This is a genomic window from Streptomyces sp. Y1 (assembly GCF_041053115.1).
Classification (GTDB): domain Bacteria; phylum Actinomycetota; class Actinomycetes; order Streptomycetales; family Streptomycetaceae; genus Kitasatospora; species Kitasatospora rubellomurina.
In genome coordinates, this window is the sequence record NZ_CP163445.1 from 8,504,958 (window position 1) to 8,562,628 (window position 57,671).

The window sequence follows — 57,671 nt, forward strand, 5'->3', positions numbered from 1 at the left end:
GCGGCCCTCGCCGCGCAGTCCGGCGGGGCCCTGGGTATCTGCGGCGGAGACGGCAGCGTCAACCTGGCCGCAACCGTCGCCGTCCGGGAACACCTTCCACTGGCGGTCTTCCCCGGCGGCACGCTGAACCACTTCGCCGTCGACCTGGGCACCCACAGCCTGCGCTCCACCGCCGACGCCGTCAAGGCCGGTACCGCCCGCGCCGTCGACATCGCCTCGGCCACCGGCGACCACGGGCAGCGGCACGTGTTCCTCAACACCTTCAGCATCGGGATCTACCCCGAACTCGTCCGGGCCCGCGAACACCTGGAGGACCGCCTGGGCAAGTGGCCCGCCCTCGCCGTCGCCCTCGTCCGCGTCCTGGCCCGCGCCGAACCCGTACGACTGACCGTCTCCGGCGTCCCCCGGACCCTGTGGATGCTCTTCGCCGGCAACGGCACCTACGACCCGCCCGGCTTCGCCCCCACCCACCGCACCAGCCTGGACGGCGGCCGGCTCGACATCCGCGCCGTCGACGGCAGCCACCCCTTCGCCCGCACCCGCCTCCTGTTCGCCTTCCTCACCGGCACCCTCGCCACCTCCCGCGTCTACCGCGAGGCACGCCTGTCCGCCCTCGACCTCACCGACCTCCACGAGGTCCGCCACCTCGCCGTCGACGGCGAAGCCGTCCCCGCCCCCGACCGGCTGCGCCTGTCCAAGGCCACCGCCGCACTGACCGTCTACCGGCCCGAACACCCCGCCATCCCCTGAACACCCCGCCCCCCGGCGCGAGCGCCGGGGGGCTCGGGGGGCCACGGCGTCGTCGCCGGGGCGGACACCGGGCCCCCGGGCCCCCAGGTCCCCAGGCCCCCAGGTCCCCACGTCCTCAGGTCCGCGACGGCCGGTCGTCGCCGGACCCCGCACGACGGCGCGAGCGGCGCCGGCGCAGATACCGCACGAGGAACGCGACGGCCACCAGAACAACCACCGTCACCGCCGTGACCCGCCCGACGGTGCCCTCCACCCTGGTGTAGACGGCTCCGGCGAAGTAGCCCAGAAGGGTGAAGCCGACACCCCAGGCCGCACCGCCGAGGGCGTTGTAGAGCAGGAAACGCCGGTACGCCATGCGGGAGACACCCGCCAGGGACGGCACCAGGGGACGGAAGAAGGCGACGAACCGGCCGAAGAAGACGGCGGCCGGCCCGCGCCGGCGGATCAGCTCGCGGGCCTTGTCCACCCGCTCGCGGTGGCGCCGCAGCGGGCGGGTGCGCAGGAGCGCCGGGCCGAGGTGGCGGCCGATCTCGTAGCCGGCGGAGTCCCCGAGGACGGCCGCGCAGACCACCACCAGGACCATCCAGCCGACCGAGACCCTGCCCTGGTCGGCGAGGAAGCCGCCGAGGACGGCGGCCGTCTCGCCCGGGATGAAGAAGCTGAAGAACAGGGCGTCCTCGGCCAGGACCATGGCACCGACGACCGCGTACACGACCGGGCCGGACAGGCCGTCCAGCCAGTCGATGATCGAGTGCATCGGCCACACCTCGTCGGGGATCGGAGCCCCTTCCCGCCCAATGTAACGCCCGCCCCCGGCCCCCGGCCCCGCGTCCTCCCCGCCCCGGGCCCCGGCCCCGCGACGGTGGCCTTCCCCCAGCCCAGGGGACGGGCAGCCGGCCGCACGCCGCGCTACGGCCGGTGACGGGACAACGTGCGGCACCCGGTGCAGCGCCGCGCTGCTGGACCTCGTCCTTAGCGTCGACCGGGAGGAGTTCGTCCTGGTGGAGAGCGACCCCGCGAACGGACTCCCCATCGGCATCCAGTTCGCCGCGGGGTACGGGCGCGAGGACCTGCCCTTCCGGCTCGCCGGGCAACTGGAGCAGGCGGCCCCGGCACCGGGTGACGCCCTCGGGACGACGGAGCCTGACGCCTCGTCCGACGCCGCGCGTGACGCGTCGCCAGGCGGCGCGACTCCGTGCGCCGGCGGGCATCCGCCAGTGCGCGCAGCGGCAACCACCGTGACCACGAAGGACGAGACTCCTCACACGAATCACGCGAACGCCACGTACGGAACGCCGGACGTCGCAGGTAAACGGCAGGGAGATCGTTGTGTCTTTGGTTCGTCAGCGTATGGCCCGCGGCTGGCGCGCGATGCTGGCCGCGCTCGCCGGGGTGGTCCTGGTACTGGCCGGCACACCCGGTCCGGCGCAGGCCGCGGAGACGGAGTGGATCAGTCTCGACGGAAATCAGTCACGGGTGCTGTCGGCGGTGTACTCGGTGACGATCAACGGTGCCACGTACGACGTCGCCCGGGGCACGGACAGCAACATCTGGTTCCGCTACAACGGCGGGAGCTGGCACCCGCTCGGCGGAAACAACGCCTCCCGCACCACCTCGCCGCCGCGCATCGTCGAGTTCCCCCCGGGGCGCGCGATGGTCGTCATCCGAGGCACGGACGGGGAGATCTGGTACAGCCAGGCGAACAACGGGTCCCTGAACTTCTGGACGGACTGGGTGCGGCTCCCCGCCGGTGCCAACGCGATCGGCAGCCCGATCCTCACCATCAGCTCGGCCACCCGGGACCTCATGATCGAGGCACCGAACACCTACCGGCGCATCAACACCACGTTCCTGAGGAACTACAACGGAACACTGACCTCCAGCGGCTGGCGGGTGGACTCGCACGCGCTCCTCGGCACCAACGCCACGGACATCGAGGGCGACAGCCAGATCGCCGTCTACGGCACCGAGTACTACCGATCGGTGCTGCGCAGCTTCTTCACGGGAACCGACCACCACGTGTGGCGCGAGACGACGGATCCCACGACCGGCGCGGTCCTGGACCTGTCCGAGGTGAACGGCGGCGGCGAGTGCGCCAGCGGCGTGGGGGCGGCGCGGCTCGGGAACCAGTCCACCGTGGTCGGCCCCGGTCAGCCGGGCTACGCCGAGCAGCAGCGCGTCATGATCTCCTGCATCGGAAACGACGGATACGTGTGGGAGACCACGTCGAGCGACGGCGGCCGCACCTTCGACGGCTGGCGCCGCCCGGCCGGTTCCCCGGCCCCGTCCGCCTCGACACCGGCGGTGTTCCCGACACCCCTGGGGAACACCTCGTGGACGATCACGATCAGGTGGAACGGCGCCAGGAGCGGCCTGTTCCCCGACAACGCGGTGATCTCGAAGCGCATCTGGTAGACCCGCCGGCCGCAAGCGGAGGAGACCCGGCGCGCCCTGCCCCCAACGCACGCCGGAGGGCGTGAACCGCCGAGCCTGCTCAGGGCGGGCTGCCGACAGCCCGCCCTGCCGCCGCCCGTCCTCGGCCGTGCCGGGTGAACACCGCCGCCTCGACGCCGTCGAGCTATTCCAGGGCCCGCTGCGCCCGGTCGTCGCCGCCCAGGCTCTCCAGCAGGGCGCGGGCCCGTTCCTGCGGGTGCTGTTCCGCAGCGACGGCCCCGGCACCGACTCCTGTGTGTGGGCGGGTCAGCCCGCTGCCCCCACCGTCGGCCGGACGGCGACCGCATCGATCTCGAAGAGCATCCCCGGCAGGGCGAGCGAGGCGACCCCGCTGAGCGTCTGCGCGGGCAGCCGGTCGCCCCAGGCCCCTGCCAGGGCCTTGCCGAGGACGGCCAGCTTCTCCGGGTCGTGGTCGACGATGTACGAGCCGAGCCGGACCACGTGCTCGAAGCCGAGGCCGACCCCGGCGAGGGCGGTGCGCAGGTTGGTGAGGGCGAGCTCCACCTGGGCGGCGAAGTCGCCGGGCACGACGTGACCGCTGGCGTCGGAGGCGTACTGGCCGCCGATGAACACCGGTTCGCCGGGCGCGGAGGCGGCGTGGCTGTAGCCGAACGGCGTCGGGTCGTGCAGGCCGGGCGGGTTGGTGATGGTGCGGGTGTCGGTCATGGGGTTCCTTCCCTGGTGTCGGGCCGGGCTCGGTGCCGGGCGGTCTACGGCTCGGACCGGGCGGCTTTTGCCCGGGCGTCGCGCCAACTCGGCGACTCCAGGAAGTGGTTGTCGAAGAGGTCCTGCTTGGCGAGCAGTTCCTCGACCGTCGCCTCGCCCGCGCGGATCCGCTCCAGTAGGCGGAAGTAGTCGAAGCGCTCCACCCCGGGGGTGATCACGATCAGCAGGTCCGTCCCGGAGTCCGGCGCCGCCGCGAAGGCGTGCGGCAGATGGGGCGGCACCACCACGAGGTCGCCGCTCCGGGCGGTGACCACCTCGGTCCCGACCAGCACCTGGGCCGAGCCGTCGACGACGAAGAACAGCTCCGAGGACCCCCCGTGGTAGTGCGGAGTGGCGCCGTCCTTGCCGCGCCCCAGCGTGACGCGCAGGGTGCTCAGGGCGCCTCCCGTGGCGCTGGAGTCCGCCAACAGCCGCCCCTCGCCGCCGAGCATCCGGATGGTCTCGGCTTCGTCGCCCCGCACCACCACGGCTTCCGGTCCGATCAACGTCATTGCCCTCTCCCCGCAGCGAGCGATCCGATAGTTCCCTGCCTGATAGTACTGCGTCTAACTATCTCCCATCGAATAATATGCCCCCATGGATCACGTGGACGTCATGCTCGACCAGTGGAGGCGGGAGCGCCCGGACCTCGACCTGGCGGCGGTCGGCACCATCGGCCGCCTCGGCCGCTTCGCGCTGCTCGCGGGCCGGGTCATCGAAGAGGTGTTCAAACAACACGGCCTCCAGCGCGGCGAGTTCGACGTTCTCGCCACCCTGCGCCGCTCCGGCGCGCCGTACGAACTGATGCCCTCCGAACTCGCCGCGCTGCTGCTGATGTCGCGGGCCGGCATGACCAGCCGGATCGACCGGCTGGAGTCGGCGGGCCTGGTGGAACGCAGCACCGACCCGGCGGACCGGCGCAGCGTCCGCATCGCCCTCACCGCGGCCGGACGCGCCCTCGTGGACGCCGCCTTCACCGACCACGCGGCCAACGAGACCGCGCTGCTCTCCGGCCTCTCGGGGGAGGAACGGGCCACCCTGGACGGGCTCCTGCGCAAACTGCTCGCCGACGTCGAGGGCGCGGAGAACCCCGCGCCCTGACAGCCCGCCCGACGCCACGCCCGAGGTGCACGACGCCGGCGAGGCCGTGAAGGCGGAGGCGAGCTGTAGTTCGCGAACGGCGGCCCGCGGGCCGGTCGAGTCACGTTGAGTAGTGTGACGTGGCAGGCCAACTGTCGGCCAGCCCTTCGTTGCTCGGGCCCGTGCTGCACGGCCACGCCTCCCTTCCCGCCTGCTACCGCCCGGGCGCCGAGGCCTTCATCACGTGGGGCTACCCGGACGAGGAGACCCACCGGCCAATCATGACGTGCTTCGGCCAATTCCTGGTCGAGCGTCCGCCATCCGCGTAAACCGTGCGGCACATGCCCTCCATCGCTGCCAGAGTGCGGTTCTGATCGAACATCAGGGGTGATTCGGGGGAAACATGACGCACCACCAGGGGGCGGAAGGCAACAGGCTTCGGGACGGTCAGGACGGCGACTCGGTCAGGCGAACCCGCCTCAGCCGTCAGACAGGCCTGCGGATCACCGAGCTCGCCTGCCATGACGATCACCAGTCATTCAGGCAGGCGACGACCGGCACGCCCGATGACGCAGTTCTGATCGTCTCGCTCGTCCGCTCGGGGGGTTTCCTGCTGCGCACGGCCGGGAGTGAGGACTTCATCGACCCGACGATGGGCTTCATGGTGGCTCAGGGCGGCGAGATGTCCATCGCCCACCTGCCCGGCATCCGCGATCTCAGCACCGTCCTGGAGTACCGCCAGGACATCCACGGCGAGTGTCCGGCGGCGGGCGCCGCGGGTGTCCTTCGGATCACCGCCCGCGTCGATGTCGCCCATCGAAGCCTGGTGGCCGCCTGCAGGGCGGGAACGGACGCGTTCGAGGTGGCCGAGCGAGTTCACAGCCTGATGGCCCGACTCGCCGGGGCCCGCTCACCCGCCCACGGCGGCCGCAAGGCATCCACCGCGGCAGCGCACCGCAGACTCGTCAGTCGGGTCTGCGCCGCGCTGACGGACGGTCCGCCCACTCTGGGGCTGGAGGAGCTGAGTCGGGAGGCCGGATGCTCGCCCTTTCATCTGAGCCGGGTCTTCCGGTCGGTCACCGGCCATACCCTCACCGGCTACCGCAATCAGCTGCGGGTGCGCGCGGTGACGGAGGAACTCGCCGCAGGACAGCCGCTGCGGGAGCTGGCGGCGAAGTACGGCTTCGCCGACCAGGCGCACATGACCCGCGTGTTCCGGCGCAGTGTCGGCGAACTGCCGGGAGCCGTGCGGGCCCTGCTGCAGCGGCCGCATCCCGCGGGCAAGGAGTGAGCAGGACCGTTCGACGCCCGCGACCACCGCGCCCCGAGGCCGGCTGCGCATCGGTCGGCCATGACCAGGTGCCCGGGCCGCCCTCGGTGGACACGGCGGCGCGGCAGGCCCGCCCGACGAAGTGCCTGGGCGGGCCTGCCGCGCAGCTCGGATCCCGGGGTGCTGTTCAGTGCTGAGTGATCGATGCGCAGTCCGGGACGTTGTTCAGGTGCGCGTCACCGCGGAGGTAGATGTTCGAGATCCATCCGGAGTTCTCGCCGAGGATGACGTACGTCCACCAGTTGTTGCTGCCGTAGACCGGGTCGGTGACGGTCTCGCCCGTAGCCTGGCAGACCGAGTTGAGCGTCTGCGCCGGAAGGGTCATGGTGCTCCCGTCCCGCCAGGGGCAGTTGCGGATGTGCACGGTGGTCCAGACGGACACCTGCGAGGTGACGTCGCTCGGGGAGGACGGGAAGCAGAACGTTGTCCCCGCGAGCGCGGGCTGTGCGGCGGCGGGTGTCGCACCCAGCAGTGCTGCGGCGAGTGCTGTCCCGGCTCCGAGGATGGTGCGCAGACGACGCATGATCCCTCCAGGATCGTTGATGACGTGAGGGGAGTCGGCCTACCACCAGTCGGTGCAGGTCACGTTGCCGGGCCAGAAGGAGCCGCAGGCCCGGAACCGGTAGGCCAGCTCGCTGCTGACGGTCTGAGCCGGGGTCGTGACGGGTTCACCCACCCAGATCGTGGTGGGCGAGAACGGGCCGCACTGGGTCCAGCTCTTGCCGCCGTCCTTGGTCCAGTCCATCCACACCTGCATGCTCTGGTCCGTGGCACCGGACAGTCGGGCCCAGCCCATCACGGGTCCGTAGGGGTCGCCCTTCTCCAGGCTGATCTCGACGTAGCCGCGCGGGGACCACCAGCCGACGGAGCGGACCGTCTGCTCCCCGTAGACCCGCTGGTTCGGGACGTCCTTGAATCCGTTCGCCCCTCCGGTGCACTCGGCAGCGGTGGCGTGCGCCGGTGCGGCCGGGCCGACCACGGCCGTGCCGACGGTCATCGCGATCAGGGCCACCGCACTGGCAGCGGCCTTCTTCATGCGCTTCAAGTCGATTCCTTCCGGAGTGAGTTGTCGAAGCCTTGGAGCTCGGTCAGGTCAGAATCCGAGCTTGCCCAGGGTGTTGTTGAGCAGGCCGGCGTAAAGCAGCGCCCCGCCGCGGGTGGGGTGCAGTGACTGCTGGCCGGCCATGTTGCTGAGCAGCACCCAGTGCCCGGAGTCACCGGGGGTGAAGTCGGTGCGAATCCAGTTGATGTCCTCGGGGTCTCCGCACGCGCCCTTTCCGGCGAACGCGTCGATCGCGTCGACGAAGGTGACGTCGATCGGACCGGAGGTGTCGCTGCGCAGCTGCTGCGCAGTCGAGGCGAACCGATCACGCATCAACCAGGCCATGGAAGCCATCCAGGTCATGCTGTCCTTCCAGTACAGCAGCTTGCATTTGGTGACACCGACGTCATTCATGAGGACCGGGTACCCCATCAGGACGATCTTGGCGTTCGGGGCCAGCCGGTGGATCGTTCGGATCGTCTGGGTCACACCGGGCACCACCTGGTTCTCGATGACCTTCGGTTCGACGGTCATCAGCATGTCCGTGTCGGCAGGCTGACCGGTGTCCGGGTCGGCGGGCAACACGGCTGTACCGCACTTGGATTCGAAGGTGCATGCCCTGGCCACCCGGGTGAAGCGGGCGTCGTTGCCACCGAGCGAGAGCGTCACCAGCGTGGTGTTCTCGTCCAGGTAGCCCTGGTCCAGTTGCGGGAGTTCGCCGAACTGGCCCCCTCCGGCGGAGCCGGGGGCTGCGGCTGGCAGGACGGTGCCGGTGGTGGCGCCGCTGCAGGCCAGCATGTGGTAGTCGATGCCGGGGTCGAACGCGTCGGCCCTGGCCCCGATACTGGCATATACCCCTTTCCATTATTCCTCCACTCCCCTTCTACTTTTTCTCTTATTCCTCCATTCCCATCCCTTATAACCTAATTATACCTACACTCTTATACTTCTAAACTCTTTCTTCTAACTCTCTTTACTTCTATCCTCTTTCTTCCCTCTAAATTCAAACTTTTTTCTCTTCTTTTTACTTACCAACAAACACAAACAAACTCACACAAAAAAAAAAAAAAAAATCCCCCCCCCCCCCCCCCACTAACCCCTCAATACCCCCACCCCCCTCCCCCCTCACTATACCCTCCCTCACTCACCCTTCCTTTTCTTTTCATACCGCTACTAGATAGAACTTTATCAATCTTCCCTAATACCCCCCTCCTATATATTTAAACACACCAAAACAACACCAAACAAAAACCAAACAACAAACACCCCCCCCCCCATGTCCCATCCATCTCTCCTAATATAGAAGAGAGAGATCACCCTCACTCACACCTTACACTAGTTTAAATAACCTATACACCACTTAATATTTTCCTCCATAATACCCCCTATTCCCCTCACATAATTCTACCTCAACCTAATTACTCATCACCCTACCACAAAACTAAAACCCACCTAACCTCCCACCCAACACAAACCAACCCAAACAACACAATCCAAAACCACAAAACCACCCCCCCCACACCCCAAACAAATTCCCCCTCCTCCCCTCCCCCCCCCAGCATAGAGAGAGATAACTCCTCTCATATCCCTTCCTCTCCCCTTTTTATTTCCCCCATTCCTCTTTAATTCCCTCCACCCCCCCTCTCCACTCTACCCTCCCCTCCCCCCCTCTCACCCCAAACTCCATCCCAACATTCCTTCCCCTATCCCTAACCCATTCCATATTCCACCCCCTCCCCCCCCACTCATCCTTACTACCCTCATCACCCGCTCCGCTCTTAACGCTTCTCTCTCATCCATCTTTCATATTTCGCGCTTTTCTATTCTACTCCCATATATACTAAAAAAAAAAAAAAAAACCTCCCTTATCCCTCACCCTATAATAACTCCTACACAGCCTCATTGGGGTGCGTCCAGGTTCGCCCAGTGGCCGCGTGAGAACGCCTCGACGTACTTGTGGTTGATGAAGTCGTAGCGCAGCAGTGAGTACGCCGCCCAGCCGATCACCCGCTCGGGGTAGGACCAGTGGTTGGGAGTCTTGGCGTCGTCGCGGGTGGCTGAGAGGAAGACCTTGCGGTCGGCCGGGTAGTCGGGGTTGCCCGGGTTGTTGGTCCAGCCCAGGCCGTAGGCACCTGACGCGTCGGAGCCCTGTTCGTGGTAGCCGGTGTTGTAGGCCCACAGGGCGAACCACCAGTTCTCCAGGTACTTCGGGTCGCCGTCGTTCGCGACGAGCCCGCGAGCCCGGGTCTGGTTCCACTTGTCCTGCAGGATCTGCAGCCCGGCCGCGGCGTTGGCCGCGTAGTCGACCGCGATCGCCAACTGCTGCTGCTGCGTGTAGCTCCTGTCCGGGACCCGCATCCCGTCGGTGACCTGCATCATGCCGTAGCCGCAGTCGGCCTGCGAGAAGTCGACCACGGAGTTGTCCCCGTGGTTGCCGTAGAAGCCGCCCTGTTCGAAGTTGCCGCTCTCGCCGTCCACAGCGTGCTGGGAGGCCTGCCACATGTTGGATTCCTGCGCGGCGATTCCGAGCATGATCTGCGCCGGGACGCGGCCGCCGCCGGACAGGTCGTGGGAGGGGAAGAGCCCCTGCGGGGTGTAGGCAGCCAGTGGGGAGCCGTTCCAGCCGGCGGGGCGGGGGACGGTCAGTTGGCCCTGGACGGCCAGGTCGATCGCCCACTCCGCCATCTGCGGGCTTGGCTGCAGGCTCATGACCTTCGGATCGTTGCGGGGGACGGCACAGGCCCGGTCCACGTCGATGGTGGTGCCCGCCGGGTCGGGGCCGGCGGCCGGTGCAGCTCCCCGCACCTCGGCGGGCGCCGGGCGGGCGGGGCTCGCCGCCGCCCCGTCCCCTGGCCGCTGCGCGGCCGGCAGGACGACGAACGCCGGGTTCGCACCGGTGGCGGGGACGACGGCCGAGATCCTCACCGGCCTCGTACCGCCGCTGACTTCCCCGAGCGCCATCCGGCCGGCCGCCTCGTCCTTGTTACTCGCGCTGGTCACGACGAGGGCGTTGTCCGTCGACACCTCCGCCTCGGAGGGGGCGTCGACGGTGTGCCAGCCGGCGGGGCGGACCCCGGCGGGCAGCAGAGCGGATGCCTTCGGTCCGACCACGGTGATGCCGGGCCGGGATGCGCGGAGCCTGATCTCACCGGCACCGGCGGTGGCGAGCACCTGGTCCTGCCCCTGAGCGAGCCGATGGACCTCGGTCCTGCCCGACGCGGTCACTTCGAAGGCGAGCTCGCCCCCGGGCCCCGTGGCCAGCCGGGCGGGTGTGCCATGCGTATCCGTCAGCCGGGCCACGGAGCCGTCGTGATCCACCGAGACCACGCTGGTGCCCGATGCCGCCGCGATCCTCCCCTGCCGGGCCACCGCCGAGGTGACCTGGCCGGGAACGCCCACGCGTCGGACGACCGCACCGGTCGTGGTGTCGACCAGCATCAGCGTGGTCACCGCACGCCCCCGGTCGTCACCCAGCCGGGAGAGCACGGCTTGGTCGCCGTCACCACACCCCGGGTTGTGGTAGGCCATTGACACCGTGTCGGGCAGTTTGGTCACCGCACCGCTGCCGAGGTCCACCACCGCGGCCAGACCGCCCTGGTGGAACGACTGCTCATGGTTGGCCGCCTGGCGCGGACCATACACCACGACGGCCTTGGTTCCGGAGCTGTTCACGCAGTACTGGCCGATCCACTGATCGGTGTCCACACCTGGCTCCGACAGTGTGGCGGCGGTACGCCAGCTGTATCCGGACGCCGAATCGGCGACGAGTAGATGCAGACCGGTCGAGTCGCCGTCCGAGGCGAGCGCGCGGTCGGCCGCCGTTCTCCAGCCGTGCGGCAGGACACTGTCGCGCTGCCCGGGGGCGACAGTGGCGCCGTCCACCGATGGCCGGTCGGACCGAACCGCCGGTGGAGCATCCGGCACAATCGGGGCGGGCGGCGCTTGGGCACCAGCCCGGCCGAGCATCGACCCCACAGTGGTAAGGGTCACCAGTACGAGTGTGGCAACCCTTCGTCGTTTCGTTTGACGCATGTGGTACCCGTTCCTCCCGCTTGTGAAGAGTGTCGGGGTCGAGACGGACAGACGCTGCGCCCTGGTCGCGGTGCGCCGCCTCGCGCCGCACTGTCAGATCGACAGCCCTGCGCGAACCGCGTGGGACCAACGACGCGCACGCGCTGGAGCGCCCCTGCTTTCCGCCGCGGCCGCCGCACTCGACGCGCGGACGGCGCTCACCCGCCGGGCGCCCGTCGACGCTTCCCCGAGGTGGGCGACGTGACCGATCCGCTGCCAGCGCACCGGTTGGCGCCGCCGGCGGCCGCCCGGTCGGCCTGTCCCCATCCTCGGGCGGCGGACATCGCGCGCGTTGAACATTCTTGCTCGCTTCCGCAGCGATGCCCCGGGCTCATGCAGCAAGGCCCACATGGCGCTCCTGGCAGATCCGGGGATCAGGTCAGTGGGCGTCCCAGATCCGTGGGGGAGTGCAGATCTGGTAGCCGAGGCAGCCGGAGCAACCAAGCCGATCACTCACCGCAACCGACTGCAGAAGTCGGACCAGAACCCAGAAATGACGTCACCCGACTACGACCAGGCCAACGTCAAACGGAGCGGACCGCACCTGGTACTACACAGCAGCCCTCTACCTGAAGGATCCCGACAACCCCGCCATCCCGGTCGTCGACACCGACGAGATGCAGCCGCTGGCGGAGCGACCCGGCTGGCGGCACGTCACCGGCCTGGCCGCCGCCGGCGGCATCGGCGCGGTCGTCACGGTCACCCGGCCGATGATCGGGCCCACCGCGCGCGACCGGGTACGCGCGAGCGACGCGCTGGCCGAGCACGGCGTCGCCCCGGTCACCACCGGCAGCGCCGCCCGAACCGCTCACGGACGGGACGGCGCGCGGTGAGCGCCGGCTGGCCAGGGGAGCGGCCCGGCGCGGTCTACCGCCTGGTTGCCTGCGCGACCGATCCCGACCCCGCCGAGCGCACGGCCTGTATCCCGCCGGCGCGAAGGGCGATCCGGCTCGCCGCCGCGCGCTGGGGCGTGGGGGATGGCGTGCTGGACGACCTGGCTGCCGTCGCCGGCGAACTGCTCGCCAACGCCACCCAGCACGCGGGCCCCGCGCGGCGAAGTGTCGTCGACTTTCCGTTGAGATCCTGTTGATCTCCACGCGGAATGCTCTGTCCGTGAGCCCGGGACAGAAACGGGCCGACGATGAGAGAGGAGCACTCCGCCATGGCGCGCTACGGCATCCTCTAGGCACGGGATCCCTTGACGAGGGACAGGTTGCCAGGTGCCCCCGACCGGTCCGGTCGGGGGCACCTGGCGTTCCCGGGCCAGGCGGGTTCATTCGTCCTCGGCAGCCCGGGGCCTGCCGGCCCGGGCCGCTGCGGCGGGCGCGGCGGCACCGGCCAGGGCGAACACCCCGGCCAGGACGATCCAGCCCGCCCGGCCCGCGTCGACCGTGGCAAGGGTCACCACCGAGGGCCCGAGAGTCAGCGCGGCGGTGAGCGCGGTCTCGGACAGCCCCAGGTACTGGCCCCGCACCCGGGCGGGTGCCAGCGTCATAGTCAGCTCGTTCTCCGCCGGCATGACGCACAGTTCGGCCGCGACCCCGGCCACCACCCCCGCCGCGAGCAGCACCACGGCGCCGGCCACCGAGCGTCCCGAGGCCAGCATCACCAGCAGCAGGAACAGCCCGTTGAGAGCCCCGCCCACGGCCATCGCCCGCCCCGCCTTCCTCGGGGTGTCGATCAGCCGCCCCGCCCGGGTGAGCAGCAGGCCCACGGTGAGGACGTTCGTGATGCCGAAGGCGCCGATCAGCCAGGTGGGGGCCTGGGTGTGCTGGGAGATCCAGAGCGGGAGGGCGACGGTGGTGACGCATTCGGCCATGGCCATGGTCGCGTAGAGCCCGCAGATCGCCATGTACGGCAGGTCGGAGAAGACCAGCCAGCGTGAGGGAGCCGTTCCGGCCGCAGTGGCGGGCGAGGCGTCGCGGGCGGCCGGGCCGGGTACGGCCTCGGCGGGGACCGCGAGGATCAGCAGTCCCTGCCCGGCGGTGCACAGGCAGGCGGCGGCGATGGCGGCGCGGTAGACGGTCGGGGAGTCGTAGGCGATGACCAGGCTGCTGGCGCCCATCCCCGCGAGCATCGCGAGGTTGGCGCGGGCGGACACCTTGGCGCGGAACTCGGCGGCCCGCTCGCCGCCGATCCCAGCCACGGTGACCTGGCGCATCGTCCGGGCGAGCATCTGGAACCCGGCCGAGACGGTCAGGACCACGACCAACAGGGCGAAGGAGCGGACCACCGTCAGCAGGCTCTCCGCGGCCGCCAGGAGCAGGTAGCTGACGCCGGCGCCGATGCGCGCGGGGATCCGGGTGTCGGCGAGGCGCCCGATCGGCACGCCGAGGAGCGCCGCCGCCAGGCCCGCCAGAGTCAGCGTCAGGCCGATCCTGGTGGCGGACAGGTGCAGGAAGCCGCTGTAGTACAGGACGGTGATGGTGCTCAGCAGGCCGTATCCGGCGTTGCCTACCATCGAGGAGGCGAGGACACGCCGTTCGGCGGAGCGGTCACCGGCTGCCGAGGCGCGGGCAGGGGCCGGTCCCGGTCCTGCCAGGATGCGGGTTGTCGAGGGTTGCGGGGTCGGTGCGGTGAGGTCGGTCGAGGTCATGACGGCAGACTGCCTGGCCGGTGTTTATTCCTGATCAATGTCTGTTCAATACCATCACCGCCACGTGGGTGGGGGGTTAGTCCGCCGGCTTGCTCTGGGGGCGACTGCGCTACGTGCCCGGAATTTCCGCCCACGTACAATGCGACGACATTTTTGCCGTACGGGGGCCGGACTGTGCTGAGAATCCAACTGCTGGGTGACGTGCGCGCCTGGGCCGGCGAGCGGGAGCTGGTGCTCGGCGGGCCGCAGCCGCAGGCCGTGCTGGCCATGCTGGCCCTGCGTTCCCCGCAGTCCGTCCTGGTCGAGGAGCTCGCCGCGGGCGTCTGCGGGGAGGACGCCCCGGTACAGGCCGTTCGTATGATGCGCACCTACATCGGCCGGCTGCGCAAGGAACTCGACCCCTGCCGCGGCAGCCGAGCGGACTCCTCCGTACTGAGCAGCGTCACCGGCGGCTACCGGCTGGACCTCTCCTCCGCTGCTCTCGATGCGGCCGAGTTCGAGGAATTGGCGGGCTCCGCACGGAATCTCGCCCCGGAGGCGGCGCGCGAGACGCTCGGCCGTGCCCTCGCGCTCTGGCGCGGAGAGCCGCTCGCCGGACTTCCCGGCCCCTACGCGACAGCCCAGCGCCGGCGGCTCGAGGAGGCCCGCACCGACGCGGCCGAGCAGGCCGTTGCCTGCGACCTCGCACTCGGCGAACCCGCCCGGGCCGCCGCGAGCCTCACCGCCCTGGTCGCGGACCACCCCCTGCGCGAACGCCTCCACGAACTCCTGATGCTGGCCCTCTACCGGTGCGGCCGCCCCACCGACGCCCTCCACGCCTACACCGACCTCCGGCAGACCCTGATCGAGGAACTCGGCGTCGAACCCGGACCACGCCTCCAGCACCTCCACCAGCAGATCCTGCGCTCCGACCCCGACCTCCAGCCCGGCCCGCTCGAGCAGAGACCGGCACCGACCGCCGCTCCCGTCCCGGCGCAGCTTCCCGCCCCGGCCCAGCTTCCCGCCCCGCCCCCGGACTTCACCGGCCGCTCCCGCGAACGCGCCACCGTGATCGCCGCCCTCCGCAGCACCGGACGCGGCACCCCGGTCGTGGTGATCTCCGGTATGGGCGGTGCGGGCAAGACCGCCCTGGCCCTGGCCGCCGCGCACCACCTCGTCCCCGATCTCCCGGACGGGCACCTCTACGCCGACCTGCGCGGCGCCGGCGACACCCCCGCCGACCCCTCCGACGTCCTCGCCGCCTTCCTGCTCGCCCTGGGCCACCCGCCCGACACCATCCCCACCGCCCTGGACGAACGCGCCGCCGCCTACCGCTCCCTGCTCGCCGGCCGGCACCTGGTCATCCTGCTGGACAACGCGGCCGACAGCGCCCAGGTGCGCCCGCTGCTCCCGGGCAGCGGCCGCACTGCGGTCGTCGTCACCTCCCGGCGCCCGCTCGGCGGCCTGCCCGCCACCGAACGGGTCGAGGTCCAGCCGCTTCCGGCCGAGGACGCGGCGGCGTTCGTCGCCCGGGTGATCGGGCCCGACCGGGCCGAGCGGGAGAGCGCCGACGTGGCCGGGCTGGCCGCGGCCTGCGCCTACCACCCCCTCTCCCTACGGATCGCCGCCGCGCGCCTGGCCGCCCGCCCGCGCTGGCGGGTGGCGGACCTCGTCGGCCGGCTCACCGGCCCCGAGGGTCCGGTGATGGGCGAGCTCGTCGTGGACGACCTACGGATCACCACCTGCTTCGAGCTCGGCCGCACCCAGCTGACACCGGCTCAGGAGCGGGCCTTCCGGCTGCTCGCCGTGCTCGACGCCCCGCGCGTGAGCGTCCGCCTGGCCGCCGCGGCCCTCGACACCACCACCGCCCAAGCGGAGGACCTCTGCGAGCAGCTCGTCGATGCCGCCATGCTCGAAGCCCCGGCTCCTGGGGCGTACCGCTTCCACGACCTGGTCCGAGCCTACGCCCGGGCTCTTCCCTCCACCGGCCGGGCCGAGGAGGGGACGGCTGCCCTGCGCCGTGCCACGATCGAGTTGAGCCTGCTGTTCGCCGCCGCCCACCGAGCCGTGCTTCCGAACGACATCGTCGACCGGCTGGTCGACCCGGCGCAGGCGGGCGGCCCGGCGCACCTGCTGCGCGCCGAGTTCCCTGACCGGGCCGCAGCCGTGACCTGGACCTTGGCGGAGTTCGAGAACGCCGCCGCGATCACCGCCCAGAGTAGGACCGCCCTCGACCCGGCCGTCTTCCGCGCCGCCTGCATGACCCTCCTGATGCTCACCGACTTCACGGTCTACGGCATCAGCAACGACCGTATGCGCCACCTCGCAGACCGCCTGCTCACCAGCCCGGCCGCCCAGCGAGCCGACCACGACGAACTCGCCGTCCTCCATCTCACCGCCGGTATGGCGGCGGTGGACATGGTGGAACTCGACTTGGCGACGCCGTACCTCGACCGGGCGATCGCCCTGTCTGATGACAACTCCCCGATCGTCTCCCGTGCCCTGGAACGGCGTGCACAGACTCATCGCTACCGCCGCGAATTCACCGACGCCGAACACCTCGCCGACCGCAGCCTCGAGGTCGCCCGGCGCCTCGGCTGCGTCCAGGACACTGTCTGGGCCCTTGTCGGCCGGGGCCGGTCCCGAGCGGCCCTGGGCCGAACCGCAGAAGGCATCGCCGACCTCACCGAGGCCATCAGCATCTCCGAGACCATCCGGGATCTGCCGCTGGAGGGCACCGCCCGCCATGAGCTCGGCCGGGCCCTGCTGGATTCAGGTCGGCCCGAGGCCGCCATCCCTCACTTCGAACGCGGCATCAGGATCCTACGCTCGAGCGGCCTGGTCCAGAGCGAGATCATCTCCCTCAACCACTCCGCCCGCGCCCATCTGGCCACCGGGAACCCCACCCAGGCCATCGCCTGCGCCACCCAGGCGTTCGCCCTCGTCCAGTCGCTGAGCCCACAGTCCTTCGCCCACGCCCGCTACCACGACATCCTCGGCCGCGCCCTGCTCGCCCTTGGCGAACCCGAGCAGGCAACCCCCCATCTCCGGCACGCCATCGCGGTCTACCGCACCTCCGGTGTCCCCGACGCCGACATCCTTACCGACCTGCTCCCCCACCTCGGCAACGACCAATCGAAGGCACCCATCGCCGCGTTGGCATTCCATTGACCTCCCATCGACCGCCGCCGACGAGCGCGAGCGCCGCGCCGCCGGGAAGGGGCTGGACCAGCCAGGTCTCCCGGTCGAACAGGTCCGCATGGCCGCCCGGGCGGCCGCCTCGCCGGGCCGCGGCCTGGCCTGGGCACACATGACCGACAACCAGCTGGGTGAGTTCCTGCGGGCCCGCCGTGCGGCCGTGCAGCCGCACGAGGTCGGGACGCCGAGCCATGGCGCGCGCAGGGTCGCCGGCTGCGCCGCGAAGAGGTCGCCGTACCGGCGGAGGTGAACGCGGGCTACTGCACCCGGCTGGAACAGGGCCGCGAACGCCACCCGCCCGCGCAGGTCGTGGATGCGCTCGGCCGCGCTATCGCTGGACACCGACGCCGCCTCCAACTCATCTCGCAGCACTGCCGGTTCGTCCGGAGCCACACCTATGGCGAATGGCCGAACCGCCGACCTGCCCAGGCCCCGCGCAACACGTGACAAGGCACTCCTAGCCGTTGCGCGGGGCCTCCGGCAGGTGGAAGCCGACCTCGGCGCCGCCGGAGGGGGCTGCGGTGGCGAACACGGAGCCGTGGTCGGCGGCGACCAGGTCGTGGACGATGGCCAGGCCCAGCCCCGAGCCCGGGGTGGACTGGGTGCCGACCGCGCGGTAGAAGCGCTCGAAGACGGCCCGCCGGTCGGCGGGGGCGATGCCGGGCCCGTGGTCGCGCACGGCCAGCCGGGCGCCGGTGACGCGGATCTCCACCGGGGTGCCGTCCGGGCTGAACTTGACGGCGTTGCCGACCAGGTTGTCCACGCAGCGCTGCAGTGCGCGAGGGCGGGCCAGCACCGGCACCGGGCCTTCGGCGGTGACGGTGATCTCGCGGCCGGTGCGGCGGCGGAAGCGGCGGGCGCTGTCCCCGGCGACGGTCGGCAGGTCGACCGGCTCCGGATCCTCCGCGGTCCACTGGTCGGTGGCCAACTCGACCAGCTCGCCGACGAGTTCGTCCAGCGCGACGGTCTCGGTGACCAGGGTGGCGAGGATCTGCTCCTCGTCCTCGGGGGCGAGCCGGCCGCGGGCCCGCTGGAGGAGCTCGGCGCAGCCGCGCACTGAGGTGAGCGGGGTGCGCAGCTCGTGGCTGGCGTCCTGTACCAGGCGCTGCTGCTGTTCCCGGGAGCGGCGCAGCGCGCCGACCATCGACTCGAAGGCGCGGGTGAGGCGGCCGACTTCGTCCCGCCCTGCGGCGGGCAGCGGGGTGGCCAGGTCGCGGGTGGTGGTGATGTGCTCGGCGGTGTGGGCCAGCCGCCGAACCGGGCGCAGGATGCGGCCCAGCACGAGCCAGCTGAGCAGCGCGGAGCCGGCGGCCGCGGCGGCGCTGGTCCAGGTGATGCGGCGCAGGAAGGCGTCGTCGACGGCCTCCGCCCCGGCGTAGGTCTGGCCGACCATCACCGCGCCGCGCCCGTCGGGGCGGGCCCTGGTGAGCACGCCGTACGGGGTGCCGGCGAGCTCGGTGTCCTCCTGGTGGGCGCCCCGCCCGGCGCGGGCCACCTCCCGGGCCCGCTCGGAGACCGGCAGCGCCGCCGCGCCCGGGGTGAGCGGGCGGGCGGTGCCGTCGGGGTCCAGCAGCTGTTCGACGGTGTCGGGCCGGGCGGTGGGGGCGCGGCCGAGGTCCAGGGCGGTGAGCACGGTGTCGGCCCGGTCCGCCAGGCTCCGGTCGAGCTGCTCGGCGACCAGGGTGCTGACGCCACGGTAGGCGGCGACGACCGGCACGGCGATCGCCAGCAGGACGGAGGCGAGGACGACCAGGCCGATCCTGGCGCGCAGCATCAGGAAGTCCTCGCGGTGTAGCCGACGTTGCGCACGGTGTGGATCAACCGGGGTGCGCCGTGCTCCTCGGTCTTGCGGCGCAGGTAGCCGACGTAGACGTCGAGCGAGCGCGAGTCGGTGTCGAAGTCGTAGCCCCAGATCCGTTCGTAGATCTGGTGGCGGGTCAGCACGGTGCCCTGGTTGCGCAGCAGCAGTTCCAGCAGGTCGAACTCGGTCTTGGTGAGGTCGAGCGGGCGCCCGCCGCGGTGCGCCCGGCGGGCGGCCGGGTCGAGGGCGAGGTCGTCCAGGCCGAGGTCGGCGCTCTCGGTGCCGATCGGCTCGGTGCGGCGCAGCAGGGCTCGTATCCGGGCCAGGAGTTCCTCGGTGGCGAACGGCTTGGCGAGGTAGTCGTCGGCGCCCGCGTCCAGCCCGGCGACCCGGTCGCCGAGCTGGTGGCGGGCGGTGAGGACGAGGACGGGCAGCCGGTCGCCGCGCCGGCGCAGCATCCGGCAGAGCGCGAGGCCGTCGAGCCGGGGCATGACCACGTCCACCACCGCGAGGTCGGGGCGCCGGTGCTCCAGGAGTTCCAGGGCCTCCTGGCCGTCGGCTGTGGTGAGCACCCGGTAGCCCTCGAAGCGGAGCAGGTGTTCAAGGGTGCTGCGGACACCGGGGTCGTCCTCGACGACCAGGACGGTGCGCCGGGCGGCGGTGGGATCTGTCATGGTGTCATTTTCGCTGGTGGCGGGCGTGGTCATGCCGGGCGGGGGCGGCTCGTCAGTGGGGTCAGTGGGTTCAGCGCGGGACGGGGACAACACGGACCGGCGGGACCTGCACCAGGCAGGAGGTGTCGCCGACCTGGCCGGTGCGGATGAAGTGGCCGGAGATCGCCACGGCGCAGCCGGTGGACTCCATCTCCGGGAGGTGTCCGCTGTTGGGCACCGAGACGAACGAGCTGTGCCTGAACTGGGCCGCCGACTGGCGGGAGTTGGCCTCGGGGGTGTTGGTGTCGAGGTCCCCGGAGAGCACCAGGACGGGCACGTCGGGCAGGTGCCTCAGCTCGGTCGGCTGCGGGCGGGCGGTGCCCCGGCGCGGCCAGTCCAGGCAGTTGTCCCCGCCGTCGGTCTGGCCCTCGGCCCAGCCCTTGGCGCTGAAGGCCCCGAAGTCGGCCGGGTCGGTGGCCGCCAGGGCGGCGCGGTACTGGCGGCGGCGCTCGGCCGGCGGGGCGTCCGGGTCCCAGGCGCGGACGTAGTCGTTGCAGGTGACGGCCAGGAACGAGGCCTGGTCCTCGGTGCCGGTGCCCTCGACCTCGCCACGCACCAGCTCGGCCAGCGCTCGCTCGTCGCCCGCGGCGAGGGCGTGCAGGGCGGCGGGCAGGGCGCCGAGCAGCCCCGGCTCCCCGGGGTACAGGCCGATGCCGCGGGTGGCGGGCTCGTACATCAGGTTGGCGAGCTTGTCCTCGGTGAACAGCACGGTGCGCCGCTGGCCGCCGACCGTGGCGGTGACCTTCAGCGGTCGGGCGCGCAGCCGCTCGGTGACGGCGGCGAGGTCGTGCACGACGGTGTCCGGCGCGCAGGACCCGCTGCGCTCGCAGATCCGGCGCAGCGTCAGCGAGACCTGCTGGGCGCCGGGCCGGGCCAGGCTGTCGAAGGCGACGGGGTAGGCGCCGGACAGCACCATCTTCTCGACCCGCTCGGGGTGGCGGTCGGCGTAGACCGGCATCAGGTAGGTGCCGTACGACAGGCCGTAGAGGACCAGCTTGGGGGCGCCGAGGCGCTCGCGGGCGGCGTCGAGGTCGTCTGCGGTGGCGGCGCTGGTGTAGGCGCGGGCGCGCGGACCGAGCTCCTCGGCGCAGCCGGCGACGAGTTCGCGCTGCTCGGCCCGCGGGGCCCAGCGGTACTCGGCCTCGGTGACGTCGCAGGGCAGCCGGCCGGAGCGGCCGGTGCCGCGCGGGTCCAGAAGCAGCAGGTCGTAGTCGTCCAGCACCCCCTGGAGCGCTGTGGCCACCTGCCCGGCGCGGTCGATCAGGGTCTCGCCGGGGCCGCCGGGGTTGAGTGCGACGGTGCCCAGGGCCGGGCCGGGGCGGCTGTGGCGCACCACCGCGTGGCTGACGCCGATGGTGCCCAGGCCGGGCTGGTCGGCGACCAGCGGGCGGCGCATCGTGCTGCAGTCGACCTGGTGCCCGGGGACGGTCGGGCACCAGGCGGGCTTGCCCTCGGCGCCGGCGGGCGTGGCCTGGGCGGGGGCGAGGGCGGTGAGCGGGAGCACCGTGGCGAGGACGGCCAGCGCGGCGGCGGCCAGGGCGCCGCCGCGGGACCGGCTCGGTGCGGGGTCGGTGGTCGGGTCGGTGGTCGCGTCGGTGTGGGTGTTCGTGGCCATCGTTCGTGCCCTCCTGGCGTCCTGCGGTCGTTGTGGGGATGACCTTGCCGGGGGTCCGTCAGGCGTTCGGCAGAGCGATGACAAAGGCGTGTAAGAACATTCCCGGGCGGTGGCGCCCGCGTGTGGCAGCGGATGTCGGGGGTGATGTCGGGGGTGATGTCGGGGCGCTTGTCGCAGACGCGCGGTACGTTCCCGGCATGGCAGCCCGAATCCACCTGACCCTGGACTGCGCGGACGCGACGCTCCTGGCCGCCTCCTGGAGGACGGCCCTGGGGTACGTGGACGAGCCGCCGCCCGCCCCGTTCCGGACGCGCGAGGAGTGGCTCGCGCAGTTCGACCTGCCGGAGGACGACTCGGCGTACGGCGGCGCCTGGCTCTGCGACCCGGCGGGGGCCGGGCCCCGGCTGTCCATCCTCGAGGTCCCCGAGCCGAAGAGCGCGAAGAACCGGCTGCACATGGACATCCGGGTGCCAGGTCACGGCAGTCCGGCCGATCGCTGGGCGCGGATCACGGCGGAGGCCGCGCGGCTGGTGGCGGCGGGCGGGCGGGTGCTGGCGGAGTTCGACGGACACCACGCGGTGATGGCCGACCCGGAGGGCAACGAGTTCTGCGTGGCCGCCGGCCCGCCGACGGCCTGATCGGGGGACACCGCGGGCCGGGCTGATCATCGGCCCGGCCCGCGGGAGTCGGGGCAGCGGCTCAGGCCTTGATGGTGAGCCAGGCGCCGAGGCCGTTGCAGCCGCGGGCGTCGTAGCTGGTGCTGCGGTAGCCCGCCGGGATCGGCGAGTACGGGCAGGTCCAGATGCCGTTGCGGACCTGCTCGTGGAACCAGGCGCCGACGCCGCTGCAGCCCTGCGGGTTGTAGTTGGTCAGCACGTAGCCGGAGACGATCGGCGAGCCGGAGCAGGTCCACAGCCGGTTCTGGGCGGGCTGCTGGAACCACGCGCCGTGGTTGTTGCAGCCGCCCGCGTCGTACATGGTGATGACGTAGCCGCTCGGGACGGGCGCCCCGGAGCAGCTCCAGCCGCCGGTGGCGGAGGCGGTACCGGCCGCGGCGGTGCCGGTGAGGGCGGCCGCGACCACGGCGACCGTGGCGGCCGCCCGTCCCATGCGGGTGGCCAGTTGGCGGAGGATCCTGGTCATGGCGTCACCGGTCCGATCGGTCGTTCCCGCGCCGCTGTCGGGGCGGCACGGGAAGGGGGGAACTGCGGGGATGCGCCGCACCCTAGCGGCGGTGATCAGTTCCCTGATAGATCAGGATCTCAGAATCTTCACAACTGACCGAAAACGATCCATCAGGTCGCTGTGTGCACGGGCTGTGTGTGACTGCGATCGATAGTTTGCGAGCGACGGTCCGGGCGTCGGTCGAGTCCCTGTGACCCAGCGCGCCAACTGTCGGGTCAGCACCGGATCTGTCGTCCACCTACAGCCCCGCCGAAGCGCGACGTCTCCCTCGGCCTCTAGGCTTCCCAGGTGCGCTACCTAGTGCCGCATCAGGCAACGTTCGCCTTCTTCACGACCTCGCGTAGGCGCTCGTCCTGGGCGTGCTTGTTCCGCCAGATGATGTAGCGGCGGATCATGCTGCCCTGTTCCTTGTGGCTGGCGTGATCGGTGCCGTCAAGGGTGAAGTAGCGCAGGGCGGTGAACTGGGCCTCGATCCGGTTCAGCCAGGAGGAGTTCGTCGGGGTGTAGGCGATCTCAACATTGTTCGCCTCGGCCCAGGCCGCGACCCGGCGGCACCGCTTCGTGGTCAGGTGCGGAGAGTAGTTGTCACACACGATCGCGATGCGCTTCCCTATGGGGTGCAGGGAGCGCAGGTAGCGGCAGAACTCCAGGAACGTGGAGCGGTTCTTGGTCTTCTTGATGTGGCCGTAGAGCTGGTCCTTGCCCAGGTCGTAGGCGGCGAACAGATGCCGGACGCCGTGCGGGCGGGTGTAGGTGGCCCGGCGGCGTGGCCGTGGCTCCCGTTCGGGGGCCTTGCCCTTGCCGCCACGCTCGGCCCACTGGCGTCCGGGGTGGGGCTGGAGGTTGAGCGGGCCGAACTCATCCATGCAGAAGACGACTTCGGGCTCGCCCTGCTCGGGGATGACCTCGCCGTCTGCGATCGCGTAGAGATGCTCGACGCGGGCCTTCTTCGCCTCGTAGTCAGGGTCGTTCGAGGACTTCCAGGTCTTCACGCGTTGAAAAGAGACGCCCTCCTCGCGGAGCAGGACCCGAAGGCCCTCGTGGCTGATGTCGTCGACCACCCCCTCGGCGACCAGGAAGTCGGCCAGTTTGACCAGGCTCCAGGTCGAGAACGGCAGGCCGTGCTCGGCCGGCTTGGACTTGGCGATCTTCTTGATCTCGCGACGCTCGGGCAGTGTGAAGGTCCTGGGACGCCCGCCCTTGTACTTCGGGTAGAGCGAGTCGAAGCCGTCGGCGTTGAAGTTGTGCAGGACGTCGCGGACCCGGTCCGGGCTGGTGAACGTCACCGTCGCGATCTTGTCGACGGGCATGCCCTGCGCGGACAACAGCACCATCTGGGCGCGCCGCCAGGTCACCACCGACCCGGTGCCCCTGCGGATGATCCGCAGCAGCCGTCTGCCCTCGTCGTCATCGATCTCCCGGACCCGTACGCGTTCTGCCACCAGCACAGCTTGACGGAACCCGCGCCACTCAGGCGACAAACCGGACGTTGGGTCGCCAACTACCTGGTGCGGGAAGGGTTTCGTTGCGTCGGTCTAAGGCTGATCGAATGTCCAGGTGAGCACCACCTGTCCCGCTTCCGGGACGCCGCCGGCGCGGCGGTACGTTGCCAGTGCCGCCGCGTTGTCCTTGTCGGTGATCGTCCACACGCCGTAGCAGCCCCGTTCGCGCGACAGGTCCGCAAGCGCCGACACCAGAGCCCGGCCGACGCCACGCCCGCGGAACGACTCGTCCACGCCCAGCTCGTACAGGAACATCTCGGTTCCCTTGTCCGGATGTGTCATCTCGACACCAGTGACCATCCCCGCCGGGACGTCGTCCACGTAGGCGATCAGGAGGTGATGGCACTCGTCCGTCAGGAACCGTTCAGTCGCCTCCTGCCCTGGGACGGTGTCGAAGAGGTGCCCGGCTGCGTTGACGGCCTCGACCTGAGTGACGCGACGGATCTCCATTCGAGGATCCTGACATGTTCCGGCACCGAGGGTCGGTCGTTTCGCCACTGGAGCGATCCCGACGCAGAGCCCAGCTCCGCGCCCATTTCCACGGCCTTCGGAGCCCCACTGTCCCCGGCCTCTGTCGGCTGGTCAGCAGGGCGAACGTTGCCTGACACGGCACTAGTCGAGTCCTTCGCTGTCGGTGCCCTGACCCGCGGTCGATCGGTCGAACAGTTCCTCGGCCCCGCCGGTGATGCCCATGCTCCCGGCGTCCGCTGGGTCGAGGTTGTTCCGACCTGCTCCCAGTTCAAGGTCGTTCTCCACACGTCAGCGGACATCGGGAGCGAGAACTTCTACGACCTCGTCGAGTTCCCACCGCTGGACCCCGAGAGCGAGAACGACGAGTTCGGCCTGGAGATCGCCACGGCAACGGCAGCACACGATGCCCTCGCCCTTGCGGAGCACCGGACTCGAACCGCAACCGTCACCCCGCCTGACCTGCAACGATGCCGTGAGCTGCGAGAACCATCCCGAACCTTCCCGCTTCACCCCGCATTATGCCGCATCTTCCCGCCGATCTGTTCCCGTGGGAACACGCTCGGGAACACGGCGCGAGGAACGGAGACCCCTCTGCCGTCGACCTGCGCCGAAGCGGTGCGCCCCTCCACCCGGGCGCTCACCCCACCCAGAGACGCGACGGCTTCCGACCGGCCTGGCAGAACATGGCTGGGAACCGCCCATGCCGATTGGCAGCTGACGCCCGCTAGACAACCTCGGCTGCCGCTGACGGTTCGGGAGCGCCGAGGTCGACCAGCGGGGCGCCAGTGACCACCTGGACGACCTGGTGGCGAGCGTAGTCGGCGATCGCCAGGGCCAGCTTCGGCTCGGCATGCCCGGGCGCCATGCGGCTGGCCGCGGCGAAGTGGCGCAGGAGCATGGGGGTGACCCGTCCTCGCTCCTGGAGGAGGCGCAGGTTGTCCGAGCCGTACGCGTTCGCCAGTCGCGCGGCCGCCTCCGGGCCGGGTTTCTCGATCAGGGTGGACATCGTGCGGACCGCACCGGAACCGGAGCACACTACGACGCCATGACACCCGGCTCCCGCAACGTCGAACGGCGCCGTCAGCACCGCCGGGAGATCGGGATCGGTGACGGCCAGGAGATCGGCGAGCGCGGTGTGGGTGGGGTCGACGTTGTCCGCGAAGGCGAACGCCAGGTGCTCGACACGCAGGTGATCGGCGCCGTTGAGCACGGACGTGATGTCGGCGTACCGGCCGTGCTGGCCGATGAAGTCGACGTTGAGGCCGGCGGCTGGTCGTCGTCGCGCGGCTTGTCCGGCGGCCTGCTGGTAGTGGTGGTGGGCGTCGGGCGACAACGCGTGGCAGGGCCAGGCGTAGAACTTGGCGTAGTACGGGTGGTGGACGACGACGGCGCGCTTGGCGCCGCCGGTCGCCACCTCTTCGAGAACGTGGAGCAGGCCGGGCTGTCCCTCAACCGGGCGAAATTCCTTGGGCAGCATCTGCGACCATCCGGCCACGCGAGTGCCCAGGCCACCGGCGGCGATGACCACAGGGATGGCGGAGTTCTTCAACGGACCTTTCTCCTAACGGTGTTGGTGCGCGGTACGGTGCGCGGATGCATACACGTGTGACGGGCATTGCCGTGCAAGACGGGCAAATGCTGCTGCTGAACCAGGACACCGAGGGCGACCGGACCTGGTCCCTGCCCGGGGGGAAGGTCGAGGACGGCGAGACCCTGGCGGAGGCCCTACGCCGGGAGATGCGGGAGGAGACAGGGCTGGAGGTCGAGGTCGGCCCCTTGCTGTATGTCTGCGACGTGACGTCAGCCTCCGTCGTCCACATCACCTTCCAGCTCGACGTGGTCGGCGGCCGGATCGGCGAGGTCGCCGAGGGAGCAGACACTCAGCCGATCCGAGGCGTGGAGTGGGTGAAGCTCGACGATCTCCCCGGTCACGGCTTCTCCGAGACGTTCGTCGAGCTAGCCCGGGCCGGGTGGCCGGGCGCCGGCACGTACAAGGGGCCGAAGTCGAACATCGGGCTATGAGGTCGGCCGGGTGAGCGCGTCGACCAGCATGCGGTCGAGCTCACCCGGCGTCCGGCCAGGCTCCTCCAAGGCGCCGACCCAGCCCGTGATGCGCTGCGCGATCTCCCAGGCGCCGAGCTCGCCGCCGGCCTGGTCCTGCGGGTCGCGCACCAGGCGCACCCCGACACCGCGCGACGCCCCGAGCAGGAACCGGGCTCGGCGTTCGTTGACCGTCCGCGCGTCACCCGGGGTGTTCCAAGCCGCGCCCACCAGGTGCCGGAGCAGCGGCGTGTCGCTGGCGGTGGTGGGCCCGTCGCTGCACCAGATCTGGACGTTGCCCAACAGGTGGTGGATCTGCCCAGCGCCTCGGTCGGGCTCCGACACCGGCGTGGTGTCGCCGAAGGCGTAACCGCAGTTGTAGGCAGGCTGAGCGGACGCGAACGCGGCCAGGGCCTCGGCGCGGGTAGGGAGGCGCGCGCTGCTCCAGGCGGCAGCAGCGCTGGCGCCGAGCCAGGTGACCCAGTAGGCGGGGTGTCGCTCGAAGCCGGGACTGACCCTCCACTTGCGGCGCTGGTCCTGGTGGAGTCGGCCGCCTCGCTCGTGTGGCATCGGGTTGATCAGCAGGTGGGTGCCGTGCTGGGTGTTCTCCAGGCCGGCTTCCTGCAGCCTGTTCAGGAGGTCGGCCATCTCCTGGTTCGAGAGCAGCAGGTTCCGCCACGTCACCGGGCTGAGAGCGGTGGCCGGGCTGTAGCTGACGGCCGGCAGCCTGGGGGCCGCTGCCTGCTCTGGCCCTGCCGGGAGCGGCCGGCGTCCGCCCGGCTCCCTCACCTGGTAGTCGTCGTCCCCGTCCAGCCAGTGGGCGGCCGCCCTCACCGTGGCGGCGTCGAGGAAGGCCGTGGCGCGGGAGAGGGTTGTGGCGACCTGGTGGCGCACCAGCGCGGCGCTGCTGGCGGGCAGTTCCGCCACCAGTTCACTCTTGGAGCTGCTGGTGTCGAAGTCCCCGCTGCTCGTGGACTTCACCGTGCCCGCGCGATCGTCCAGGCGGACGCCAAGGAAGTCGACCAGGTGGGCGTGGACGTCCTCGGGGGCGGTCACGTGCCGCTCGTACGACAGGTGTGCGATGGGCCGGCCACATCCAGTGAGATCGGACCGCAGCGCCACGGCGAGCAGCAGGGCGTTGACGGCGATCATCCGCGCCAGTGCTACCGGCGGCTGCGGGCCGTCCAGGGGAAGCAACGGTGTCCAGTCCCGCCACTGCGCGGTCCGGGCGGTCCTGGCCAGGCTGAGGTAGCGGTCGGCGTAGTTCCATCGCTTCCACAGGCCGCCGCGCTCGAAGCTTGAGGCGATGCCGAGCGGCGCCCGGGTGAGGACCAGGATCGGCGAGTGCGGCAGCAGGCCGGTGACGGCCTTCGCGGCGAAGAACAGGTTCGTCTCCTTGACCGCGTGCCGGCTGGGCCCGTGGAGGTCGTGAAGCACGCAGGCCAGGTGGTGCCGGTTGAGGGCGGTCAGCTCGACATTCGGCCTCGGGTTGACCGCCGACAGCGGGTGGGCGGCGCCGAACTGCTGGCGGAACGGCTCGTTGTGCTGCTGCATCACGGGCCGCAGCACATCGGAGGCCCAGTTCGACCCGACGCGTTCGAAGGCGCCGAGAAGCAGCAGCGGCGGCATGCCGCCGCGCAGGGCCGACCGTGCGATGCGGTCCAGCGGCGAGTCCGTCGACGCTTCGTCGTCCGTACGCCGCTTCCCGGGCAGGGTCCTCAGCCCGTCTTCCATGTCGATCTCCTCGTGCTCTTGGGACAGAGCCGGCACCGCGCCGGCCGCAAGAGCAGCGGCTCCGGTGGGAGTTGCCGGCGCCGCTGCCGGTGCTGCGTCCTGCACGTCGAGATCTGGGCCAGCCGTCAGGCCGCGGTTGGCTGCCGATCTGCGAGGAGCAGGGCGAGCGGGCCGCCCTGGAGAAGGAAGCGGCCGTCGTGCACTGCGGTGATGGCGTCGTCCATGGGCCACCACATGAGCTTGAAGTTGTCTTCTCCCGGGGCGAGTTCCTGCGGCCCGAGGACCAGGTCCCGGGCCTCGAAGAGGTGGAGCCGCGCCGTGGAGCCCGGCACGATCGCGTAGGAGCCGAGCGGGCGCCAGGTGTCAGCGGTGATCCCGGCCTCTTCGCGCAGCTCGCGCCGCGCGCACTCTTCCGGGCTCTCGTCGCCTTCCTGGCGCCCTCCGGGAAGGAACAGGTAGTCGCCGCCGTGCAGTTCGAAGCGCGCGGTCAGCACCGCGACCAGGCCGCTGGAGTCGCGGGCCACGATCACGGCCGCGTCCCGGGTGGGCAGCTGCTGCGTGTTGGTCATGCACGGAGGTTAAGGCGGGGTCAGACCACCGTGCAGGCGAACGGCACGTTCGTCACCGTGGGGTGGATGATCCCGCGCCCGTGGTAGCCGTCCTCTCCGAAGGCGTCGCCGTGGTCGGCGCACATGATGACCAGCCACCTCCCGTCCCTGGTCAGGCCATCGACCAGGTGCCCCAGGTGCTCGTCGGCGTACGCCAGCGCGGCGGCCTGCGACTGCCAGGAGTCGGAGCTGTCGCCGAGGTAGTGCCCGTGGGGAACGTGCGTCGCCGAGACGTTGACGAACAGGAACAGCGGCCGGTCCGCCCGGGCGCCGGCGACGTCGAGAGCGTGCTCGACCTGGAAGCGGGTCGAGTCCGGCTCGGGCGAGCAGAACTCCGGCCGCCAGAAGTCCTCGTCGAACATATCCGGCAGGACGGAGCCGAGCGGCGTCTCCCGGGAGAAGTACGTCACCCCGCCGATGCACACCGTGCGGTAGCCGTACTGCCCGAGCCCGACGAGGAGGTTCGGGGCGTCGAAGACGAACGTGCGCGGGTCGACCACCTTGAACGCCGGAGGACGGCACTCCCACAGCCGAGGGGGCTGCTGCGGCTGCGGGAGCTTCGGCAGGAACCCGGAGAAGAACGCCATGTGCGCGGGCAGGGTGAACGTGCCGGGCGTACGGCGATCCTCCCACTGTCCGCCCGGCACGAGGCCGGCAAGGCGGGGCGTCTGTCCGGCGTGCATCGTCGCCCTGGCGACGTCGTAGCGCAGCGAGTCCAGGGTCACGAAGAGGATGTTCGTCCCGGACGTGATGAGGCTGGCGGCGTCGATCATGGTCATCCCTCCGCAGTGGCGTAGTGCTTGGCGAGGTCGGGCCGGTGGACGACCCGGCCTCGGGAGTGATCGTTGACGGGAATCGGCACCTTGTCCCGGGCGATGAGGTCGCAGATCCGCTCCAGGCCGGCGCCTTCGGTGATCGGCGCCCCGTCTGCGGCGAACAGGCGGATCGTCACCTCGTCGCCGGCGGTGCTGATCCGGACGCCGGGCACTTGGAGGGTGCGGATCGCGTAGGCCAGCAGTTCCTCGTCGCCTTCGCCGACGACGGACACCGTTGCGGCGAAGTGGCGGCAGTTGATCGCGCCGCGGTTGAACAGGCCGCAGTACTGCTTGGCCAGCTCGCTGCCGTCGTGGACCAGGGCGACGCCGTGCGCGCCGGTGGTGAGCACGAGGCATGACCCGACCCACCAGGCGACGGCCGGGTGGATGTCGGTCGGGTGCAGGCCCGCGATCCGGTCCTCGGTGAAGACCTTGGAGAGGTCAACGGGATTGAGCACGGCGGTCCTCCAGCAGGGTGTGGATCTCGTCGGCCAGTTCCTCGGGGGTGCGCCCGTCCGTGCCGATCGACACGCCCGTGACGTCGGTGGCCGCGAACAGCCGGTACAGCTCCTGGACGTGCGGCAGCAGGGCGGGTCGGCGGGCCAGGAACCTGTCCGTCGCGGCCCGGGTCGGCCGGGTCTCCATCCGGTGCCAGATCTCCTTCTCGGAGGTCTCCAGGTAGACCGTCAGGTCGGGACGCGGCAGGTACCCCAGGTACGGGCGGAACGTCCCGGCGGCAACATCCAGGTCGAGCTGGTTCACGGCCGCGTGGTTGACGATGACCGAGCCGATCCACCGGTCCGCGATGAGATTCCCGCTGACCAGCGCGCGACGGGCGGTGTCGGCCGCGTCGAGGGCGCCGGCCAGGTGGAAGGCGAACTGGGTGAGCGCGCCGCCGTGGTCGTTGACGTACCCGATGAGCGTGCTGAGGGGCCGCGGGATGACGTGCAGGGTCTCCGCGCCGAGCCGGTCGGCCAGGAGGCGGGTCAGGGTGGACTTGCCGGAGCCGCTGATCCCCTCCAGGACGAGGAACGTGCCGTTCTGGCCGGTGACCGGCGGCTGGTAGCAGGAGTGCAGTTCGAAGCTCACAGCGTTCCCTCCGTGAACGAGGCGACGTGGCCAGCGACCGCGGTAGCGATCGCGACCGGGGCGTCGGCGGCGGCCAGCATGGTGGTGAGGTCGAGGCGCAGGTTGTCGCGGAGCAGGCACGGCTGGAGGCCGCCAGCGTGGTCCAGGCGCAGCGCCCAGAACCCTTCGACGCACTGGGGTCGCAGCGGGCAGCTCCCGCACTGGCCGACGTGGTGGCGGCCGAGCTCTCGGTGGATGACCTCGACCTCCAGGCCGTCGACGGTGAAGACCCGCCGCCCCTGGCCGACGCCAGCGATCTCGACGCGCTCCTCGCGGGTGAGCGTTCGTAGGTGGGCCACCAGGCCGTCTGCGGAGACCGCCGCGCTCTGGCCGGAGGCGTTGAAGTCGGTGTCGACCAGCTCGATAAACTGGATCGGCAGCCGGCGCTCCAGCGCGTACTCGAGGATCGTGTGGATCTCGTGCTCGTTCTGCTTCTGAAGCAGGGTGTTCAGCTCAACCCGCTCGAACGCTTCCCGGGCCGCGTCGATCCCGCCGAGGACGGTCGAGACCGGCAGCCGGGTCTTGGCGATCTCCCGGAACGACTCGTCGCTGAAGTAGTGCAGCGACACCTTGATCTTGTTCAGGACGGTGTCCCGCAGCCACTGCGTGGACCGGGAGAGCAGGATGCCGTTGGTGATCAGCGAGAAGCTGACGTCCGGCGCGGCGAACTGCCGCATGCCCTCCAGGACGGGCCTGGCCAGCTTCGACGCCAGGGTCTCGCCCCCGGTGAAGTACACGCGGGTGAGGCCCTGGGCGATCAGCGCGCCGATGATCGTCACGTAGTGCTCGGCGCAGAGGGCCCGCTGGCGCGGCTGCCGGGTGCGGTCCTCGCGCGCGGCGCCGGGCGGAACGTCTCCCTCGTTGTGGCAGAACCAGCAGGCGACGTTGCACTCCGGGCCGAGGGAGACCCGGAGCTGGCCGCGCAGCGCGGCGAAGTTCCGCAGCGCCGTCAGGCTGACGGCCGGGGAGGGACAGGGCGAGAGGGTGATGAGGGTCACGACACACTCCTGTTCTGAGGACGGAGAGGTGCCTTGCTACGGGTTGGGCAGATCCGGGACGGTGGCCGCCGGCGCGTCCGGCATGGCGTCGACATGGCGCTGGACGGCGAGGCCCAGCAGGGCGAGCACGGGCAGGTGCAGGGAAGCCCAGGAGATGGCCAGAAAGGTGTGGAGCCGCTCTCGGTCCGGCGGAGCGGCGTGCCGCGCGGCGTCGCCGGATGACGGAGAGGTGCTGAACGTCGGCATGGCTGGAGCCTTCGCAGCTCGGGACGGGGTAGCTGTCCCAGTGAACTGCCGTCGCGCTGCCGAGATCCGTAGTCGGGCTACGGGCCGTAACCCGACTACGGGTCAGATGCCCTGTACGCCTGCGCGGATGGCGAACTCCCTCACACCGGGCAGCTGACGGTCGTAGCTCAGCAGGCCCACGGCGAGGTCCCGGACCGCACCCCGGCGAGTCTCCTGCGGGGCGGCTTCCTCGGCCGCCAGCAGCGCCCGGTAGCAGTTCTCGTGCTTGCCCCACTGGTCGAACGAGCGGGCCACGTCGGTCCAGAAACGGGCCTGACGCTCGGCGGTCGGCAGGGCGGACGGGTCGATCGTCCGGGCCAGCTCGATCGCCCGCCCCGCATCGCCGAGCTCGTAGTGCACGCTCAGCTCGTGCAGGGCAACGCCCTGGATACCGTCCACCAGGCCGGAGGCGCGGCCCGCCGCAGCAGCGCTGTCGGCGGCCTCCTTGATAAGGGCGTGCGCGTAGGACCGGTCGCCGCTCTTGGCCGCGGTGTACGCGGCCGTGGCGTACAAGTCCCCGCGCGTGGCCAGGCGGGCGGCCTCCGCCACCGTCTTGTCGGCGAGCAGGTCCTCGGCGGCGACGACCACGATGTCGGTCGCCCGGGCCAGGCTCCCCTGGCGGCGCCAGGAGCTGGAGACCATCCGCTGCGCCTCCGCGGTGACCAGCGGGTCACCACTCAGGCGCGCCGAGGTCAGCGCCCGGTCCGACGTGATCGACACAAGGTTGTTCGTGCCGATCTTGATGCACAGTCTGGCGGCGATGTTGTACAGCTGGGCGACGTGCCGGGCGCGCTCCTCCGCCTTACCGACCATGCCCGCCGCCGCGATACGGCCGGGCAGCGCCTCGGCCAGGACGTCGTACCGAGCCGCTTTGAACTCCTGGCGCGAGGACACCAGGCCCGTGGCAACCGACTTCGAGGTCGGCTCACTGCGAGGCGCCGGGATTCGGTCCGGCCCGTACAGCAGCAGATCCTCCAGCCCGCCGAGTGGGGTCACAGTCTCGGCCTGCGCGGCCTGCTGCCCAGCGGCCGGGACGGACAGGGCGGCAACCGCCAGGGCAAGGAACGGCCTGCGACGCACCGGATCGTCCTCCTCGGCACCGGAAGTGGGGCTCAGCGTAGCCGAGCTGACACGCCGTCGCGGTGATCTCGGCCGCTTCGAGGCGGGCTGCGACAACGCCAGTAGCTCGTCGATCGCGACTCCCAGCACCGTGGCCATCCGTCGTAAGAGCTGCAAGTCCTGGACCTGCTGAAGGTCCCGCTCGACCAGCGACACCCACACCTCGCTGCGGTCGAGCTCAGCCCCCAGCCTGCTCTGAGTCCACCCCCGTTCCGAGCGACGCAGGGAAACGTACCTGCCGAATGTGGTGCTGCTGCTAGTCACCGTTGCCCCCGGTGCACGTAGTCAACCCGCTACGGTCCGCTACCGTAGCGGCGGGTGGGGGCTCCGGGTAGGGCCCCTTCTGGCTTGCCTGCCGCCGTACGCCCCACCCCCAGCCCGGGGGTGGGATTCGCCAGGTCAGGGAGAGGCTGCGGGGCGAGCGCCCCGCCAGACCAGGACGCGCGCGAAGCCCTCCCTCGTGGCCGCATGGTGCTCCCACGCGGTACGGCTCTGGTAGCCGAGCGCGCTCAGGTCGTCCTGGAGCTGGCCGATTCCGCCGTGCCAGTGCAGTTGGGAGGCGGCTGACCGCGGTCCGCTGGCATCGCGCCTGTGCCCCTCGGCCAGGCACCAGAGCGCGCAGACACAGGCGTGCGCGCCGGGCGGCCACAGGACGCCGTCCTGGTCTCTTACCGACACGCTGCCGATGGCCGGCTGGCCTTCGACCTCTCGCTTCCTGGCGCGGACCCGTAGCGCGTCTGCGACCTCGCGGCAGGGGTCGGGTTCGTTCCACCGGGGCCAGCCGTCGACATGGTTCGGCCTGGTCGGGGGAACACCCGCCCAGGCGCCGGGCGGCGACCACTGTGCGGGGGTGTCGGGACCCGGCTGCCAGACCAGAAGCTCGGCAGAGGTATGCGTCTCGGCGGTCCGGGGCGGCCCGGTCACTGCCGCGCCGAGGCCGAGTTCCCGCAGCACGCCGAGCAGGGCCTTGGTGGACGCCTGCCAGTGCTCGGCGGCGCCGGACGGGACGTGGCCGGTCCGGCAGTCCCTCTGGTAGGCCGGGTCGGGGATCCAGCTGACACGCAGGCATCCGAGCGCGCCGGGCGGCCACGCCTCCGGCCGCACACCGGCCGGCTGAGACCAGCCGACCCCCTCGGTGACCTGCCGGTAGTGGAGCCCGTCGTCCGTGACGTCCCAGGAGCGAAACCCTGCGGCGGAGAGCGCCTTGCCCAGCCACCGGATGCCTTCGTACAGGGACAGCTCGGCGATCACGACGCGACCTCCGGAGCCAAGGCCGGCTCGACACCTCCGACGAGCGGGTGCACCTGGTGCCACGCCAGCATCAGCCTGCACACGGCGGCGAGCACGAGCACGTCCGCGAGGGTACCGATGCCGGGCCGGGCCAGCAGGTCGCCGGCTGCGCGCGACGCCCCGGCAACCACGGGCCGCAGGCGCGTCCCCGAGGACAACGACTTGTAGTCCTCCTCGACAGAGGCCAGGAGGACCAGGAGGTGACCGAGCAGTTCCTCGGAGAGCAGGCTGAGGGTCTGCTCGTCGGGCGGGCGGCACGCCTGGGCTTCGTCCGCGATCTCGTCGGCCCTCAGGACGGCGGCGCGGGCCTCGGCGACGTTGAGCGGCAGTTTCTCAGACACGGTCGCCGCCCCACTGGAGCCCGCGGGTTGCGACGTGCGCGACGTCGTCCGCCAGGCACAGCACCCCGGGGGATTCCATCGGCACGGACCAGTACGCCCCGGGGCTGTGGTCCCGCACGAGACCGGGCGCCGGAACCGCAACGACCGAGCCTCGACCGAGGAAAACAACGCCCGACACGGACCAGGTGCGGGCCGCGCTCGGCGGCACCAGCGCGACGTAGGCGCCGCCCTCGCGGGTGCAGATCACCGGGCCGTCGAGCGCCGACGAGAGGTAGCGGTCGATCGCCGCCCAGTCCGTCGACCCGGCGGCCTTGGCCGCGACGTCCGCCGGCAAGCGCACCGCCGAGAACAGCGTGCCGGTCGGCAGCACGGTGACGCCGCGGGTCTCCCAATCGGCGGCGGCGTCCGGCCGGTCGGCTCCGGGCAGGGACGTCAGGAGCCACTGGCGCACGCCGGCCTCGCGCTCGGCCCCGGTCACCAGGTGCCCTCGCATGCCACCACCCAGTCCGGCCGGCCCCCTGCAATCAGCAGCGGGACGCGAAGCAGCGTCAACGGGACCATTGCCAGACATGATGTCCTCCGGAGAGCTCAAGGGTGGTCGACGGCGGATACGGCCGGGAAGGCCGGATCCCCGGCCTGGCGCCGTCGACAGGCCGGGGAGGAGTCGCATCCACGAGCGGTCAGCTCGCGAAGCGTGGAAGGCGCCTACGTGACGGCCCGGGGCCTCCTGACCAGGCAGAGCCGGGACACCCGGCTGGCCGACGTGATGACGTCGGCGCGCCGGAGGGCACGCTCGGTGGCGTGCTCGTCGGCGTAGCTCGGCAGCGGGAGCGACACGGGAGCCTGGAGGATGAGCTCGGCCCATACCTTCTTGCCGCCCGAGGTCGCCACCACACCCCACCTCTCGGACAGTCCGGCGACCAGGAGCATGCCTCGGCCCGACTCTGCGAAGGCGTTGTCCTTAGCGTCGTCGGGCACGTAGGGCAGCGCCCTACTCAGGTCGTGCACCGTCACGACGAGGCGGTGCCCGTCCGGAGACAGGTGCAGGGAGACATGGTGCATGCCTGGCGGGCTGTGCCGCGCCGCGTTGGCCACCAGCTCGACCGCCACGTACAGCGCGTTGTCGAGGTCGTCGTCGACCACGCCCCAGCGCACCAGGGCGGTGCGCAGGATGCGCCGCACGACGGGAACGCTGCTCAGGCGCCTCTCCAGCTCGGGGGCGCTCGCGTCGATCGTCACCCGCTCGACGCGACCTCGGGCGGCGGCCTTCACCGCAGCACCATGGCCGTGCAGGACCGGCCGGCAGCGCTGGTCGGCTGCATGCGCCAGTCGATGAGGGCCGGGTGGCGGGCGGGGTCTTCGCTGGTGCACAGGTAGATGGCGGCGGGGGTGCGCATAGGAGTGCTCCTGTGGACGACACAGTTGGACACCGAGCTCGGCCTTCGGGGGGATCAGGGCGGGCGCGGCAGTTCGGCAGGGTCGATGCGCCGCTGTGAAGTCCGGGACCGCGGTGACGCTCAAGCGAGTCGCCGGGTAGCTGCCGGTCGGTCGCGTCGCAAGACGGGCACCGGCGGTCTGAGGCGCTGACTCTTCCGCAAGGGAGGTGGGCTCCCGGGTACCGTTGGAAGGGGTTGTACCCGGGAGCCCCTGTGCATTTGGCTCGGCTACTCGTCGCCGCTGCCGTTCTCCTCGTGGTTGCCGCCGCTGTCGTGGTTGTTGCCGTCGTCGCTGGCGTGGTTGTTGTTGCCGTCGCTCATGGACCTGTCCCTCCTGCGTGGCTGCCGGGGCCGGCAGCATCGGTGTGTGGTCGCGCCGCCGCGGAGACCGTCAGGCTCCGTGATGGGGCGCAGGCCCGCACCGCCGCGTCGTTGCAGAGGTGCGGAGCAGCAGACCGGTTCGCGGGAGAGCCGAACTCGATCCTGCCCACCGGGCGCTGACAATCAGTGAACCGGTGGTCACGCAAGCCGAGATAGGCCATTCTGGGGCGGCCGTCTTCACGGACCCCGGACATTTCTGAGGGGTTGACGGCCAGCGGGGGCGAGAGGGGTCGCCTCACCGGACCGAGGAGCGCCGATGGCAACCTTCCGACCGAACGACGTGCTCAGAGCGCTCATGAAGCAGGCGGAGCTGTCGGCGGAGGATCTAGCACGTGCGGTCAATGCCGCCGGGGAGAAGCGATTCGGGCGACTGGGCAACGCCACCGGCAGGCACGTCCGCCGATGGCTCTTCGGTGAGACTGCCCAACCCCAGACCCACTACCTCGTCGGCCTCATGGACGTTTTCAACCTGCAAGGCGGTCAGCTGGGCTTCACTCTTTCGGATAAAAGATCAGGCGAGCTTGCCGGGTTGCAGCCAGGCTCTACGCTGCTGGTAGAGACCACCGCTGGGGAGGACCACGTGCTCCGTCGCTCCTTCATGATCGCTGCCACCGGAAACCTGCTGTCCTTTGCCTTCGCCCCGCTCCCGACCTCCGGTCGCATCGGAGCAAGCGACGTCGACCGCATCCGGGAGAGCATCGACCGGCTGCACGCCGTAGACGACCTCTACGGCGGCGAGCAACTGGCCGACATCGCCGAGTCCTTCGTCGGACATATCGAAGACGCCATGGGCAAATGCCTGTACGGGCCCCGCGTCGAGAAAGCCCTGTACCAGGTCATCGGCCAACTCCACGCCTCGGCTGGGTGGTTCGCGTTCGACAGTGGCGACCAGGCCCGCGCTGGCAAGAACTTCGACAGCGGCCTGCGCGCCGCCCTCCTCGCCAACGACCGGCAGCTCCAGGCTCGCATCTGGGCGTACATGTCCCGGCAGTCCTGGGCGCTCGGGAGGGCGACCGAGACCATCACCATCGCGCGCTGCGCTCTCGACGCCACCCGCAACTCCCGCGACCACCGCCTGAGCGCCCTCCTGCACGGCCGCCTCGCGCTCGGCTACGCCGCCTCCGGACAGGGCGCCCAGTGCGGCACGGCCCTCGCCCGCGCCGAGACCGCCCTCGACAGGGTCGGCACCGCGCCGGCCGATGCCTGGCTCGCCTTCGTCGGGCCGGGCGAGGTGATGGCCGCCGCGGCGATGTCGTACATGGACCTGAACCAGCCCGACCGCGCGGCGCACCAGGAGGAGCTGGCGATGGAACTCCTCGACCCAGCGTTCCGGAGGAACAGGTTCGCGACGGCGGTCCACCTCTCGGAGTGCTACCTGGCTGACGGCCGGGTCGAGCAGGCCGTCAGCGTGGCCGGCGAGGCCCTGGACCTCTACCCGACTGTGAACTGCCCGCGCTGGGCCGTGCACCTCAACACGGTCCGGGAGAAGGTGGCCGGGTACAGCCTTCCCGAGGCCGCCGCCTTCGTGGAACGCTACGACACCATCACCTCCGCCTCGTAAGGAACTGGAGCAGCAACGTGGCCGCCCAGCCCAAGACCCTGACCGTCAGCTACCACAACGCGGAGAGCCTGCCCGCCGTCGAACCGCTGCTGCTCGACCTCTACGCCGAGATCTACGCCGCCGAGGCTGCCACCGATCCGTTCTTCTCCGTCGAACGGTTCACCGACCGCCTCCACCGCCACGCCGCCGCCCCGCGCTGGGGCTGCGCCCTCGGGGAAGTCGACGGACAGGCCATCGGCTACGCCTACGGCTTCGCCCGGACCGCCGACTACCGGTGGGCCGGACTCGTCAGCACGGTGCCCGGGGTCGACCTGGAGGAACACGACACCCGCACCTTCGCCCTGTGCGAGGTGATGGTCCGCGCGGACTTCCGCGGTACCGGCACCGCCCGCACGCTCCACGAGGAGCTGCTGTCCCACCGGATCGAGGAGCGGTCGAACCTCCTGGTCGACGAGGAGCACCCGCGGGTCCGGGCCCTCTACGAGCGGTGGGGCTACACCGAGATGGGGATCATGCAGCCCTACCCGGACTCCCCTCGCTACGTGTCCATGTGGCGTCCGATCATCCTCTGACCCGACCGGCAGCGCCCGGAGACTCAGGGACGGCCGCGCCGGGACTCGACTTCCCGCCCGCGGCAGCATCGATCTAGGCCCTCCGCAGTAACCCTGGCGCCACCCACGCCGCATCGGCTCCAGTCGTGCGTCGGCTCATCACCGGCCAACGCACTGTGGCCACCTCGCCGGAGGTCGATCCGACAAGGTGGCCATACTGAGCTGGTATCAGGTTTTCAGAGGATCACGGTCGGGTTCGTGGAGCGTGCTTTGCCTGAGCCCGGTTGGCGCTCGGCACCCACGATCGCGGTGGGTTCTGCTCTGCGCTCAGCTTCGTGCGGGGAGGACCCACTTCTGTGAGGGGCCGCCGTTGCAGTCCCAGAGTTCGAGGCGAGTGCCGTTGGTGGTGTTGCCGAAGGGGACGTCGACGCAGCGGCCGGAGTAGGGATTGAAGATGGTTCCGTCCGCCCTGGGGAGGAAGACCTGGTTGGGGCCGTTGTTGCAGGTCCACAGTTGCAGCAGGGTTCCGTTGACGGTGCCAGCCTGGGTGGCGTCGAGGCAGCCGCCGAGGATGCGCAGGGTGCCGTCCGGCTGGAAGGTCCACTGCTGGCCGATGCCTGTGTTGCAGTCCCAGAGCTGCACCGCCGTGCCGGGTGTGGAGCGGCCGAAGTTGTCGTCTATGCACTTGCTGGTCTGGGCGGCGTATGTAACGGGGCTGTTGGCGGCGTAGGTGCTGAGGATGCCGGTCGGGCCGGCGACCCAGGTGAAGTACGGCGCCGTGGTGGTGGAGTGCCCGGTCCAGATCTGGATGATGCCGTTGGGGGTCATGCCCCACAGGGTGGGTGATCCGGAGCCCGTCAGGTCGCCGTCCGAGCCGATGGCCGGCCAGCGGGCCGCGGTGACACCGGATCCGGAGAGCTGGGTGTCGGTGGCGATGCCGGTGAGGGTCGGGTAGTCGGTGCCGTCACCGAACGGGTCGCTGACGGTAATTTTGCCAATGGTGAAGGTGTAGCCGCGCAGTTCGCCGGTGCTCTGGTTGCGTGCCCACAGGCCGGGGTGGCCCTGGCCGGCCCAGTCTCCGGGGGAGATGAGGTCCCAGCCCTTCCAGCCGGTGGCGGCGAGCTTGGTCGGGGAACCGAAGGTGGCGTCGAGGGTGGTCGGGTAGAACCAGAGGGCGCCGGTGCCGTCCGGGCTAGTCTCGACGGTGAACAGGCCGGTGCGGTTCTGGAACTTCTTGCTCGGGTCGAGGTTGCTGGTCTTGGGGTCGCCGCTGGCGGCGATCTGCAGTGTGGTGGACCAGTCGGTGGCGTTGTAGCCGGTGCAGTCGGTCCGGGCCGGGTCGCAGGCAGGCTTGGCCAGCGCGGCCTTGGTGTCGAAGACGCCTGGGACGTTGGTGTTGCCCGGGTTCTTGTAGCGGTAGAGGGTCTTGTCGCTGTCCTTGTGGACGATGAGGTCGTCGATGTTCGTGCCACCGCTCAGGCTGCCGCGATGGGTGGTGCGGTAGTTCGCCCAGGAGTCGCCACCCGGTGACTTGGCTTTGGGCGCCGCCAGCGTGGCCTTGGGCGCGCCGGCGGGGAAGTCGTATACGCGCAGGTCGCCGTTGGGGTCGGCGGTGACGATGTCGGGCAGGGCGTCGCCGGTGACGTCGCCGAAAGTCGGGGCCGGGCTGTTCGGGTTCCACGGCACGTAGAAGGCGTACTGTGCGACCGGGGAGAGGTTGCCGGCGTTGTCCTCGGCCTGGACGTAGAGGACGTTGGTGCCCCATCGTCCGGGGGTCACCGGGATCTGGCCGGTGGGCATGGCGCTGCCGCACTTCCAGGCGGCATCGGCGAGTTGTGGGTCGAAGCTCCAGCGCAGGCAGGCCGTTCCGGAGGAGTAGCCGCCGCTGGGGGTCGGGTCGGTCGCGGTGAAGGGGACGCCGCCGCTCTGGCCGGCGTAGATCTGCGAGGTCTGGCCGTTGCCGGAGGGCGGGAACTGCTTGGTGGTGTCGGTGACGGTGGTGGGGAAGGTGATGGTCGGCGGGTAGAGGTCGACCTTGAAGTAGCAGGTCGGGGTGGAGGCGGACCAGGGGACGCCGTCGGTGGCCATGATGCTGTAGCCGTAGGCGTGGCCGTCCTTGATCACGCTGCCGGGGACCTGGAAGGTCGTGACACCGCCGCTGTTGACGTCGGCCGTGGTGCCGCTTGCGACGTCGGGCACGCCGGGGAGGTTGTAGTCCCAGAGGTGGTCCCAGGAGTGGAGCTGGCTCTGGACGGGGCTGGAGACGGTGGCGTTGAGGTAGACGGCGTTGTCCTGGTTGGAGCCGGCGCCGAGCCAGGCCCAGTTGTTGGCGTTGCCGTCACCGCAGGCCTGGTAGGTAGCCGCGGGGCTGACCGTCTTGGGCGCCGGCGACACCCCCGGGTTCGTGGGGACGTTGGGCACCCGGTCGTACATGACGGACAGCACGGGCTGGTAGGTGAAGCGTTTGAAGGCGTACTGGTTGCTCTCGTCGCCGTAGAGGCCGAAGGTCAGCTGGCCATTGTTGATGTACTGCTTCATCGCGCTGGTGATGTCGAAGGAGAACGGCACGTTGTCGTGGCACGGGTCCTTGCCCGAGCCGCCGACCCAGGCGGTGGCGCCGACCTGGCCGCCGATCTGGCCGGGCTGGTTGGACCAGGTCGTGCCGTTGCCGATCGCACCGGTGACGAACAGGTTGAGCGGGTAGGTGTTGGTGCAGGACCAGTCGGCGGAGACGTACTCCTGCATGGTCATGCTCGCGGAGCTGATGACCGTCCCGCTCAGCGAGCTGATGTCGAACTGGTAGAAGGCGCGCTCGATGTCGGCGGGTGAGCAGCTGCCGCCATTGGGGTAGTAGCCGCACTTGCCGACGCCGGGGAAGTCGCTGTCGCCACTGCCCTGGCGCAGCCAGTTGTTGGAGCCGTCGTGGGCCGACTGGACCCAGGTCCAGGCGTTGCCGGACAGGCTCCAGGGCAGGAAGGAGGGGTCGATGTAGTACGGGGCGGTGCCGTGGGTCAGGAGGTCCTGGTCAGGCGTCAGGTCGATGCCGGCGCTGCCCGCAGTGACCGGCATGGTGGAGACCTTGGAACCCGCCCCGGGGCCGGCGTCGGAACTGCTGGCGGCGGCCTTACCCGTGCCGTTCCCGGTGTCTGCCGGGGCGTCGGCGGAGGCTGCCGCGAGCGTCAGGGAGGCCTTCACCGCGGGCGCGGGGGTGCCCGTGGCGGGTGCGGCGGTGCTCGTGGCAGGTGTGGTGCTGTCCCACATCTGCGGGGTACGGGCGATCCAGCGGGGCTTGCCGTCCGCGCCAGCGGCGGTGATGTTGCCGTGCGCGTCACTCGTGACAGTGACACCGTCCGCGGTGGTGTCGAAGTGCAGGTTCTTCAGCACGGGATTGGCCGCGGCGGCCTGGGTCTTGACGACCAGGACGGTGGTCAGGCCGCCGCGCTTGGTGGCAGTCACCTTCAGGTCGATGTCAGGAGCGACGGACGGGTAGAGCACGCTGTCGCCACTGACAGTCGGCGCGGGCAGCGCGAATGGGGCCGACAGGGCCAGCTTCTTGCCGTCCACGCTGGTCATGGTCGCCAGCGGCCCCGCGCCGCCCTTGGACAGCACCAGCTGACCCGCGGCGGACTTCGGGGAGAACGTACCGTCCTGATTGGCCGCGAGGGACGCGTCCAGCCCCTGCCAGACCCCGTCACGGCGAACTCGCTGCTGATCGAGGTGGCTGGTGAGCGCGAAGTGCCCCTCGGGGGTGGCCACGGTCTCGCTGAACTCGGTCGTGAGCGAGTCGATCGGGACGTTCTTTTGCGTGGCCTTGGCCTCGACAATGGCCTTCTCCGCCGCGTTGGCCGGCGGCCGCACCTGCTGCTGTCTCGCGGTGGCGGCGTCGATCGCGGCCTGCGACGGCACCGTTGGCGCATCGTCGGCGTAGGAATTGAGCCCGGATAGACCGGTCGTGAGTGCCAGAACGGCCGTCACGGTCAATACGGCGAGTGGCGCACCGCTGTGGCGGCGTTTTCTGTTCAACGCGGGAATCTCCCCCCAAGAGCACGGGAAGGCCTGCATAGGTGCAGGCCATCGGCACCGTAGGGGGCCGAACATAGCGCCCGTCAATTCAAGCGTGTCGGGCACGTCCCGCATTGCCGTGATTTCGACCGATTCGTGGACCTCGTGACAATCCTCACCAGTGAGCGATCCTTGACGCTGCGTTATATGCGTCCGCTAGCATCTGCCGGTTCGGATACAGGACTCGGGCCTTCATACCCGGGGGGCTCAAAAATGATGCGGAGAATGAAGAGTGTCATTTATGCAACGAATAGGCTTCGAGAGAATAAAGGGCAGGAGGGGGAGACTGCGCGGGCGGCTCGCGGCCGTCACGACGGCCGTCGTCCTCGCCTCGATGCTGGCACCGCTGCCACTCGCCGCGGCCGCGGACGGCCCGGACTACTCGCGTAAGTGGTCACCGCCCAACACCGCCCTGCCGAAGACGGCTTCGGTCGCGGGCAAGAACGCAGACCCGGTGGCGGCCCCGAAGCCGGAACACCCGGTGCCGCCGACCTGGACCCCGCCCAAGAACCCGCAGCAGATCCCCGGCGGCCACGCTTCGGTGAAGCTCGGATCCGCCCCCGAGGCACACCCCCTGGGCGAGGGCGAGAAGCCGCAGGCCGGCGACGAGGCCAAGGCCCCGGGACTGCCCGTGTCGGTCGCGCCGCTGGCCGGCTCGTCGGCAGCGGGCCAGACAATCCAGGTCGAGGTGGCCGACGCCAAGACCTCGGCGAGCGCCGGAATCCCCGGCGTCGCGGTTACCCTCACCCGCCCCGGCTCCGGTGACGACGCCCCGGTGCGCGTTGGCGTCGACGCCTCCAGCCTGGACGCCTCGTTCGGCGCGAACTGGGCAGCCCGCGCCCACCTGGTCGCCCTGCCGGACTGCGCGACCACGACGCCGCAGTCCGCCGACTGCCGCAAGCAAACACCGCTCGAATCGCACTACGACCCGGCGACGAAGAAGCTCGTCGCCGACGTCCCGCTGAACGGGACGGGCACCGCCAAGGCCCCGGCCGCCCCGGTCACCAATACCGCCACCGACGCGGCCGCCCCCGGGGCGGGCCGAGCGGTGTACGCGGGCTCCACGACGACCTCCACGACGGTCGGCGTGGTGTCGGGCTCGTCGAGTGGGGCTGGAACCTACTCGGCGACCAGCCTGAACCCGTCGCAGGCGTGGACCGCCGGCGGATCGTCAGGCGCGTTCACCTACGGCTACCCGGTGCAGGTGCCCCCGGCGCTCGCCGGAGCGGCCCCGAAGGTGTCGCTCTCGTACGACTCGGCGTCGGTGGACGGCAAGACCTCGTCGACGAATTCCCAGGCCTCCTGGATCGGCGACGGCTGGGACTTCGGCAACGGCTTCGTCGAGCGTTCCTTCAAGCCGTGCTCCCAGGCCGGGATCACCGGATCCGGTGACCAGTGCTGGGGCGGCGCGAACCTGACCATGTCGTTCGGAGGCCACTCCGGACAGCTCGTGCCGGACGACAGCTCCTGCCAGTCCGGCGCACCCGCCGCGATGGAGCAGGCCGCCTGCACCTGGCGGCTCAAGGATGACGACGGCACGAAGGTGCAGTTCCTGACCGGTGCGACCAACGGCACCTGGAACGGCTCCTACATCAAGGTCACCGACACTGCTGGCACCGTCTCCTACTTCGGCCTGAACCACGTGCCGGACGCGAACGGCAACCCGACTACGCTCGGCGCGGACAGCGGCTCGGCCTGGACCGTCCCGGTCTACTCCCCCAACAGCGGGGACCCGTGCTACGACCCGGCCAAGGGCCAGGGCTCGTGGTGCCAGACCGCGTGGCGGTGGAACCTCGACTTCGTCGTGGACCCGCACGGCAACCTGACCACCTACACCTACACGCCCGAGACGAACTACTACTCCCGCGGCGGCGCGCAGAACAACGGCAACGGCACCCGCACCGCCTACACCCGCGCCGGCACTCCCGCCACCATCGGGTACGGGCAGCGCCTGGCGGACCAGTTGGGCAACAACGGCGCCTACAACCCCGCCGCGAAGATCGTCTTCAACACTGCCGAGCGGTGCGTCACCTCCACCACGGCCTGCGACCCGTCCCAGCGCACCGCGGCCAACGCAGCGAACTGGCCGGACGTCCCACTCGACCAGCAGTGCGACGCCACCAGCGCGTGCACGGTCTACGGGCCGACGTACTGGACCACCAGGTGGCTGGCGTCCATCGCCACCCAGGTCCGGGTCAACGGCGCCTACCAGACCGTGGACTCGTACGCGCTCAACCACACGTTCATCAACGTGCAGAACGCCACCGAGAACACCCAGGTCCCCTGGCTCACCTCCATCCAGCGCACCGGCCAGGACCCCCAGGCCACCGGCGGCCAGGTCACACTCCCCGCGGTGTCCTTCACCGCGCAGCTGCTGCCCAACCGCGTGGACGGCTCCAACCTGGTACCCGCGCCGCCGGCCTACAACCGGCCCCGCATCCAGCTGATCACCACCGAGACCGGCAGCACCATCGGCGTCAACTACGCCAACGCCGCCTGCTCACGCGTGAACAACGTCATGCCGGCCTCCGCGGACAGCGACACACTCTCCTGCTACAACGTCAAGTGGAACCCGCCCGGCTCCATCGCCGGTGCGACGCCCGTGGACGACTGGTTCCTCAAGTACCCGGTCACCAGCGTCACCACGAACCCGGCCACCCCAGGCTCGGTGCCGGTAGTGGCCAACTACAGCTACGGCAACGCCGCCTGGCACCGCGACGACTCGCCGACGACCCAGGACAAGAACCGCACCTGGGACCACTTCCGCGGCTACGCCTCCGTCACCGAGGTGTCCGGCAGCGGCAACGACGGGCCCAAGTCGAAGAAGTCCACCACCTTCTACCAGGGCATGGACGGCGACCTCCTGGCGAACGGCACCGCCCGCAGCGTCCAGGTCGCCGGCCCCATGGGCGGCCCAGCCACCGACTCCGACTGGTTCTCGGGCCAAACTCGGGAAAGCGACACCTACACCAGCGCCGACGCCACCGGAACCATCACCAGCTACACGGTGAAGTCCTTCAGCGGAGGCCCGGTCACCACCGCCACCCACAGCCAGGGCAACAACCTGCCCGCCCTCCTCGCCCAGTACGCGGCCACCACGACCGTGCACACGGCCAAGACACTTAAGACAGACGGGACCTGGCGGTCCAACACCACCACCACAACGACCGATCCGTCCTACGGCAACCGCGTCAAGACGTCCCTCGACAGCGCGGACGGCCTGCCGGACATCTGCACACGAACCGGCTACGCCACCGGGTCGGACCCGCAAGTCCTGGATGTGGCCTCCGAGTCGATTACAGTCTCCGGTGCGAACGCCTGCACCGCGACGGCCACGGCAGCCAACACCGTCTCGTGGACGCGGACACTGTACGACGGCCAGGCCTTCGGACAGACCGGCACAGCGCATGACCCGACCAGCAGCCTGACCCTCGACCACTTCGACTCCGCCGGAACCCCGCAGTTCAGCACGGCCAACGCGACGTACGACAGCTACGGCCGCATCACGAGCGCAACCGACCCCAACGCCACCGACAGCACGCACCCGGGCGGCGCCACGGTGACGACCGCCTATGCGGCGGCCAACGCCGGTGAACTGTCCAACCGCGTCACCGTCACCACGCCGGCGCCGGCCGGTGCGAGCGACGCTGCCACGGGCCGAGTCACCACCACCACCTACGACCCCGCGCGGGCACTGCCGCTGACGGTCACCGACCCCAACGGCCGCACGACCACCGAGACCTACGACGGGCTCGGCCGGGCGACCGGTGTGTGGCTGCCGGGCCAGGCCACCACGGCGAGCGCGAACAAGAAGTTCTCCTACACCCTTCCAGGTGTGGTTAACGGCAGTGCCGTACCACCGACCGTGACCACCTCAAGCCTGCTCGTCGACGGCTCCTACGCCGTCAAGATCGACATCATGGACGGCGAAGGACGCACCGTTCAGTCCCAGGCGACACCGGCGATCTCCGCCTACAAGGGCCGGCTGATCACCGACACCGTGTACGACTCCCAAGGACGCGTCACCCGGGCCAACAGCCCCTGGTACAACAACGACGCCGCGCCCAGCACCACGCCGTTCCAGACCACCACGCAGCAGGCCCCGGCCCAGACCTACAACGTCTACGACGGCCTCGGCCGCCCGGTGACCCAGCAGTTCATCGCCTACGGCGTGGTCCAGTCCACGACCACCACCGCCTACCCCGGCGCCGACCGGACAGACACCACGCCTCCCGCAGGTGCGACACCGACCTCGGCCGTCACCGACGCCCGCGGCCACAAGACCCAGCTCTGGCAGTACAAGACCGTCACCGCCACCGGCAACCAGGCCGACGCGGACGTGACCTCCTACACCTATACGGTAGACGGCCACCTGGCGACGCAGAAGGACGCCGCCGGCAACACCTGGACCCACGGCTACGACCAGCGCGGCCGCGAGACCACCACGTCCGACCCGGACACCGGCACCGCCACCAAGACCTATGACGCCGCGGGCAGGTTGGCCTCGACCACCGACGCGCGCAACCAGACCATCTCATACACCTACGACCTGCTCGGCCGCGTCACCGGCACCTACTCCGGCTCGGTCGCGCCGGCCAACCAGCTGACCGCCTCCACCTACGACACCGTCCTCAAGGGCCAGCCCGCGACCTCGACCCGCTACGTCAACGGGGCCTCCGGCATCGCCTACACCAGCTCCGTGCTGGCGTACGACACCGCCTACCACCCCACCAAGACCACCACCACCATCCCCGGCACCGAGATCGGCCAGGGCACCACTCCCTTCACCTACACCTACCAGGCGATCTACGACCCGATCACCGGCGCCCTGACCGACGACAAGCGCTCAGCCGTCGGCGACATCGCCGCCGAGACGGTCCACTATTCCTACGACATCTACGGCCCGCTGAGCACCTACGGCGGTGCCACCACCACCTACGACCTGTCCTCGGACTGGGACGCCTACGGACGCAACATCCGCTCCACCATGAACCCGTGGGGCACCCAGATCGTCGTCACCAACACCTACGACGAGTCCACCGGCCGCCAGCTGTCGCAGTTCGTCGACAAGCAGACCGCCTCCACCGGCGCCGTCCAACAACTCACCTACACCTACAACACCGCCGGGCAGCTCACCGCCGTCCGCAACATCCCCGACAACACCCCGGCCTCTACCGACCTGCAGTGCTTCGGCTACGACTACCTCGGCCGCCTCACCAACGCCTGGACGGACACCGGCACGCTCACCCAGGCCGCGCAACCCACGGTCGGCGGCATCGGCGCCTGCGCCAACTCCACACCCACCAGCGGTGCCCACGCCCCGCTGAAGACCACGGTCGGCGGCCCCGCCGCGTACTGGCAGAGCTACGGCTACGACCTCACCGGCAACCGCACCCAGCTCGTCCAGCACGACCCGAACGGTGACACCACCAAGGACACCACCACCAACCAGACCTTCCCGGCCGCCGGCACCGTCAACACCCCGACCACCGCACCCAACACCGGCGGCGGCACCGGCGGACCGCACGCCCTGACCAGCACCACCACCACAACACCGACCGGCACCACCGGCAGCAGCGCCCAGTACGACGCGGCAGGCAACACCACCGCCGTCACCGACACCTCCGGCACCGCAACCCTCACCTGGAACAGCGAGAACAAGCTCGCCTCCTACAGCAAGACGGGCAGCGCCGGACCGACCACCTACCTCTACGACGCAGCCGGCAACCAGCTCATCCGGCGCGACCCCGGCAGAACCACCATCACGCTCGGCGGCGACGAGCTGGTCTACGACGCGACCGCCAACAGCGTCACCGGCGTTCGCTACTACCAGATCCCCGGCGGCACCACCCTGGTCCGCCAGGGCGGCAAGTCGACCTACCAGATCGCCGACCACCACGGCACCGGCATCCTGGCCCTCGACGGCACGACGCTCACCGAGACCCGGCGGCCGTCCGACCCGTTCGGCAACCCCCGCGGCACCCAGCCCACCACCTGGGCCGGCGACCACGGCTTCGTCGGCGGCACCAAGGACGACGCCACCGGCCTCACCAACCTCGGCGCCCGCGAATACCAACCCACCACCGGCCGCTTCCTCAACTCCGACCCGGTCATCGACCTCGCGTCCCCACAGCAGTGGAACGCCTACGCCTACAGCAACAACAGCCCCGTCAACCTCTCCGACCCCTCCGGCCTGCACTTCGAAGAGTGCAGTAACGGAATGTATTCATGCAGCGGCGGAATCACGCCAATCGAGAAGGGTCGCGACTACGACAGAATCGTAGAGGAGAATAAAAAGGAGGAAAGCTTCGAGCTCTACTCCGCCAGCGTTTATTGGAAGACTGGCAAGACGGTTGCCCAGCAGTATTCAGTAAGGTGCAGCAAGGGTCGATGCAATCCGCATTCCACGGAAGGCCATGAGGGCAACAACGCAGATTTCCTATTCGGCCTTGGAACAATCGCGGTCGCCCCTCTTGACATCGCCCACTCAATCATCCATTTGGGCGATCACGAGAACAAAAACAAGCCGGGCCCGATGGACACCTACGTCGACTGGGCTCAGCGCCATGGCGCTGATACGGACAGTGCAGAGTTTGCTTCAGGAGCGTACGGCCTCGCTTCGGTAGGTGACGCCTACGTCGCGGAGTCCGGCGGTTTTCCGTGCTTCAGTTTCCCCGCAGAAACCAAGGTTCTTCTCGCAGATGGAACCGCGAAGCCAATCAACCAAATTGCCGTTGGCGACCAAGTCGCCGCAACCGACCCTCAGACCGGCAGCACCGCTGGGGAACCCGTCACACAGAGCATCATCACCCCTGACGACAAGGATTTCACCGACCTCCAGCTGGCCGTTTCGGTCACGGCGAATCCGCAGGCGACAGTCGACAGTGCCACCGCATCAACTGTCACCCTCACGTCAACCCAATACCACCCGTACTGGAACATCGCCACCAAACGATGGACTGATGCGGCCGAGCTCCATGCTGGTGACCAGCTTCTGACAGCGGCAGGCGGCAGCGCCACTGTTACATCGGTCCGCAACTACACCGTCGACCCAACCCCCGCCTACAACCTCACGGTCAACCAGCTCCACACCTACTATGTGTTCGCAGGGGCGACTCCGGTCCTGGTTCACAACTGCACCCCAGCCGCTCAAGCTGTCAGTGAGCTGCCGAAGGACTTCAAGCGAAGGACAGTAGGGGTCCTTGATATAGGGGTGGACCAAATCCCCTTCTCAAGCGGCCCAGGTGGCCAGTCGGAACTACTTGAGGATCTCCCCGGTCGAACTAAGCAGAATTACGACCACGTCGAAGCTCATGTGGCAGCGTTCATGAGAATGAACCCCGGGATCAGAAAGGGAGTACTCTACATGGACAATCAATATGGAATGTGCAAGGGGCCCGCAGGCTGTGCGCACAATATAGAAGACATGCTCCCCCACGGGGCGAAGCTGTGGGTGAGTTCGAACGGCCGGAACTATGGGCCCTTCACCGGCAATAAGGACATAGAGCCGTAATGGGAAGTGGCTCGGCCTGCCGTCGCGCGCAGGCCGAGCCACTTTTCCTATCAGCCGACGTTTCCGGGCAATACCTACCGCAGGAAGTCTGGCAGATCGTCCCAGCTGGACTCCACCGGCTCGGTCGGCACATAGTGCTTCCAAGCGATGTCAGCAATCTCGGAAAACCGGGCAAGCGCGCCCGAATATGGGGACGCAAGGGAGACGTCGTATCGGGGGGCTGCGATTTCCGAGCCGCCCGCAACAGAGTTAGATACTTGGGCGAGCAGGTCGGATCCAAAAAGAATCCTGACATCCTCAGAGGGCCAGCGCCAGCGAGGCAGCGGAAGCGGATGCAAGTCGCATATAATTTGCGACAGAGATTCTTCGGTAACGTTCGTGGCATACATCTGATAAGGCGCTCCGGCAATCGCCTCGAATACCGTTGCATGGAGGAGAAATTCTGAAAGTGACTCGCCGGTAGGAATCCAGACCTCAGGCTCCGGGCCCGATCGGCGATCAAATACCATTGGATCGCCACCGCTAATATCTGTAGACCACGTCCAGCACCCCTGGTTCTCTACCCAGAAGACCAGCTTTCCATCCTCGATCTCCAGCTCATTTGGGCCGAGAGGATGGTTGAACGTCACCGTAGGCGCAGACCATCGCGAGGTAGTTTCATGCCAAAGCCTGAGCGGGGGCGGCATGAGGGCCGATTCTTCGTTTGTGGAAATTGGCAGATCCGGGCTGCCATACCAGCGCGTCAGAAACCTGTTCAGACTCTCGCTGGTAATATTGCGAAGTTCCTCCATCCGTTCAGTATGCACCACGCAAGTGCAGCTTTCCACTGAGTTGCGCCAAGAACTGCCCGACCAGATTTGACTTTAGCTAGGATGCCGATCGCTACTGAACTTGACTGAGCGACGTTCCGGCCTCCTGTTCGGTGGGCCCGCCATTGATGGCCGGGATCACATCGTGGTGCCACCTCGGCAGCAGCCCGTGTGTACCTCGTGGAGCGCTCGAAGCGCCAGCGGCCGTAGCAGCGCGCCTTTCCCCGATGCGGAGCCGCCCGCCCCCTGGAGCCAGAGGGGCGGGCGGTTCATCATGGGGTCGGTGGGTTGGGCGCTGCCTGGCCTGGCTCATCGTCGCAGAGGTGGGCGAGCCGGTGGTTGGCCAGGTCGACGGCGTCCCTCAGCGAGCCACCGGGCGCGCCCGCACCGGATCTCCGGTACGGGCGCGCCCTGCTGCTGCGCCGGGGCTTGCCTGATGGCCTCGGCTACTTGACCCCGGCATCCGCGCACGCCTGCGCGTACTGCTGGGTGCAGATGTCGGACGCCTTGTAGAGCCCGCCGCCGACGACCGTGGCCTCCACCTTCGGCTTGGTCACCACGATCGGGGTGAGCAGCAGCGAGGGGATGTGCAGCCCGCCGCTGTCGGTGACCGAGGTCGCGGTGGCGCTGATGTCCAGGCCCTCGGCCAGCTGGACGGCGATGCTGCCGGCCGCGTCCGTCTCGGGCTTGTACGGCTTGTAGATGGTATACGCCTGCTCGCCCGTGAGCACCCGGCGGATCGCCTCGATGGAGGCGTCCTGGCCGCCCACCGGCACGTTCTTGATGCCCGCGGCCTTCAGGGCGTCGATGACCGCGGCGGCCATGCCGTCGTTCGCGGCGTAGACGGCCTGGATGCCGTCCTTCCCCAGGCTCTGGATGGCCTCGTTCATCTTCGCCGTGGCCACGTCCGGCTTCCACTCGCCGGACTGCTCGTAGGCGATCTTCTTGACCTTGCCGTCCAGCGCCTGGTGCGCACCCGCCTGGAACTGCGCCGCGTTGGGGTCGGACTCGGCGCCGTTGATCATCACGACGTTGGCCGAGGAGGCCTTTGGGCCGAGCGCGTCGAGCAGGGACTGGCCCTGGAGCCGACCGGTCTGCTGGTTGTCGAAGGAGACGTACGCGGCGACCTTGCCCTGGGCCAGCCGGTCGTAGGCGACGACCTTCACGCCCTTGGCGTTGGCGGCGTCGACCCACGGGGCGGTGAGCTTGGCGTCGACCGGGTCGAGCAGGATGACCTTCACGCCCTTGGCGACCATGTCGTCGAACTGCTTCTTCTGGGCGGTCGCGTCGCCGCCCGCGTTGGCGTAGCTGATCGTGCACTTCACGCAGAGGCCGGTCACCGTCTGCGTGATCAGCGGCTTGTCGAACGCGTCGTAGCGGGTCGAGGAGGCGCTCTCCGGAAGTAGCAGACCGATGCCCTCGCTGCCTCCGTCGGCCGCCGGCGTCTGGGGCGCCGCGGTCTGGCCGCAGGCGGTGAGGGTGAGTGCGAGCGACGCGGCGGCCGTGCCCGTGGCCGCGAGACGCAGGGGTCTGATCATGATCGGTGGTGCCTCCTGTGCTGCGCCGCGAACAGTGCGGCAGGGGAGGGATTCAAGCCCCACCGGGCGAATGCGTCAATAAGCGGAGGAGGCTTCGTTGTGCCCCTGCTCGATTCGTTACGGAATGAACAGGACTTTCACACTTTCGAAGATCGAATAGGTGGTCGGTATTGATAATTCAGAGGACTTATTAATCAGCGAACGGGGGCGCGGTGGACCGGGGGATCCGCCCCGGCCCACCGGACTCTCAGCGCCGGGGAACCCGCCTGCGGCCACTCGCACCACCGCGCCTGGCCCACCAGAACGCCCACGCGAACACCGTGCTCGCCGGCCTCCGACGCGGTCTCACCCTGACCCGCGCCGCGACGGAGGCCGGCTGCACACCGGCGCACGTGTGGCGGCTGCGCGTGGACGACCCGGCCTTCGACTTCGCCGCGATCCAGGCGGTGACGCAGGCCGCCGCCCCCGGGCTGTGGAGCAGCCCCCTGCTACCCGTACACCGCTTCTGCGTGGCACCCGAGTGCCCGGAGACCCGCCTCAAGGCCAAGGGCCTGTGCGTGCGGCACTACTATCAGCAGCACCGCACCGGACACATCGCCGGTCCGGACCGGCAGTACGGACGGACCACCTGCACGGAGCCCGGGTGCGGGCGCCCACACCGGGCCCGGGGATACTGCACCCGCTGCTACGAACGTCACATCCGTTCGCGCGCAGCTCGCGGAACCTGACCCCGAGTTCTGCGTATCCGAACTACCCGGTCGAATAGTTCGGTGCCCTCACGTGCCTCATGTGCCTATATGGAGATCATGGGAAACCCTCGCAATCCCAGATAGACCTCGGAGTTGGGCCCGCTGATGCCCGTTGGGCGGGGGGCGAGTGGGAGCTGCGTGCCGAGGCGGCGTCGGGGATCGCTGGGTGCCCGGACTGCGTCCAGGCCCGGGAGTGTGTGCGGCTATGTCTTCTCCGGTGTGTTGTCGGGGAGCCTGTGGCCTTGGGCGTGGAGCCAGCGCCGGATTGCCTCCGTGTGGCGGACGGCGGTTGCGTGCAGGGCTGGACCGGTCTTCGCGGCGGCGGTCTCGTGGCCGATTCGGGCGGCGTCCTGTTCGGCGGCCTCGACGACGGCGCTCGCGACCCAGTCGTCGAGGACTCCGTCGTTCTTCCACCGGGCGAGCCGGTCGCGCGCGGCCTGGTGGGCGGCCTGGGCTTCGGCTGCCTTCGTCTGTTGGGCGGCCCGCTCCCAGTACCGCGTGCGGTTGGTGAGGTATGCGTCGATGGCGCTGCGGGCCATGGCCTCGTTCCGTTCGGGATCGTGCTGAGGGCTCGTCATGCGGGAAGGATAAGAGAGCGTCGATGGGTCGGCTCGCTGCCTGCAGCGGGGGATTTGCCTCGTCGAGCCGGACCAGGACGCCGCCTCCGTGGGCATGCCGATTGGCGCGGGCACTGGGCCCGGGAGGTGAACCCGTGCTGCGCCCCTGCTGGACCTGCAAGGGCCTGCTGGGCGGCCCTGAGGGCCTCGAAGCGGGAATTGCGCAGCGCGGCCGCGCAGGAGGTCGCCGAGTGCCCGGAGTGTGCGGGTGACCGGGGGGTGGAGGGGCTGGGTCCGTTGGTGCTGCCCGTCCCGACCAAGCGCGAGCTGGTGGCCGCGCTGGTCTGCGTTCCGGCTGATCCGTGGTGGGAGGACCGCGTGCTGCACGCCAAGCTCTACCCGGCGAGGGGCCGCAGGGTGTGACCTGTTGGGGGGTGCGGGGCGTGTGAGGTTTGAGGGGGGTGTAGTTGGGATGTGGGGTGGTGTGTGGGCTGGGGTTTTGTGGGTGGGGTGAGAACGGGTGTGTGGGGGTTGGTGGGTTTAGGCGGGGGTTGTGAGCTGGGAGTATCGCGGGTTTTGTGAGTGTGGTGGCCGGTGTTGAGGGGTGTGGAGTGTCGTAAAGGCTGTTTCCACGTTTTGGCTGGTCAGGGCTGTTGTCGCTGGTCAGGTGGGGTGTCGTGGGGGCTGTCCGAGTGCCCGCTGGTGGGCTGTTCTCATTGATCTCGGAGTGTTCTCGGATCATCTCGGGTGCGGGTGCGGGTGCGGGTGCGGGTGCGGGTGCGATGGCGATGGCGCCGGGCCGGTGTTCTCGCTGTTTCTGAGGGTTTCTCAGCCGGTTTCGGTGGCTGGTGTCCCCGCCTTCATCGGGTCCGTCCGCGGAGGCGGGGTGTGGGGTGGGTTTCGGCGAGGTGGTCCAGGCGCACCGCCTCGAGGGTGGCTTTGGTGATGCGTTCGGTGCCGTCGAGGATCGCGGTCAGGGCGGCTTCGCGGATGAGGCGGGCGAGGCTGCCGATACGCCCGGCGGTGCGTTGGTGGAGGTAGGGGGCGTGGCGGGACAGGGTGCCGGGCCGGTGCCGCCGGAGGTCGAGGGCCGTTTCCATGTCGGTGACGAGGTCGGTGAAGGGGCGTCGGGTGCCGAGGCGGGCGGGTAGGGCGCCGGTTTCGACGAGGCTGGTGCGGGCGGCGAGTTGAGCGCCGCGGACCCCGCTGAACAGGGGTGTGTTGGTGACGTCGATGCCGGCGTAGACGAAGGTCGCGCCGATGCGTTCGGTGAGGTCTTTCAACAGGTCGGCGGCTTCGGCGCCGGTGGTGGTGCGGGGGTTGAGGCGGTGGATCTCGTCGATCAGTACCAGGCGCACGCCGGCGGTGTTGTAGGTGTGGGTGACGGCGTGCATGAGCTGGGCCTGGGTGGTGCGCGCGGTGACGGGGATGCCGAGGTAGCGGGCGAAGCCCGCGGTGAGGGTCTTGGCGCTGGCACCGGGCGGCACGAGGACGTAGGCGACGGGCACGGCCGGCTGCCCGTTCCCGGGTGGGGCGGGGTGTTGGCGCGTGTGGGCGAGGTGGCAGGGGCGGCCGACCTCGAGCAGGGCGGTGGTCTTACCCGTGGCGGCGGGCCCGGTGAGGATCAGGCCGGGGCGGGCGGTGGTGCGCTGGTGGCGTCCGAGCAGCATCAGGCGCCGCACGCTGAGGGCGAGGGTGTCGATGGCGGGGGTGCGGACGGTGACGAACGCGGAGTGGCAGGCCAGGCGCTCCTCGACACCGCGCTCCGGTTCCCCGGGCCCGGGTGGTGCGGGTGCGGGGGCGGTGGCGAAGGTCTGGAAGCCGTGCCAGGTGTCGACCGCGTACGGCGCCGGCTCCAACGTGCCGGCTGTGCCGGCCGCATTGGTGCTGTTCACCGCCGGTGCCCCGTTTCTGTGATGCCTGCCGTCGTGGGTACGTGCCGGTATCCGGTGTGCGGGCTCCGAGCGGGCGTGGCGCGCCCGGCGGCCGCCGGACGCGCACGGTGCCACCGCCGGTAGTGCTGCAGCATCTCGACCCGGCCGCGCATCGCTCCGGCCCGGCCGCGCTGTGCCCGGTGTCGGCGTGCCGTGGCCGCTGCCGGGCCGGGGATGGTGCGCAGACGTCGCCGGTTGCCGTCGGGTGCGGGTTCGGGGGTGTGGTGGTGGGTGTTCACCATCGTGCGGCTTCCTCGTGGGCGTTCCACAGGCCGAGGCCGGTGTAGGGCGGGGCGGGGGAGCGGCCGCTGGTCGGTTCGCTGTTCCATTCGTCGGTCCAGCCGTCGTCCTCGTCGTCGGGCCACTGGCCGGTGTCGGGTTCGGTGTCCAGGCCGTCCAGGCTCTCGGTGTCCTCCCAGCCGTCCGTGTCTGTGCCGTGCGTGTCCGGGCCACCCTCGAGGCCGGGGCCGGGCGGTGTCCGGCGGGCTGCGGTCCGTCGTCCTGGTGTGCCCGCGCTGTCTTCCCGTCCCGGCCGCGCTGGCGGCAGCGTTCTGCCGCCTGCGGGAGTGGGGTGGGGGATGCGGGCGGGTTGGGCGCGGGTGAGGAGGGCTTGTTCGGTGCGGGTGGCGTGTCCGGCGGCGGCGCGGCGGATCAGGTCGTCGAGGGCCTGGGCGAGGTCGGCTTCGTGCTGGTCGTGGTCGCCGCGGCGTTGGGCGGTGGTGCGGATGTGCTGCCAGGTGCGGTCGTCGAAGGGCTGGTGGACGTGGTCGCGGTGGATCCAGGGGATCTCGACCAGGTCGTCGCGGTCGGGCAGGCGGATCCAGATCTGACGCAGGTCGTGGGGGTTGTGGTGGACCTCCCACCGGCCGCCGCGGGCGGTGGTGGGGGAAGGTTGGCCGCGGTGGGGGCCGAGGAGGTCGTGGTCGTAGGTGCGCTGCTCGAGGCGGATGCCGTGGTCGCTGATGGTGAGCCAGCGCACGGGCAGCAGTTCCAGGTAGTCCCGCCCGGTCAGCGGGACCGGCACGTACCCGCACACGGCGGTCAGCGCGCCCCACATCTCCATGGGCGTCAGCCGGGTCTTGGGCAGCACGGGGTGGCGCAGCCCGTTGTGGGGGCGGTGGTGCCAGTGGACGAGCCATTCGTCGAGGAGGTCCTGCAACTGGTCGACGCTGTAGCAGGCGTGCTGTTCGACGTCGCGTCCGCGCTCCGTGACGTTGGAGCCGGTGTAGCCGGGCAGGTGCTGCCACAGCAGGGTGTTGAGGGAGCCGAAGGTGCGCTCGACGATGCCCTTGGCGGTGGGGGCGTGCGGTGGGGCGGGCTGCACGCTGATCCCCAGGCTCTGGCAGGCGGCGGTGAACGTCTCGGAGAGGTAGATCTTGCCGCGGTCGACGACGATCGTCTCCGGCACCGCCACCGGCCGTGCCGCAGCGCCCTGCAGGCGGTCGTCGACGGACAGCAGTTCCTCCCGGTGGGGGATGGAGGAGCGGGCGAAGCGCAGCGCGTGGGGCCAGGTGGGCCGGGCGGGGTGGGGGACGGCCATCTCCGCGAGCAGTAACGCGGCGTCGACGGCCTTGGTGCCGTGCGGGCGCAGCACGGCGGCCAGGATGGAGCGGGTGGCGACGTCGACGGCGATCGTCAGCTCGGGCCGGCCCAGGGTGCCGTCCTCGAACAGGGCGAGGACGTCCAGGCGCGTGGTGTCGACCTGGACCTGCTCGCCCGGGCGCAGCGCG

48 protein-coding genes and 1 pseudogene (2 of these 49 cut by a window edge) are annotated in these 57,671 nt (G+C 70.1%); 15 read left to right on the top strand and 34 right to left on the bottom strand.

What is annotated here, in order from left to right; translation table 11 throughout:
* Nucleotides 1-750: the 3' portion of a bifunctional phosphatase PAP2/diacylglycerol kinase family protein gene (locus AB2U05_RS37230; RefSeq protein ID WP_369185801.1), read on the top strand. 753 nt of this gene lie to the left of the window's left edge; only the last 750 of its 1,503 coding nucleotides appear in the window; its start codon lies beyond the left edge, outside the window; its stop codon occupies nt 748-750.
* Between the two features lie 115 nt (nt 751-865).
* Here AB2U05_RS37230 and AB2U05_RS37235 read toward each other — a convergent pair whose 3' ends face one another.
* Nucleotides 866-1,507, bottom strand: a complete 642-nt coding sequence (locus tag AB2U05_RS37235; protein ID WP_045700161.1) for a DedA family protein — start codon at nt 1,505-1,507, stop codon at nt 866-868.
* A gap of 578 nt (nt 1,508-2,085) precedes the next feature.
* Between AB2U05_RS37235 and AB2U05_RS37240 the strand changes: the two genes are divergently transcribed.
* Nucleotides 2,086-3,165 carry a hypothetical protein gene (locus tag AB2U05_RS37240; RefSeq protein ID WP_157882182.1) on the top strand — a complete coding sequence of 360 codons (1,080 nt, stop codon included), beginning with the start codon at nt 2,086-2,088 and terminating at the stop codon, nt 3,163-3,165.
* Between the two features lie 285 nt (nt 3,166-3,450).
* Here AB2U05_RS37240 and AB2U05_RS37245 read toward each other — a convergent pair whose 3' ends face one another.
* On the bottom strand, nt 3,451-3,870 hold the full coding sequence (locus tag AB2U05_RS37245) for a RidA family protein (protein ID WP_369185802.1): 420 nt from the start codon (nt 3,868-3,870) through the stop codon (nt 3,451-3,453).
* Nucleotides 3,871-3,914: 44 nt separating this feature from the next.
* Complete coding sequence (locus AB2U05_RS37250; protein ID WP_045700164.1) at nt 3,915-4,421, bottom strand: cupin domain-containing protein; 507 nt, start codon at nt 4,419-4,421, stop codon at nt 3,915-3,917.
* 85 nt (nt 4,422-4,506) lie between these two features.
* Here AB2U05_RS37250 and AB2U05_RS37255 point away from each other — a divergent pair, with 85 nt between their 5' ends.
* Together AB2U05_RS37255 and AB2U05_RS37260 are read left to right on the top strand one after the other, a co-directional pair.
* Nucleotides 4,507-5,010 carry a MarR family winged helix-turn-helix transcriptional regulator gene (locus AB2U05_RS37255; RefSeq protein WP_045700165.1) on the top strand — a complete coding sequence of 168 codons (504 nt, stop codon included), beginning with the start codon at nt 4,507-4,509 and terminating at the stop codon, nt 5,008-5,010.
* Between the two features lie 382 nt (nt 5,011-5,392).
* Entirely contained in the window at nt 5,393-6,280 is an 888-nt protein-coding gene (locus tag AB2U05_RS37260; protein ID WP_369185803.1) for a helix-turn-helix transcriptional regulator, read from the top strand.
* Nucleotides 6,281-6,446: 166 nt separating this feature from the next.
* On the opposite strand, the gene AB2U05_RS37265 is transcribed toward AB2U05_RS37260, so the two are convergent.
* The 4 genes from AB2U05_RS37265 to AB2U05_RS37280 form a co-directional block, all read right to left on the bottom strand.
* The gene (locus AB2U05_RS37265) at nt 6,447-6,842 is read right to left on the bottom strand and encodes a hypothetical protein (protein ID WP_369185804.1); all 396 of its coding nucleotides are present in this window, start codon (nt 6,840-6,842) and stop codon (nt 6,447-6,449) included.
* A gap of 39 nt (nt 6,843-6,881) precedes the next feature.
* Complete coding sequence (locus AB2U05_RS37270; protein WP_369185805.1) at nt 6,882-7,364, bottom strand: hypothetical protein; 483 nt, start codon at nt 7,362-7,364, stop codon at nt 6,882-6,884.
* Between the two features lie 48 nt (nt 7,365-7,412).
* Entirely contained in the window at nt 7,413-8,204 is a 792-nt protein-coding gene (locus AB2U05_RS37275; RefSeq protein WP_369186064.1) for a GDSL-type esterase/lipase family protein, read from the bottom strand.
* Nucleotides 8,205-9,260: 1,056 nt separating this feature from the next.
* Complete coding sequence (locus AB2U05_RS37280; protein WP_369185806.1) at nt 9,261-11,066, bottom strand: transglycosylase SLT domain-containing protein; 1,806 nt, start codon at nt 11,064-11,066, stop codon at nt 9,261-9,263.
* Between the two features lie 983 nt (nt 11,067-12,049).
* Between AB2U05_RS37280 and AB2U05_RS37285 the strand changes: the two genes are divergently transcribed.
* Both AB2U05_RS37285 and AB2U05_RS37290 read left to right on the top strand, forming a co-directional pair.
* Complete coding sequence (locus AB2U05_RS37285) at nt 12,050-12,265, top strand: hypothetical protein (RefSeq protein ID WP_045710640.1); 216 nt, start codon at nt 12,050-12,052, stop codon at nt 12,263-12,265.
* Entirely contained in the window at nt 12,262-12,522 is a 261-nt protein-coding gene (locus AB2U05_RS37290) for a hypothetical protein (RefSeq protein WP_369185807.1), read from the top strand. The genes AB2U05_RS37285 and AB2U05_RS37290 overlap by 4 nt, the downstream gene beginning before the upstream one ends.
* Nucleotides 12,523-12,705: 183 nt before the next feature.
* Here AB2U05_RS37290 and AB2U05_RS37295 read toward each other — a convergent pair whose 3' ends face one another.
* The gene (locus AB2U05_RS37295) at nt 12,706-13,893 is read right to left on the bottom strand and encodes an MFS transporter (protein ID WP_369185808.1); all 1,188 of its coding nucleotides are present in this window, start codon (nt 13,891-13,893) and stop codon (nt 12,706-12,708) included.
* 309 nt (nt 13,894-14,202) lie between these two features.
* Between AB2U05_RS37295 and AB2U05_RS37300 the strand changes: the two genes are divergently transcribed.
* Both AB2U05_RS37300 and AB2U05_RS37305 read left to right on the top strand, forming a co-directional pair.
* A complete protein-coding gene (locus tag AB2U05_RS37300) occupies nt 14,203-17,178 on the top strand; it encodes a BTAD domain-containing putative transcriptional regulator (RefSeq protein WP_369185809.1) in 2,976 nt (991 codons plus the stop codon).
* A 139-nt stretch (nt 17,179-17,317) separates the two neighbouring features.
* Nucleotides 17,318-17,538: pseudogene (locus tag AB2U05_RS37305) on the top strand (helix-turn-helix domain-containing protein); the annotation flags it as partial.
* A gap of 124 nt (nt 17,539-17,662) precedes the next feature.
* On the opposite strand, the gene AB2U05_RS37310 reads toward AB2U05_RS37305, so the two are convergent.
* From AB2U05_RS37310 to AB2U05_RS37320, 3 genes are all read right to left on the bottom strand, one after another.
* Nucleotides 17,663-18,979, bottom strand: a complete 1,317-nt coding sequence (locus tag AB2U05_RS37310; RefSeq protein WP_369185810.1) for an ATP-binding protein — start codon at nt 18,977-18,979, stop codon at nt 17,663-17,665.
* Nucleotides 18,979-19,680 carry a response regulator transcription factor gene (locus AB2U05_RS37315; protein ID WP_045700176.1) on the bottom strand — a complete coding sequence of 234 codons (702 nt, stop codon included), beginning with the start codon at nt 19,678-19,680 and terminating at the stop codon, nt 18,979-18,981. Before AB2U05_RS37315 ends, AB2U05_RS37310 begins: the two co-directional genes overlap by 1 nt.
* 70 nt (nt 19,681-19,750) lie before the next feature.
* Complete coding sequence (locus tag AB2U05_RS37320) at nt 19,751-21,334, bottom strand: alpha/beta fold hydrolase (protein ID WP_369185811.1); 1,584 nt, start codon at nt 21,332-21,334, stop codon at nt 19,751-19,753.
* A gap of 197 nt (nt 21,335-21,531) precedes the next feature.
* Here AB2U05_RS37320 and AB2U05_RS37325 point away from each other — a divergent pair, with 197 nt between their 5' ends.
* Nucleotides 21,532-21,972 carry a VOC family protein gene (locus AB2U05_RS37325; protein WP_369185812.1) on the top strand — a complete coding sequence of 147 codons (441 nt, stop codon included), beginning with the start codon at nt 21,532-21,534 and terminating at the stop codon, nt 21,970-21,972.
* A gap of 61 nt (nt 21,973-22,033) precedes the next feature.
* Here the strand turns inward: AB2U05_RS37325 and AB2U05_RS37330 are convergent, their stop codons facing one another.
* From AB2U05_RS37330 to AB2U05_RS37345, 4 genes are all read right to left on the bottom strand, one after another.
* On the bottom strand, nt 22,034-22,477 hold the full coding sequence (locus AB2U05_RS37330) for a hypothetical protein (protein ID WP_045700178.1): 444 nt from the start codon (nt 22,475-22,477) through the stop codon (nt 22,034-22,036).
* 350 nt (nt 22,478-22,827) lie between these two features.
* Entirely contained in the window at nt 22,828-23,961 is a 1,134-nt protein-coding gene (locus tag AB2U05_RS37335; RefSeq protein WP_369185813.1) for an IS630 family transposase, read from the bottom strand.
* A 93-nt stretch (nt 23,962-24,054) separates the two neighbouring features.
* Nucleotides 24,055-24,471: a GNAT family N-acetyltransferase gene (locus AB2U05_RS37340; RefSeq protein WP_369185814.1), complete on the bottom strand. Its 417-nt coding sequence runs from the start codon at nt 24,469-24,471 to the stop codon at nt 24,055-24,057.
* A 745-nt stretch (nt 24,472-25,216) separates the two neighbouring features.
* A complete protein-coding gene (locus AB2U05_RS37345; protein WP_369185815.1) occupies nt 25,217-26,041 on the bottom strand; it encodes a hypothetical protein in 825 nt (274 codons plus the stop codon).
* A gap of 44 nt (nt 26,042-26,085) precedes the next feature.
* Here AB2U05_RS37345 and AB2U05_RS37350 point away from each other — a divergent pair, with 44 nt between their 5' ends.
* Nucleotides 26,086-26,514, top strand: coding sequence for an NUDIX domain-containing protein (locus tag AB2U05_RS37350; RefSeq protein ID WP_369185816.1), 429 nt, complete (start codon nt 26,086-26,088; stop codon nt 26,512-26,514).
* On the opposite strand, the gene AB2U05_RS37355 is transcribed toward AB2U05_RS37350, so the two are convergent.
* The 13 genes from AB2U05_RS37355 to AB2U05_RS37415 form a co-directional block, all read right to left on the bottom strand.
* Nucleotides 26,509-28,266, bottom strand: coding sequence for a hypothetical protein (locus AB2U05_RS37355; protein ID WP_369185817.1), 1,758 nt, complete (start codon nt 28,264-28,266; stop codon nt 26,509-26,511). The two genes, AB2U05_RS37350 and AB2U05_RS37355, sit on opposite strands and share 6 nt — an antisense overlap.
* A 125-nt stretch (nt 28,267-28,391) precedes the next feature.
* Entirely contained in the window at nt 28,392-28,835 is a 444-nt protein-coding gene (locus tag AB2U05_RS37360; protein ID WP_369185818.1) for an NUDIX hydrolase, read from the bottom strand.
* Between the two features lie 20 nt (nt 28,836-28,855).
* On the bottom strand, nt 28,856-29,653 hold the full coding sequence (locus AB2U05_RS37365) for an STM4013/SEN3800 family hydrolase (protein ID WP_369185819.1): 798 nt from the start codon (nt 29,651-29,653) through the stop codon (nt 28,856-28,858).
* Entirely contained in the window at nt 29,650-30,147 is a 498-nt protein-coding gene (locus AB2U05_RS37370; RefSeq protein WP_369185820.1) for a hypothetical protein, read from the bottom strand. The genes AB2U05_RS37365 and AB2U05_RS37370 overlap by 4 nt, the downstream gene beginning before the upstream one ends.
* Entirely contained in the window at nt 30,131-30,778 is a 648-nt protein-coding gene (locus tag AB2U05_RS37375; protein WP_369185821.1) for a dTMP kinase, read from the bottom strand. The genes AB2U05_RS37370 and AB2U05_RS37375 overlap by 17 nt, the downstream gene beginning before the upstream one ends.
* On the bottom strand, nt 30,775-31,815 hold the full coding sequence (locus AB2U05_RS37380) for a radical SAM protein (RefSeq protein WP_369185822.1): 1,041 nt from the start codon (nt 31,813-31,815) through the stop codon (nt 30,775-30,777). Before AB2U05_RS37380 ends, AB2U05_RS37375 begins: the two co-directional genes overlap by 4 nt.
* 36 nt (nt 31,816-31,851) lie before the next feature.
* Entirely contained in the window at nt 31,852-32,061 is a 210-nt protein-coding gene (locus tag AB2U05_RS37385) for a hypothetical protein (protein WP_369185823.1), read from the bottom strand.
* Nucleotides 32,062-32,163: 102 nt separating this feature from the next.
* A complete protein-coding gene (locus tag AB2U05_RS37390; RefSeq protein WP_369185824.1) occupies nt 32,164-33,483 on the bottom strand; it encodes a helix-turn-helix domain-containing protein in 1,320 nt (439 codons plus the stop codon).
* Nucleotides 33,484-33,618: 135 nt separating this feature from the next.
* On the bottom strand, nt 33,619-34,470 hold the full coding sequence (locus AB2U05_RS37395) for a hypothetical protein (RefSeq protein WP_369185825.1): 852 nt from the start codon (nt 34,468-34,470) through the stop codon (nt 33,619-33,621).
* The gene (locus tag AB2U05_RS37400; RefSeq protein ID WP_369185826.1) at nt 34,467-34,850 is read right to left on the bottom strand and encodes a hypothetical protein; all 384 of its coding nucleotides are present in this window, start codon (nt 34,848-34,850) and stop codon (nt 34,467-34,469) included. The genes AB2U05_RS37395 and AB2U05_RS37400 overlap by 4 nt, the downstream gene beginning before the upstream one ends.
* On the bottom strand, nt 34,843-35,343 hold the full coding sequence (locus tag AB2U05_RS37405; protein ID WP_369185827.1) for a hypothetical protein: 501 nt from the start codon (nt 35,341-35,343) through the stop codon (nt 34,843-34,845). Before AB2U05_RS37405 ends, AB2U05_RS37400 begins: the two co-directional genes overlap by 8 nt.
* Nucleotides 35,344-35,555: 212 nt before the next feature.
* Nucleotides 35,556-36,122: an ATP-binding protein gene (locus AB2U05_RS37410; RefSeq protein ID WP_369185828.1), complete on the bottom strand. Its 567-nt coding sequence runs from the start codon at nt 36,120-36,122 to the stop codon at nt 35,556-35,558.
* Nucleotides 36,119-36,247 (bottom strand): hypothetical protein, encoded by a 129-nt coding sequence (locus tag AB2U05_RS37415; RefSeq protein ID WP_369185829.1) that lies wholly within the window; start codon nt 36,245-36,247, stop codon nt 36,119-36,121. The genes AB2U05_RS37410 and AB2U05_RS37415 overlap by 4 nt, the downstream gene beginning before the upstream one ends.
* Nucleotides 36,248-36,923: 676 nt before the next feature.
* On the opposite strand from AB2U05_RS37415, the gene AB2U05_RS37420 reads away from it, so the two are divergent.
* A complete protein-coding gene (locus AB2U05_RS37420; protein ID WP_369185830.1) occupies nt 36,924-38,228 on the top strand; it encodes a hypothetical protein in 1,305 nt (434 codons plus the stop codon).
* A 17-nt stretch (nt 38,229-38,245) separates the two neighbouring features.
* Entirely contained in the window at nt 38,246-38,800 is a 555-nt protein-coding gene (locus AB2U05_RS37425; protein WP_369185831.1) for a GNAT family N-acetyltransferase, read from the top strand.
* A 306-nt stretch (nt 38,801-39,106) separates the two neighbouring features.
* Here AB2U05_RS37425 and AB2U05_RS37430 read toward each other — a convergent pair whose 3' ends face one another.
* Entirely contained in the window at nt 39,107-42,685 is a 3,579-nt protein-coding gene (locus tag AB2U05_RS37430; protein WP_369185832.1) for a ricin-type beta-trefoil lectin domain protein, read from the bottom strand.
* Nucleotides 42,686-43,175: 490 nt separating this feature from the next.
* On the opposite strand from AB2U05_RS37430, the gene AB2U05_RS37435 reads away from it, so the two are divergent.
* On the top strand, nt 43,176-50,354 hold the full coding sequence (locus tag AB2U05_RS37435) for an RHS repeat-associated core domain-containing protein (protein WP_369185833.1): 7,179 nt from the start codon (nt 43,176-43,178) through the stop codon (nt 50,352-50,354).
* A 74-nt stretch (nt 50,355-50,428) separates the two neighbouring features.
* On the opposite strand, the gene AB2U05_RS37440 is transcribed toward AB2U05_RS37435, so the two are convergent.
* Both AB2U05_RS37440 and AB2U05_RS37445 read right to left on the bottom strand, forming a co-directional pair.
* Entirely contained in the window at nt 50,429-51,145 is a 717-nt protein-coding gene (locus AB2U05_RS37440) for a hypothetical protein (protein WP_369185834.1), read from the bottom strand.
* 464 nt (nt 51,146-51,609) lie between these two features.
* Nucleotides 51,610-52,701 (bottom strand): sugar ABC transporter substrate-binding protein, encoded by a 1,092-nt coding sequence (locus AB2U05_RS37445; protein WP_045700188.1) that lies wholly within the window; start codon nt 52,699-52,701, stop codon nt 51,610-51,612.
* 320 nt (nt 52,702-53,021) lie between these two features.
* On the opposite strand from AB2U05_RS37445, the gene AB2U05_RS37450 reads away from it, so the two are divergent.
* Complete coding sequence (locus AB2U05_RS37450) at nt 53,022-53,429, top strand: hypothetical protein (RefSeq protein ID WP_369185835.1); 408 nt, start codon at nt 53,022-53,024, stop codon at nt 53,427-53,429.
* A gap of 224 nt (nt 53,430-53,653) precedes the next feature.
* On the opposite strand, the gene AB2U05_RS37455 is transcribed toward AB2U05_RS37450, so the two are convergent.
* Nucleotides 53,654-54,028, bottom strand: coding sequence for a hypothetical protein (locus AB2U05_RS37455; protein WP_369185836.1), 375 nt, complete (start codon nt 54,026-54,028; stop codon nt 53,654-53,656).
* Nucleotides 54,029-54,304: 276 nt separating this feature from the next.
* Between AB2U05_RS37455 and AB2U05_RS37460 the strand changes: the two genes are divergently transcribed.
* Nucleotides 54,305-54,430, top strand: a complete 126-nt coding sequence (locus AB2U05_RS37460; protein ID WP_369185837.1) for a hypothetical protein — start codon at nt 54,305-54,307, stop codon at nt 54,428-54,430.
* Nucleotides 54,431-54,867: 437 nt separating this feature from the next.
* On the opposite strand, the gene AB2U05_RS37465 is transcribed toward AB2U05_RS37460, so the two are convergent.
* A complete protein-coding gene (locus AB2U05_RS37465; protein WP_369185838.1) occupies nt 54,868-55,902 on the bottom strand; it encodes a TniB family NTP-binding protein in 1,035 nt (344 codons plus the stop codon).
* Between the two features lie 274 nt (nt 55,903-56,176).
* Nucleotides 56,177-57,671 carry the 3' portion of a transposase gene (locus AB2U05_RS37470; RefSeq protein WP_369185839.1) on the bottom strand. The gene runs 452 nt beyond the window's last position, so the window shows 1,495 of its 1,947 coding nt (coding positions 453-1,947); the start codon falls outside the window, past its right edge; the stop codon is at nt 56,177-56,179.

What these genes read in the sequence shown, in the direction of transcription:
- AB2U05_RS37250 (WP_045700164.1), bottom strand. Translation starts at nt 4,421, where the DNA reads ATGACGTTGATCGGACCGGAAGCCGTGGTGGTGCGGGGCGACGAAGCC.
- AB2U05_RS37420 (WP_369185830.1), top strand. Translation starts at nt 36,924, where the DNA reads ATGGCAACCTTCCGACCGAACGACGTGCTCAGAGCGCTCATGAAGCAG.
- AB2U05_RS37285 (WP_045710640.1), top strand. Translation starts at nt 12,050, where the DNA reads ATGCAGCCGCTGGCGGAGCGACCCGGCTGGCGGCACGTCACCGGCCTG.
- AB2U05_RS37320 (WP_369185811.1), bottom strand. Translation starts at nt 21,334, where the DNA reads ATGGCCACGAACACCCACACCGACGCGACCACCGACCCGACCACCGAC.
- AB2U05_RS37330 (WP_045700178.1), bottom strand. Translation starts at nt 22,477, where the DNA reads ATGACCAGGATCCTCCGCCAACTGGCCACCCGCATGGGACGGGCGGCC.
- AB2U05_RS37435 (WP_369185833.1), top strand. Translation starts at nt 43,176, where the DNA reads ATGCTGGCACCGCTGCCACTCGCCGCGGCCGCGGACGGCCCGGACTAC.
- AB2U05_RS37415 (WP_369185829.1), bottom strand. Translation starts at nt 36,247, where the DNA reads ATGCGCACCCCCGCCGCCATCTACCTGTGCACCAGCGAAGACCCCGCC.
- AB2U05_RS37310 (WP_369185810.1), bottom strand. Translation starts at nt 18,979, where the DNA reads ATGCTGCGCGCCAGGATCGGCCTGGTCGTCCTCGCCTCCGTCCTGCTG.
- AB2U05_RS37350 (WP_369185816.1), top strand. Translation starts at nt 26,086, where the DNA reads ATGCATACACGTGTGACGGGCATTGCCGTGCAAGACGGGCAAATGCTG.
- AB2U05_RS37235 (WP_045700161.1), bottom strand. Translation starts at nt 1,507, where the DNA reads ATGCACTCGATCATCGACTGGCTGGACGGCCTGTCCGGCCCGGTCGTG.
- AB2U05_RS37355 (WP_369185817.1), bottom strand. Translation starts at nt 28,266, where the DNA reads ATGGAAGACGGGCTGAGGACCCTGCCCGGGAAGCGGCGTACGGACGAC.
- AB2U05_RS37360 (WP_369185818.1), bottom strand. Translation starts at nt 28,835, where the DNA reads ATGACCAACACGCAGCAGCTGCCCACCCGGGACGCGGCCGTGATCGTG.
- AB2U05_RS37365 (WP_369185819.1), bottom strand. Translation starts at nt 29,653, where the DNA reads ATGACCATGATCGACGCCGCCAGCCTCATCACGTCCGGGACGAACATC.
- AB2U05_RS37445 (WP_045700188.1), bottom strand. Translation starts at nt 52,701, where the DNA reads ATGATCAGACCCCTGCGTCTCGCGGCCACGGGCACGGCCGCCGCGTCG.
- AB2U05_RS37325 (WP_369185812.1), top strand. Translation starts at nt 21,532, where the DNA reads ATGGCAGCCCGAATCCACCTGACCCTGGACTGCGCGGACGCGACGCTC.
- AB2U05_RS37440 (WP_369185834.1), bottom strand. Translation starts at nt 51,145, where the DNA reads ATGGAGGAACTTCGCAATATTACCAGCGAGAGTCTGAACAGGTTTCTG.
- AB2U05_RS37295 (WP_369185808.1), bottom strand. Translation starts at nt 13,893, where the DNA reads ATGGTAGGCAACGCCGGATACGGCCTGCTGAGCACCATCACCGTCCTG.
- AB2U05_RS37455 (WP_369185836.1), bottom strand. Translation starts at nt 54,028, where the DNA reads ATGACGAGCCCTCAGCACGATCCCGAACGGAACGAGGCCATGGCCCGC.
- AB2U05_RS37245 (WP_369185802.1), bottom strand. Translation starts at nt 3,870, where the DNA reads ATGACCGACACCCGCACCATCACCAACCCGCCCGGCCTGCACGACCCG.
- AB2U05_RS37405 (WP_369185827.1), bottom strand. Translation starts at nt 35,343, where the DNA reads ATGCGAGGGCACCTGGTGACCGGGGCCGAGCGCGAGGCCGGCGTGCGC.
- AB2U05_RS37340 (WP_369185814.1), bottom strand. Translation starts at nt 24,471, where the DNA reads ATGGAGATCCGTCGCGTCACTCAGGTCGAGGCCGTCAACGCAGCCGGG.
- AB2U05_RS37255 (WP_045700165.1), top strand. Translation starts at nt 4,507, where the DNA reads ATGGATCACGTGGACGTCATGCTCGACCAGTGGAGGCGGGAGCGCCCG.
- AB2U05_RS37265 (WP_369185804.1), bottom strand. Translation starts at nt 6,842, where the DNA reads ATGCGTCGTCTGCGCACCATCCTCGGAGCCGGGACAGCACTCGCCGCA.
- AB2U05_RS37260 (WP_369185803.1), top strand. Translation starts at nt 5,393, where the DNA reads ATGACGCACCACCAGGGGGCGGAAGGCAACAGGCTTCGGGACGGTCAG.
- AB2U05_RS37315 (WP_045700176.1), bottom strand. Translation starts at nt 19,680, where the DNA reads ATGACAGATCCCACCGCCGCCCGGCGCACCGTCCTGGTCGTCGAGGAC.
- AB2U05_RS37385 (WP_369185823.1), bottom strand. Translation starts at nt 32,061, where the DNA reads ATGCCGACGTTCAGCACCTCTCCGTCATCCGGCGACGCCGCGCGGCAC.